Annotated in this window: 45 protein-coding genes and 1 pseudogene (2 of these 46 cut by a window edge); 22 read left to right on the top strand and 24 right to left on the bottom strand. The window is 57.7% G+C overall.

All coding sequences use genetic code 11. The features are described from left to right. On the top strand, window positions 1–953 hold the 3' portion of the coding sequence (locus H6F75_RS19705; RefSeq protein ID WP_190754110.1) for a PD40 domain-containing protein. Its footprint begins 259 nt before the window's first position; the window shows 953 of its 1212 coding nt (coding positions 260–1212); its start codon lies beyond the left edge, outside the window; it ends in the stop codon at window positions 951–953. Here the strand turns inward: H6F75_RS19705 and dusA are convergent. Further along, window positions 936–1946: a tRNA dihydrouridine(20/20a) synthase DusA gene (gene dusA, locus H6F75_RS19700; protein WP_190754109.1), complete on the bottom strand. Its 1011-nt coding sequence runs from the start codon at window positions 1944–1946 to the stop codon at window positions 936–938. The genes H6F75_RS19705 and dusA overlap by 18 nt on opposite strands. A gap of 226 nt (window positions 1947–2172) precedes the next feature. On the opposite strand from dusA, the gene H6F75_RS19695 reads away from it, so the two are divergent. Further along, window positions 2173–2448 (top strand): YkvA family protein, encoded by a 276-nt coding sequence (locus H6F75_RS19695; protein ID WP_190754206.1) that lies wholly within the window; start codon window positions 2173–2175, stop codon window positions 2446–2448. A gap of 170 nt (window positions 2449–2618) precedes the next feature. Then, complete coding sequence (locus H6F75_RS19690; RefSeq protein ID WP_190754108.1) at window positions 2619–2981, top strand: DUF2237 domain-containing protein; 363 nt, start codon at window positions 2619–2621, stop codon at window positions 2979–2981. Window positions 2982–3069: 88 nt separating this feature from the next. Here H6F75_RS19690 and H6F75_RS19685 read toward each other — a convergent pair whose 3' ends face one another. Both H6F75_RS19685 and nadC read right to left on the bottom strand, forming a co-directional pair. Next, window positions 3070–3396 carry a heavy metal-binding domain-containing protein gene (locus H6F75_RS19685; RefSeq protein WP_190625903.1) on the bottom strand — a complete coding sequence of 109 codons (327 nt, stop codon included), beginning with the start codon at window positions 3394–3396 and terminating at the stop codon, window positions 3070–3072. Between the two features lie 12 nt (window positions 3397–3408). Next, on the bottom strand, window positions 3409–4290 hold the full coding sequence (gene nadC, locus H6F75_RS19680; protein ID WP_190754107.1) for a carboxylating nicotinate-nucleotide diphosphorylase: 882 nt from the start codon (window positions 4288–4290) through the stop codon (window positions 3409–3411). 503 nt (window positions 4291–4793) lie between these two features. On the opposite strand from nadC, the gene H6F75_RS19675 reads away from it, so the two are divergent. The 3 genes from H6F75_RS19675 (at window position 4794) to H6F75_RS19665 (ending at window position 8898) form a co-directional block, all read left to right on the top strand. Next, window positions 4794–5075 (top strand): 4a-hydroxytetrahydrobiopterin dehydratase, encoded by a 282-nt coding sequence (locus H6F75_RS19675; RefSeq protein WP_190754106.1) that lies wholly within the window; start codon window positions 4794–4796, stop codon window positions 5073–5075. A 449-nt stretch (window positions 5076–5524) separates the two neighbouring features. Further along, window positions 5525–6997 (top strand): iron uptake porin, encoded by a 1473-nt coding sequence (locus H6F75_RS19670; protein ID WP_190754105.1) that lies wholly within the window; start codon window positions 5525–5527, stop codon window positions 6995–6997. Between the two features lie 398 nt (window positions 6998–7395). Then, window positions 7396–8898, top strand: coding sequence for an iron uptake porin (locus tag H6F75_RS19665; protein ID WP_190754104.1), 1503 nt, complete (start codon window positions 7396–7398; stop codon window positions 8896–8898). Window positions 8899–8985: 87 nt separating this feature from the next. On the opposite strand, the gene H6F75_RS19660 is transcribed toward H6F75_RS19665, so the two are convergent. After that, window positions 8986–9402: a gamma-glutamylcyclotransferase family protein gene (locus H6F75_RS19660; protein WP_190754103.1), complete on the bottom strand. Its 417-nt coding sequence runs from the start codon at window positions 9400–9402 to the stop codon at window positions 8986–8988. 200 nt (window positions 9403–9602) lie between these two features. Here H6F75_RS19660 and H6F75_RS19655 point away from each other — a divergent pair, with 200 nt between their 5' ends. The 3 genes from H6F75_RS19655 to H6F75_RS19645 all read left to right on the top strand — a co-directional run bounded on the left by H6F75_RS19655 (window position 9603) and on the right by H6F75_RS19645 (window position 13158). Next, window positions 9603–10580 (top strand): UDP-glucuronic acid decarboxylase family protein, encoded by a 978-nt coding sequence (locus H6F75_RS19655; protein ID WP_190754102.1) that lies wholly within the window; start codon window positions 9603–9605, stop codon window positions 10578–10580. Window positions 10581–10704: 124 nt separating this feature from the next. Then, window positions 10705–12093: a UDP-glucose/GDP-mannose dehydrogenase family protein gene (locus H6F75_RS19650; RefSeq protein ID WP_190754101.1), complete on the top strand. Its 1389-nt coding sequence runs from the start codon at window positions 10705–10707 to the stop codon at window positions 12091–12093. A 234-nt stretch (window positions 12094–12327) separates the two neighbouring features. Then, window positions 12328–13158, top strand: coding sequence for an SWIM zinc finger family protein (locus H6F75_RS19645; RefSeq protein ID WP_190754100.1), 831 nt, complete (start codon window positions 12328–12330; stop codon window positions 13156–13158). Here H6F75_RS19645 and H6F75_RS19640 read toward each other — a convergent pair. The 3 genes from H6F75_RS19640 to H6F75_RS28250 all read right to left on the bottom strand — a co-directional run bounded on the left by H6F75_RS19640 (window position 13155) and on the right by H6F75_RS28250 (window position 17042). Then, window positions 13155–13937: an HpsJ family protein gene (locus H6F75_RS19640; RefSeq protein WP_190754099.1), complete on the bottom strand. Its 783-nt coding sequence runs from the start codon at window positions 13935–13937 to the stop codon at window positions 13155–13157. The genes H6F75_RS19645 and H6F75_RS19640 overlap by 4 nt on opposite strands. A gap of 209 nt (window positions 13938–14146) precedes the next feature. Continuing rightward, on the bottom strand, window positions 14147–15883 hold the full coding sequence (locus tag H6F75_RS19635) for a peptide ABC transporter substrate-binding protein (protein ID WP_347710678.1): 1737 nt from the start codon (window positions 15881–15883) through the stop codon (window positions 14147–14149). A 220-nt stretch (window positions 15884–16103) separates the two neighbouring features. Continuing rightward, window positions 16104–17042 (bottom strand): DUF6492 family protein, encoded by a 939-nt coding sequence (locus H6F75_RS28250; RefSeq protein WP_242020156.1) that lies wholly within the window; start codon window positions 17040–17042, stop codon window positions 16104–16106. A 274-nt stretch (window positions 17043–17316) separates the two neighbouring features. On the opposite strand from H6F75_RS28250, the gene H6F75_RS19625 reads away from it, so the two are divergent. Further along, entirely contained in the window at window positions 17317–18735 is a 1419-nt protein-coding gene (locus tag H6F75_RS19625) for a hypothetical protein (RefSeq protein ID WP_190754097.1), read from the top strand. Between the two features lie 82 nt (window positions 18736–18817). Here H6F75_RS19625 and hetR read toward each other — a convergent pair whose 3' ends face one another. Together hetR and H6F75_RS19615 are read right to left on the bottom strand one after the other, a co-directional pair. Next, a complete protein-coding gene (hetR, locus tag H6F75_RS19620; RefSeq protein ID WP_190754204.1) occupies window positions 18818–19735 on the bottom strand; it encodes a heterocyst differentiation master regulator HetR in 918 nt (305 codons plus the stop codon). A gap of 368 nt (window positions 19736–20103) precedes the next feature. Next, window positions 20104–20418, bottom strand: a complete 315-nt coding sequence (locus H6F75_RS19615; protein ID WP_190754096.1) for a hypothetical protein — start codon at window positions 20416–20418, stop codon at window positions 20104–20106. Between the two features lie 481 nt (window positions 20419–20899). On the opposite strand from H6F75_RS19615, the gene H6F75_RS19610 reads away from it, so the two are divergent. Both H6F75_RS19610 and H6F75_RS19605 read left to right on the top strand, forming a co-directional pair. Continuing rightward, window positions 20900–22030 carry a pyridoxal phosphate-dependent aminotransferase gene (locus H6F75_RS19610; protein WP_190754203.1) on the top strand — a complete coding sequence of 377 codons (1131 nt, stop codon included), beginning with the start codon at window positions 20900–20902 and terminating at the stop codon, window positions 22028–22030. A gap of 101 nt (window positions 22031–22131) precedes the next feature. Beyond that, complete coding sequence (locus H6F75_RS19605; RefSeq protein WP_190754095.1) at window positions 22132–25176, top strand: EAL domain-containing protein; 3045 nt, start codon at window positions 22132–22134, stop codon at window positions 25174–25176. On the opposite strand, the gene H6F75_RS19600 is transcribed toward H6F75_RS19605, so the two are convergent. From H6F75_RS19600 to H6F75_RS19590, 3 genes are all read right to left on the bottom strand, one after another. Next, the gene (locus H6F75_RS19600) at window positions 25142–25384 is read right to left on the bottom strand and encodes a hypothetical protein (protein WP_190754094.1); all 243 of its coding nucleotides are present in this window, start codon (window positions 25382–25384) and stop codon (window positions 25142–25144) included. The genes H6F75_RS19605 and H6F75_RS19600 overlap by 35 nt on opposite strands. Before the next feature lie 137 nt (window positions 25385–25521). After that, window positions 25522–26121, bottom strand: coding sequence for a superoxide dismutase (locus H6F75_RS19595; protein WP_190754093.1), 600 nt, complete (start codon window positions 26119–26121; stop codon window positions 25522–25524). 131 nt (window positions 26122–26252) lie between these two features. After that, window positions 26253–26684 carry a peptidylprolyl isomerase gene (locus H6F75_RS19590; protein WP_073610222.1) on the bottom strand — a complete coding sequence of 144 codons (432 nt, stop codon included), beginning with the start codon at window positions 26682–26684 and terminating at the stop codon, window positions 26253–26255. 219 nt (window positions 26685–26903) lie between these two features. On the opposite strand from H6F75_RS19590, the gene H6F75_RS19585 reads away from it, so the two are divergent. The 3 genes from H6F75_RS19585 to H6F75_RS19575 are packed head-to-tail and all read left to right on the top strand — an operon-like array spanning window position 26904 to window position 29242. Beyond that, complete coding sequence (locus H6F75_RS19585) at window positions 26904–27821, top strand: TIGR02587 family membrane protein (protein WP_190754092.1); 918 nt, start codon at window positions 26904–26906, stop codon at window positions 27819–27821. Beyond that, window positions 27821–28252, top strand: coding sequence for a TIGR02588 family protein (locus tag H6F75_RS19580; RefSeq protein ID WP_190754091.1), 432 nt, complete (start codon window positions 27821–27823; stop codon window positions 28250–28252). The genes H6F75_RS19585 and H6F75_RS19580 overlap by 1 nt, the downstream gene beginning before the upstream one ends. 57 nt (window positions 28253–28309) lie before the next feature. Further along, entirely contained in the window at window positions 28310–29242 is a 933-nt protein-coding gene (locus H6F75_RS19575) for a DMT family transporter (RefSeq protein WP_190754090.1), read from the top strand. A 63-nt stretch (window positions 29243–29305) separates the two neighbouring features. On the opposite strand, the gene H6F75_RS19570 is transcribed toward H6F75_RS19575, so the two are convergent. The 5 genes from H6F75_RS19570 to rsmA form a co-directional block, all read right to left on the bottom strand. Beyond that, window positions 29306–29749 carry a DUF29 domain-containing protein gene (locus H6F75_RS19570; protein ID WP_347710677.1) on the bottom strand — a complete coding sequence of 148 codons (444 nt, stop codon included), beginning with the start codon at window positions 29747–29749 and terminating at the stop codon, window positions 29306–29308. 62 nt (window positions 29750–29811) lie between these two features. Further along, complete coding sequence (nth, locus tag H6F75_RS19565) at window positions 29812–30528, bottom strand: endonuclease III (RefSeq protein ID WP_199304006.1); 717 nt, start codon at window positions 30526–30528, stop codon at window positions 29812–29814. Window positions 30529–30727: 199 nt separating this feature from the next. Beyond that, entirely contained in the window at window positions 30728–31819 is a 1092-nt protein-coding gene (gene rseP / locus H6F75_RS19560; RefSeq protein ID WP_190754089.1) for an RIP metalloprotease RseP, read from the bottom strand. A gap of 100 nt (window positions 31820–31919) precedes the next feature. After that, window positions 31920–32864, bottom strand: coding sequence for a 4-(cytidine 5'-diphospho)-2-C-methyl-D-erythritol kinase (gene ispE / locus H6F75_RS19555; protein WP_190754088.1), 945 nt, complete (start codon window positions 32862–32864; stop codon window positions 31920–31922). A gap of 6 nt (window positions 32865–32870) precedes the next feature. Beyond that, window positions 32871–33701: a 16S rRNA (adenine(1518)-N(6)/adenine(1519)-N(6))-dimethyltransferase RsmA gene (gene rsmA / locus H6F75_RS19550; protein WP_190754087.1), complete on the bottom strand. Its 831-nt coding sequence runs from the start codon at window positions 33699–33701 to the stop codon at window positions 32871–32873. 71 nt (window positions 33702–33772) lie between these two features. Between rsmA and H6F75_RS19545 the strand changes: the two genes are divergently transcribed. The 4 genes and pseudogenes from H6F75_RS19545 to H6F75_RS19535 all read left to right on the top strand — a co-directional run bounded on the left by H6F75_RS19545 (window position 33773) and on the right by H6F75_RS19535 (window position 35969). After that, the gene (locus H6F75_RS19545) at window positions 33773–34405 is read left to right on the top strand and encodes a LysE family transporter (RefSeq protein WP_190754086.1); all 633 of its coding nucleotides are present in this window, start codon (window positions 33773–33775) and stop codon (window positions 34403–34405) included. A 144-nt stretch (window positions 34406–34549) separates the two neighbouring features. Then, a pseudogene (locus H6F75_RS28245) lies at window positions 34550–34735 on the top strand (cold shock domain-containing protein); the annotation flags it as partial. A 231-nt stretch (window positions 34736–34966) separates the two neighbouring features. Continuing rightward, window positions 34967–35227, top strand: coding sequence for a hypothetical protein (locus H6F75_RS28240; RefSeq protein ID WP_242020222.1), 261 nt, complete (start codon window positions 34967–34969; stop codon window positions 35225–35227). Window positions 35228–35318: 91 nt separating this feature from the next. Continuing rightward, window positions 35319–35969 carry a Uma2 family endonuclease gene (locus H6F75_RS19535; RefSeq protein ID WP_190754084.1) on the top strand — a complete coding sequence of 217 codons (651 nt, stop codon included), beginning with the start codon at window positions 35319–35321 and terminating at the stop codon, window positions 35967–35969. A gap of 13 nt (window positions 35970–35982) precedes the next feature. Here H6F75_RS19535 and H6F75_RS19530 read toward each other — a convergent pair whose 3' ends face one another. Both H6F75_RS19530 and H6F75_RS19525 read right to left on the bottom strand, forming a co-directional pair. Further along, the gene (locus H6F75_RS19530) at window positions 35983–37458 is read right to left on the bottom strand and encodes a DUF3747 domain-containing protein (RefSeq protein ID WP_190754083.1); all 1476 of its coding nucleotides are present in this window, start codon (window positions 37456–37458) and stop codon (window positions 35983–35985) included. Window positions 37459–37675: 217 nt separating this feature from the next. Further along, the gene (locus tag H6F75_RS19525; protein ID WP_190754082.1) at window positions 37676–38716 is read right to left on the bottom strand and encodes a fatty acid desaturase; all 1041 of its coding nucleotides are present in this window, start codon (window positions 38714–38716) and stop codon (window positions 37676–37678) included. Window positions 38717–39288: 572 nt separating this feature from the next. On the opposite strand from H6F75_RS19525, the gene H6F75_RS19520 reads away from it, so the two are divergent. After that, the gene (locus tag H6F75_RS19520; protein ID WP_190754081.1) at window positions 39289–39816 is read left to right on the top strand and encodes a pentapeptide repeat-containing protein; all 528 of its coding nucleotides are present in this window, start codon (window positions 39289–39291) and stop codon (window positions 39814–39816) included. Window positions 39817–39955: 139 nt separating this feature from the next. Here H6F75_RS19520 and H6F75_RS19515 read toward each other — a convergent pair whose 3' ends face one another. Then, window positions 39956–51403: a LamG-like jellyroll fold domain-containing protein gene (locus H6F75_RS19515; RefSeq protein ID WP_190754080.1), complete on the bottom strand. Its 11448-nt coding sequence runs from the start codon at window positions 51401–51403 to the stop codon at window positions 39956–39958. A 296-nt stretch (window positions 51404–51699) separates the two neighbouring features. After that, a complete protein-coding gene (locus H6F75_RS19510) occupies window positions 51700–52164 on the bottom strand; it encodes a carboxypeptidase-like regulatory domain-containing protein (RefSeq protein ID WP_190754079.1) in 465 nt (154 codons plus the stop codon). Window positions 52165–52399: 235 nt separating this feature from the next. On the opposite strand from H6F75_RS19510, the gene H6F75_RS19505 reads away from it, so the two are divergent. Next, window positions 52400–53605, top strand: coding sequence for a glycosyltransferase family 2 protein (locus H6F75_RS19505; RefSeq protein WP_242020152.1), 1206 nt, complete (start codon window positions 52400–52402; stop codon window positions 53603–53605). Between the two features lie 173 nt (window positions 53606–53778). After that, a complete protein-coding gene (locus H6F75_RS19500; protein ID WP_190754078.1) occupies window positions 53779–55707 on the top strand; it encodes an amino acid transporter in 1929 nt (642 codons plus the stop codon). Window positions 55708–55736: 29 nt separating this feature from the next. Here the strand turns inward: H6F75_RS19500 and H6F75_RS19495 are convergent, their stop codons facing one another. The 3 genes in view from H6F75_RS19495 to H6F75_RS19485 are tightly spaced (at most 40 nt apart) and all read right to left on the bottom strand, a layout consistent with a single transcriptional unit that may run on beyond the window. Then, window positions 55737–56060, bottom strand: a complete 324-nt coding sequence (locus H6F75_RS19495; RefSeq protein WP_190754077.1) for a YnfA family protein — start codon at window positions 56058–56060, stop codon at window positions 55737–55739. Between the two features lie 40 nt (window positions 56061–56100). Continuing rightward, window positions 56101–56736: a Coq4 family protein gene (locus H6F75_RS19490; RefSeq protein WP_190754076.1), complete on the bottom strand. Its 636-nt coding sequence runs from the start codon at window positions 56734–56736 to the stop codon at window positions 56101–56103. Then, window positions 56699–57671 carry the 3' portion of a cytochrome P450 gene (locus H6F75_RS19485; protein ID WP_190754075.1) on the bottom strand. 416 nt of this gene lie beyond the right edge of the window, so only the last 973 of its 1389 coding nucleotides appear in the window; the start codon falls outside the window, past its right edge — the gene reads right to left on this strand; the stop codon is at window positions 56699–56701. Before H6F75_RS19485 ends, H6F75_RS19490 begins: the two co-directional genes overlap by 38 nt.

Here is a 57671-nt window from a genome sequence, read left to right as displayed (position 1 = left end):
AACTGGTGTTTTCCAGCGACTGTCAACGGCCGCCCACCATTGATTTGGCCTGGCAGCTCGATGGCGAAACCCTGGTCATTAAGCAGCGCTGCCCCGCCCCCACGACCGGTGCCCCCGCTGAACTAGATCTCTTCCTCAGTCGCCCCACCGGAGAGGTGACAGCCTTTAATTCTTTGCCCGACAGTCCAGAGTCAGACGTTTTCTTAGCGCCCGACGGCAGCCAGATTGCCTATGTGACCGGCCAGCATATTTTCGTAGCCGGGCTGGACGGCAGCCGCCCTCGTCGCATTACCCAAACCCCCGGCATCTACGGTGCTGCCGGAAGTCCTTTGGCCTGGTCCCCCGATGGCACTCAGCTGGCCTTTTACGAGGGCAACTATCCCTTTCAGCGGCTCAATGTAGTGAGGGCTGACGGGGGCGATCGCCGCGTGCTGACGCCCGAAGCCAACTTCCAAATTTACCGCAGCACTGTGCTGTGGTCCCCTGACGGTCGCTACATCGCCCACTATCGGCCCCACAACCCACCCCTCAGCAACCAAGAAATCATTGCTCTAGTCAACGTCAACACTGGAGAAACCCAGTCCCTTACGCGGCCTGGGTTCTACGACGCCCTCAGCTGGGCTCCCAACGGTCAGCAGCTCGTCTTCGCTTCAGGGGCTCAAGCCGGTCGGCAAACCCTGTTTCGTATGGATCTAGTCAGCCAAGAATTTACGGCTTTGACCAGTCAGCCCCTGCAAAACATCCTCGATAGCCAGTGGTCTCCCGATGGCAACTGGATTGCTTTCACGGCCACCCCGCCAGACGACCCGCTAGGTACCCAGGTGCTGCACCGCGTTCACCCCGATGGCACAGCACTGTCTCCCCTAACCGCCCTTGACGAATACGTTTATCCCTTCGCCTGGGTGCCCACGCCGCTCGAAACCAATACCCAAGGCCTAAACGAGACTCCCTAGCTGAGCCTGGATCTCGCTCTGTCGCTGCACCGCCGTCAAAGCTTGCCGGACAACCTCGACCCCGGCCCCAGGTTTAGACGACTCCTCAGTTAGCGTTTGCTTCCACAGGCGGCTGCCGGGCTGACCCGCAAACAGCATCAGCAGGTGGCGAGTAATTTTGTTGAGCTTCAGCCCCTGGCGCACCCAGTGGTCAATGTAGGGCAGCATCGCTTCGGCTACCTGCTGGCGGCTGAGGGGAGCCTCACGGGCGGCAAAAAAGCCCCGATCGACTTGGCTAAAGAGGTAGGGATTATCGTAGGCAGCCCGGCCAACCATGACCCCGTTAACCTGAGCAAGCTGTTCTGTCACCTGGTCAAGACTGGTCAAACCGCCATTGATCTCAATCCACAGGTGGGGAAAGTCTTGTTTGAGGCGGTGCACGTCGCCGTAGCGCAGGGGCGGCACCGTGCGGTTGTCTTTGGGGCTGAGCCCCTGAAGCCAGGCCTTGCGGGCGTGGACGGTAAAGTGGCGGCAGCCGGTCTGGGCCACGGTATCCACGAAAGTGGCCATGTCTTCATAGCGATCGCGATCGTCGATCCCAATCCGGTGTTTGACGCTGACGGGCAGCGGACTGGCGGCCATCATGGCTGCAACACCCTCGGCGACTCGCTCAGGCTGAGCCATCAGGCAGGCCCCAAAGTTGCCGCTGCGGACGCGATCGCTGGGGCAACCCACATTTAAATTGATGGCATCGTAGCCAAAGTCGGCAGCAGCGCGGGCCGAGATTGCCAGCATCTGCGGGTCGTCTCCCCCCACTTGCAGCACCAGCGGCGACTCACTGGGGGTAAAACCCAGCAGATGGTCGCGATCGCCGTGCAAAATTGCTTGGGCCGTCACCATCTCGGTATAAAGCAGAGTGTGCCGAGTGGTCTGCCGCATGAAATAGCGATAATGGCGATCGGTGCGATCCATCATCGGCGCAATGCTGAGGGGCACCTCAATTGCTGTCGCCATTCCGGTTGGGTTCGTCGGTCTCGTCTCTACGGTCATAAAACCGCGCATTTCTGTCATTGTTGTCCCCGTAGTCTAGCACTCTGACTCTGGGTGCCCAAAGTTGGCTTCGGCTAGAGCCAAGAAATTTTGAGGGACGGTTCTCCACCGCTTTAGATCAGTTTTCTACACTAGAGCATCGCCTGTTTTTTTGACACCATTTAAACATCACGTTCAGGTGAATGGCTCAATGAACAATGCGATCGGCTCTTTTTATAACTGGTATAAAGCAACGCTGCGCAATACCAAATATCGCTGGCTCCTGGTTGCAGGAACCCTAATTTATTTGGTTTCTCCCATTGATATTGCCCCTGACTTTTTGCCAATAATTGGCTGGGTTGACGACGGTTTGCTGGCCACCCTGCTTGTCACTGAATTGTCTCAACTTGCGCTAGAGCACCTCAACAAGCGCAAGCAGTCTGGTACTAGCGCAGCCGATGAACCCATTACCACCATCGATGCGTAGGCTGAGTTAGGTCAGCCCCTGCCAGATTCTTTACCCTCAAACCTATCTCCCCGAGATGTCGCTAGTGGCATCTCTTTTTTTGGAGTTTCGTCAGGGCGGGTTTTGAGGTCTTGCGGTAAATTGAAAGCGAATGGCGACCTGCCTAACAACCCTTTAGGTTATAAACTTCCATGACCAACGCCACCAACGTCTTGGGGACTCCCCTTGCCCCCTGCTGCACCTCACCCATGACCGGCTTCTATCGTGATGGCTGCTGCAACACCGGCGCCGGCGACATGGGAGTTCACGTGGTGTGCGCCCAGATGACACCCGAGTTTTTGGCTTTCACCAAGGCCCAGGGCAACGATCTCTCAACACCAGTGCCCGCTTTTCAATTTCCGGGACTCAAGCCGGGCGATCACTGGTGCCTATGCGCCCCTCGCTGGCAAGAAGCCCTAGAGGCTGGGGTCGCACCCCCAGTAATCCTAGACGCCACCCACGCGAGTGCCGTTGAGCACGTTTCTTTGGTTGACCTGAAAAGCTACGCCCTCTGATGAACTAATCAGGCACCCAATCCTCAGTGCCGCTCTAAGCTAAACCTAAGGATGTAGTTAGGGACCAGGTACCTAGGCCAAGAACGTCTCATCCTAAGCGCACCGCCGTACCGCTGGCAGCCACCATCAGCATGTTGCCGCCGTTGTTAATCTCCAACGATTCGTAGTCGATATCTACGGCAATGATGGCGTCGGCTCCTAGCTCTTGGGCAGCCTGCATCATTTCCTTAATAGCGGTGTTGCGGGCCTGGCGCAGGGAATGTTCGTAGGCACCCGATCGCCCGCCGACCACATCGCGAATGCCCGCAAAAAAATCCTTAAAGATATTTGCTCCCAAAATGGCCTCGCCATTCACCAGCCCGCAGTATTCAACTACGGGGCGACCGTCAACGTTGGGACCGGTAGTCAAAATCATGGCTTGCCTCGGTTAAACCGCTTCAGAACTGATCACCTGCATACTAATATCTAGCCACGGAGCCCGGGTAACGGGGGCACTGCTGGAAATAAAATCTACCCCTGTCGCCGCGATCGGCCCTAGGGTCTCTAGCGTTACGTTGCCGGATGCTTCGATCTTGACTGTTGGCTTTTGCTCACGAATGCGCTCAACAGCTGTCTTCATCAGCTCTGGAGACATATTGTCGAGCATGATGATGTCTACGGGGCAGGTGAGTGCTTCGTCGACCTGATCCAGATTGGTCGTTTCCACTTCTACCGTCATTGGGTAAGGAATCGCTGCTCGAATCTGGTCTACCGCCGCCCGAATGCCCCCAGCAGCAGCAATATGGTTGTCTTTAATCATCACCGCATCGTCGAGCCCCATTCGGTGGTTAATGGCTCCACCAACTCGGCTGGCGTACTTCTCGAACTGGCGTAGCCCAGGGGTGGTCTTGCGGGTATCGACAAACCGGGTAGGGCTATCGGCCAACTGCTCCACGTACTGGTGAGTAGCAGTGGCAATGCCGCTCAGGCGCATCACCAGGTTTAAGGCGACCCGTTCACCCGTGAGCAGCACCGCCAGAGAACCGCTAATTTTGGCGACGGTGGTGTCTTTAGGACAAGGGGCGCCATCGTTCACCAAGGGCTCAAAGCTGACGTCAACATCCAGCTGCTGAAAGAGGCAGCGGGCAAAGGGAAGTCCGGCAATGACGCCGGGAGCACGGGTGACCCAAATGGCTTGCCCAGGACGCTGTGCCGAGGCCCCTAGGCCAGCGGTAGTCCAGTCGCCGCGGCCAACATCTTCTTGCAACCAAGCTTGTAGGTATTGATCTAAGGTGATATCAGGAATTGGAAAGCGAGGATCTAAAGACATAGGTATAGGCTCTGGAAGGGCGTTGAGGGCCAGCGCTATTAGCTTAGACCTCAGCAAAGCTCGCAATTTGTGCCACAGCCAGAAATTATTGTGCTAACTTACGAGTAATGCCGCTGTTACGGCAGCAACTCTACAGATTTTACCGTTAGGATTCCAGGAGGTGATGCCCATGCAAGAAAGTAGTAAACGTGTGGGTCTTCAGGTTGAGATCAGCCGGCTGTGCGCCGGGGCTGTACTCTAGCTTCAGTGTTGGTTGCTTCGGCAACTAGCTAAGCTCTCGAAGCTGGCTGAACAGGGTTCCTCCCGGCAGTCAGGTTCAACCTAAGATCCAACTAGACCGCCCCTGCTTAGGAAGACTTTCTTCCCCTGGCAGGGGCGGATAGCTTTTAAATGGGCAACATGTCATGGGGCAACGCTTGATTCATCCTTTCAAGAATCACGGCCCCCGAGGCGATCGCAAAACCACCCTTATCCTAAGGGTGTAATTTATCTGACTCACCGCCATGGCGACAGTCCTCAGCGATCGCGACATCCAAACTAAGCTCAACGGCCTCCCCGACTGGAGCCTTAGCGGCAAGACCATCACCTGTACCCGCACCTTCAAAGATTTTGTGGCGGCTGTTGCCTTCGTCGACCAGCTGGTTGAACCCGCCGAATCCGCAGGACACCACCCGGACCTCAAGATTTCCTATAACCGCGTGGTCATCAGCCTCTCCACCCACGATGCTGGAGGGCTAACCGAAAAAGACTTTGCCTTGGCCCAAGCCATTTCTTCCCTGGGTTAACCCACGCAACGCTTAACTATAACCGTCTCAATCGATCGCATCTTTGAAAAGAGGATCCATATACTTAGCTGGCTAGGTATATGGATCCTCTCTTTCGTTTTCGCTGATACCGCTTGAGCGAGCATCCGTTGCCTTTTCTAGGCTAGATTTCTCCTCAGCCTAGCCAGTTCACAAGCGATCGCAGCTGCGATCGCCCTCCTCCACCAGTTAACTCACGCTTATTGATCCTTAAATACAGGCCAACCTTCTGTTGACGCACCCCTAAACAGGCTTAGGCAATTTGCCCGTTACACACAAACGACACGAATCAACATCTATAAATTGGTAGAGATTTGTAGCCCCGGATATTTTTTGTGGTCAGGCATCGCGCTTGAATAGGCTGGAGCCCTTGTGGCTCTCCAACGGACTCAATTTTTTAGCCTGCTTAAGGTGTGAGGAGCAATTACTGAATGACCAAGCTATTTTGGCAATCTTTGCTGGCTGTGCCCGCTGCCCTAGGTGCAGCTGTGGCCATCTCTGGCTCTGCGATCGCAGCTGAAGCCGCTACCCCTCTGGTCAGTGACTTCGACCAAGACTCTGTTCAACTGGCTCAAATCACCAGTGTTTCAGAACTGACCGACGTGCTGCCCTCCGACTGGGCTTTCCAAGCACTACAAAGCTTGGTTGAGAACTACGGTTGTATTCAGGGTTACCCCGACCGCACCTTCCGTGGTCAGCGCAGCCTCACTCGCTTTGAGTTCGCGGCTGGTCTCAACTCCTGCTTGGACGTGATCGCTACCCTGATCGCCCAGTCCGGCATCGACCCTGATGACCTCGCTACTATTCGTCGTCTGCAAGAAGAGTTCCAGGCTGAACTGGCTACCCTGCGCGGCCGCGTTGATGCCCTGGAAGCTGAAACCGCTACCCTCCGCGCTCAGCAGTTCTCCACCACCACCAAGCTCCGGGGTCAGGCCGACTTCCACCTAGTTACCCCGATTGACACCATTCCAGGTCAAGTCAATACCAGCGTTGCCGCTCGGGCTCGTTTGAACTTCGACTCCAGCTTTACAGGGCGCGATCGCCTGCGCATTCGCCTTCAGTCCGCCAATGGCAACATCCTTCAACCCTTGCGGGGTTTAGCTAACATTAGCAGCAGCAACGCTGGTAACTCTGACAACACCGACTACAACGTCGCTATTGACGACTTCTACTATCGCTTCCCGGTGGGTGAGCGCCTGACAGTAACCGCATCTGCCCGTGGTCTTCAAGGCGATGACTGGGTAACCAGCACCATCGTGCCCTTTGACGGCCCCGCTATACTCGACGCTGGTGGCCCTCAGTTTTACCAAAGTGGGGGTAGCTCTTCCAACGGCGCTGGTGTGGGTCTGAGCTTTGCCCTCACCGACAACATCGTGCTAGATGCCGGTTACACCGCTGGCGGTCCTGGCGCCTTCAACCCCAACGTTGGTATCTTTGCTGCTACTAGCCAGAGCTACATTGCCCAGCTCAGCTTCCTGAGCGATGGCTTCCTAGATGCTGGTATTGCCTACCTGCACAACGATCGGTCTGCTATCTTCCAAGGTGGTCTACCCGGTGGTACTGACACCTTTGCTGGTCTGTTGAACCTCGACTTCGGCGGTTTCTTTATCGCTGGTCACGGTGCTTACCAGACTTTCAATGGCGGCAACGACTTTAGCTGGAACGCTGGGGTCGGCTTCAACGATTTTCTGGCTGAGGGCAGTCAATTAGGTGTCTATGCGGGCCAACTGCCCCAGTTGGTCAACAACATCAACAACCCCTTCATCGTTGAAGGCTACTATCGAATTCCCTTTAACCAGTTCTTGACCATCACCCCTTCGTTGATCTACGGCGATGCCAAGTTGAGCACCCAAACCGACAACACCGGTTTCTGGGGTGCTCTGCGCGCCACCTTCACGTTCTAAAGCAGCTTGGGGCTTTGGGGTTATGCTAAACAACCTCCGAGCCCTTCATTTCAGCTAATTGACAGGTTCTGGGTGTTTGTTGCTAGCCGAGCAGCGCCCATTGATGAATAATTCTCTCTCTATTGTCTTCATAGGGGTTTATTCGCCCTATAGTTTGGGAACCTTAGGTCAGCAGCTAGCGTCTCCGTGTTAGTAAGTTAATCTCGGTCATTCTGGCCAAAACTTATCTAGCCGACACAGAGCATATCTGCTATTGTTGGTTTTGGATGTACGTAAGGTTAAGCTAATTTAGCCTATTAATAGGTTAGATAGACGCCTTGTCGATAGGGATGGCTTTTGCCAAACCTGCTGGTAGGTACACAACAAGCCTTAATTAAGGTGTGAGGAGAAAATACCGAATGACTAAGCTATTTTGGCAATCTCTGCTGGCTGTGCCCGCTGCCCTAGGTGCAGCTGTGGCCATCTCTGGCTCTGCGATCGCAGCTGAAGCTGCTACCCCTCTGGTCAGTGACTTTGACCAAGACTCTGTTCAACTGGCTCAAATCACCAGTGTTTCAGAACTGACCGACGTGCTGCCCTCCGACTGGGCCTTCCAAGCACTACAAAGTCTAGTTGAGAACTACGGTTGTATTCAGGGTTACCCCGACCGCACCTTCCGTGGTCAGCGCAGCTTGACTCGCTTCGAGTTCGCCGCTGGTCTCAACTCCTGCTTGGACGTGATCGCTACCCTGATCGCTCAGTCCGGCATCGACCCTGACGACCTCGCCACCATTCGTCGTTTGCAAGAAGAGTTCCAGGCTGAACTGGCTACCCTGCGCGGCCGCGTCGATGCTCTGGAAGCTGAAACCGCTACCCTGCGCGCTCAGCAGTTCTCCACCACCACCAAGCTGGTTGGTCAGGCTGACATGCACTTGGTAACCCCAATTGACGTCATCACTGGTGAGGCAGGCACCGCCGTTTCTGCTCGTGCCCGCTTGAACTTTGACTCCAGCTTTACCGGCAACGACCGCTTGCGCATTCGTCTGCAATCTGGTCAGGGCAACGCAATCAGCGGCAACAATATCCAGGACCCCAACGTTGGTCTCCTACAGGGTCTTGCTAATGCCAGCAGCAGTGACGCTGGCAACGAAGACAACACCGACTTTAACGTCGCTGTTGACGACTTCTACTACCAGTTCCCCGTTGGTAGCCGCCTTACCGTAACGGCTTCCGCCCGTGGCCTCCAGGGCGATGACTGGGTAACCAGCACCATCGTGCCCTTCGACGGCCCCTCCGTGGCTGATGCCGGCGGTCCTCAGTTCTACGACGCTGGTGGTAGCTCTACCAACGGCGCTGGTGTTGGCTTGAGCTTCGCTCTCACCGACAACATCGTGCTGGATGCTGGTTACACCGCTGGTGGTCCTGGCGCCTTCAACCCCAACGTTGGTATCTTTGCTGCTACTAGCCAGAGCTACATTGCTCAGCTCAGCTTCCTGAGCGATGGCTTCTTGGATGCTGGTATTGCTTACCTCCACAGTGACCAGTCTGCTGGTTTCCAAAATGGTCTACCCGGTGGTGCTGACACCTTTGCTGGTCTGTTGAACCTTGACTTCGGTGGGTTCTTCGTTGCTGGTCACGGTGCTTACACCAGCTACAACGGTGGCAACGACTTTAGCTGGACTGCTGGTCTTGGCTTCAATGACTTCCTGGCTGAGGGTGCTCAACTGGGTGTCTACGGTGGCCAACTGCCTCAGCTAGCTGGTGCTGCTAACAACCCCTTCCTGGTTGAAGGTTACTACGAAATCCCCTTCAACCAGTTCTTGACCATCACACCCGCTGTCATCTATGGCGACCTTAATTCCGTTGCTGCTGATGACGAGATTGGTCTCTGGGGTGCTCTTCGCGCCACCTTCCGTTTCTAAGTTGTCATAACTTAGTCACAACCTAGCTAGGTTTAACTAGCGCTAAGGCTCTGCCATGTTGGCAGAGCCTTTTTCATTTTGGAAAGTTCACAAAATTAAGGACTCTGTCCAATAGCCATGGGGTAACCATAGGCCTTTGAGACTATTTACCCGATCTGGGCTCATGATGTAGACCCAGGCTATCTCCAAGAAGTGCTGGTTTTGGTCATAAACCATTTGCAAGCTCCGCTGATACTCGCTGTTCTGAGGGCGATCAGGGTAATATTCTTCAAAAGCGTCTATGGCCGTAAGAGCGTCTACGGTGGACAACGTCAGCAAAACCCCCTGTACCCAACCGGGTTCTGTGGTCATGGCTGGGTAACCTAGGGGTAGATGGTAGAGCCGTCCTGCTGTCTGGGCCGGTTGGGCTGCGATCGCAAAGGGTTCACAGAGATTGGCAAACGCTCTTTCACCAGGTTTGAGGGTGCCATAAACAAACAAATAGCAAAGAGCATCACCAGACATAGAGTTTTCAAAGGAGTAGACAGCTTGCTCAGCTTGAGTTAGAGACAACCCTTTAGAGTAAAAAACTTTATAAAGCACTAGCAAACTAATCAAAATTGGAGCAATGGGGTTTTGATATCCGGATACTTTACCCTGGGAAAAGTAAGGGTAGATGCAAGCTACACCCCCTAGTTTATAAATCTCTCTCTGGTTAATTGCCCATGAGAATTCTCGTAACTGGCGGAGCCGGGTTTATTGGCTCCCACCTAATTGACCGTTTGATGACCGAGGGTCACGAAGTAATCTGTCTAGATAACTTTTATACGGGTCACCGGCACAATCTGCTGCACTGGCTCGATCACCCCTACTTCGAGGTCATTCGCCACGACGTAACTGAGCCGATTCGGCTTGAGGTTGACCAGATTTATCATCTGGCCTGCCCTGCCTCTCCGGTGCATTACCAGTACAACCCGGTTAAAACTATTAAAACCAACGTCATGGGCACCCTGAATATGTTGGGCTTAGCTAAGCGAGTTAAAGCTCGCTTTCTGCTAGCCTCGACCTCCGAGGTGTATGGCGACCCTGAAGTGCATCCCCAAACCGAAGACTACCGAGGCAATGTCAATCCTATTGGCATTCGTAGCTGCTACGACGAGGGCAAGCGCGTCGCTGAAACCTTGGCCTTTGACTACCATCGACAAAACAACGTCGATATTCGAGTGGCCCGAATTTTCAACACCTATGGGCCTCGCATGCTTGAAAACGATGGCCGTGTAGTCAGCAATTTCGTTGTCCAGGCCCTACAGGGTATTCCACTGACTGTGTACGGTAGCGGTTCTCAAACTCGGAGTTTTTGCTATGTGTCCGATTTGGTGAGCGGCCTAATGCGGCTTATGAATGGCGATTACATTGGTCCAGTCAATCTAGGCAACCCCGATGAGTACACCATTTTACAGCTAGCTCAAACCATCCAGGCTATGGTGAACCCAGACGCTGACTTGATTTACAAACCCCTGCCCCAGGATGACCCCCAGCGCCGCAAGCCGGATATCACTCGGGCTCAAACGTTCCTCGACTGGAATCCTACGGTGCCTCTCCAGGAGGGCCTCAAGCTCACCATCGACGATTTTCGCGGTCGTCAGAGCCCATCAGGAACAACTGCGGTTGTATCACCGACACTGCACTCTGTGACTAACTAGCCTTTGCAGGTATGCCACAGCTAGGAGGTCATAACCTGGCTGTGGCCTCGGGTTTGTCAAGTCAAGAGCATTAAGCTGTCAGCTTAACGTTTGTCGATCGTTCATAAAGTAAGGGATATTTTCTATGCGGGTATGTGTAATTGGTACGGGTTATGTGGGCCTAGTTACCGGGGTATGCTTGGCCAATGTTGGCCACGACGTAGTGTGTATTGATGTCAACGAGGAAAAGGTTAAGCTCATGCAGTCGGGGCAGTCGCCCATTTTTGAGCCTGGGCTGGCTGAGATTATGAAGTCGTCAATGGCGGCTGGCCATCTCCAATTTTCCACTGATCTCAAAGGTGGCGTTGAGCACGGTGACGTTCTATTCATTGCAGTGGGTACCCCAGCATTGCCTACGGGTGAAAGTGATACTCGCTATGTGGAGGCGGTAGCTCGGGGCATTGGCACTCACCTCAACGGCGGTTACAAGGTGATCGTGAACAAATCCACGGTGCCCATTGGTTCGGGCGACTGGGTACGCATGATTGTGTTGGACGGCGTAGCCGAGCGCCAGCTAGTACCCGTGCCGGCTGGGGGTATTCCTGAGACAACCCACCCTGAGGTCACCGCCGATTTCGATGTCGTTAGCAACCCAGAATTTTTGCGCGAAGGCTCGGCGGTATACGACACCTTTAACCCCGATCGCATCGTGCTGGGCAGCAACAGCCCTCGGGCGATCGCCGTGATGAAAGAACTCTATACGCCGATCATAGAACGGCGTTTTGCCGAAGATCCCAGTGCCGACCAGGTTCCTGTACTGGTTACTGATATCAGTTCGGCCGAAATGGTCAAATATGCCTCTAACGCTTTTTTGGCGACCAAAATTAGCTTTATTAATGAAGTCGCCAATATCTGCGATCGCGTGGGGGCCGACGTGACCCAAGTGGCGCACGGCATTGGTCTAGATTCTCGCATCGGCAAAAAGTTTTTGCAGGCGGGCATTGGCTGGGGTGGATCGTGCTTTCCCAAAGACGTATCGGCCCTGATCCATACCGCTGATGACTATGGCTATGAGGCTCAGCTACTCAAAGCCGCTGTGGAGGTTAACAACCGCCAGCGTCAAATTACCCTTGAAAAACTTCAGCAAGTGCTCAAGATTCTTAAGGGAAAAACCGTCGGCCTGCTGGGGCTCACGTTCAAGCCTGATACCGACGACATGCGCGATGCGCCAGCGTTGATTTTAATTGAGCAGCTCAATCGCCTAGGAGCCAAAGTCAAAGCCTATGACCCAATTGTTTCCCAGAGCGGACTGCGCCATGGGCTGACGGGTGTCATCGTTGAGACTGACGCCTCGCATTTGGCCGATCACTGCGATGCCCTGGTCCTAGTGACTGACTGGCAGCAGTTCAAACAGCTCGACTATACTGCTATGGCCCAGCGGATGAATAGCCCTATCATCATTGATGGCCGCAACTTCCTCGATCGCGAAGCCATGGTACGGGCAGGGTTCCAGTACTTCGGCATCGGTCGCTAATGCGTAGCTGTTATGCCTATCGCACTAAGTTTCTAGAGCGATAGGCATGGCTCTAGTGATGGCAGCCGTTCCACAGATCAGTGAACCTTGGGGCACAAGACCTGAGGTTTTTTGGTTTCCAGCAGCGAAACGTTCCCAACAACCTACTCCCTCACAGTAGGTTGTTGGGTTAAGTCTGCGAGGCTAGCTCGACTGGCCTTAAGATGAACAAATAACCCATTATGCTGCCCTGTTATGACTGCCTACGCGTCTGCTTCAAGCTCTGCCTACGCTTTAGAAGATGAAGCTTGGTGGGTACAGCGCTGGGTAGAGCTGTTGAACACCTACCGCTTTAAGAAGCGTCTGGAGCGGGGACGCATCTACGCCCGAGAAGGTCACATTCTCAGCCTAGAGTACAAGGGGTCTAAGGTCACGGCCCTGGTGCAAGGCACCGCTGAAGAACCTTACAAGCTTTCGATCTGGCTCGACGCTTTTAGCGACGAAGACTGGAACTATGTCATCGATTCGCTTTCAGAGCAGGCTATCTATTCTGCTCAGCTGCTGGCGGGGGAAATGCCGGCTGAAATTGAGGCTGTTTTTACCGCCAACGGCCTCAGTCTCTACCCATTCAACCTGTCAGAAGTGCATTCTAAATGCAGTTGCCCCGATCCTAAAAATCCCTGCAAGCACATTGCAGCGGTGTATTACCAGCTCGGAGATTTTTTTCGCGAGGACCCGTTTGTGCTGTTTCAACTGCGGGGTCGCAGTCGTGACAGCATTTTGGACGCGCTACGGCAGCGACGGCAGAGTACCGCTACGTCTACCGAAGTTCTTGCCCCTGATACAGAATTGGGCATTCAGCCAGAGTCTGGGAAGGCCACCAGTCAAATCGATCTCCAGCATTTTTGGGCCTATACAGACCCCCTAGATTCGGAACTGGTGGTAATTACCCCTGCCGAAACAACGGTTTTAGATGTGCTGGGTAAAATACCGCTTCCCCCTGAGGATGCGCCCGCAGTGATGGGTCACCTCAAGGAGATTTACCAAACCGTAGCTCAGCAGGCGATGATGCAGGCTCTAGGCTAGGCAGCTCGAGTCAGCGACAGCAGGCGTCGTAGCCCCAGCCAGCCAATGATAGAGTAGCCAGCAGCCAGCAGCAGGCTAATCACTGAGACGCGGATGCCAGAGCGCCAGGCCTCAACCCTAACGCGCTGCTCGGCTTCCGCCCGGCGGGTACCAATTTCGGTCTCAATTTGCTGCTGGGCTTGGTCGGCCCGCTGCTGCAAGAACTGAGTGAGCCCCTCTGGATCGTTGCGGTACTGTTCAATGTCGGCAGGCAGCTGGCCGCTCTGGATCGCTTGGGATAAAAGTTCGTCATTTTCAAACAGCGCCCCTAGCTGAGTCTGCTGCTGGCTGAGTTCGGTAGACAGCCGTTGTTGCAGCTGAGTTGCGGCTTCGCCAGCTTCGGTGCTGACCTGGGCCAGGGCCGCTTGACTGGAGAGGCGGACGGCGTTGAGGTGCAGCAGCGTGAGTAGCAGGTAGACCAAACCCAGCACGCTGGCCAGAGCACAGACCCAAAACCGCAGATCGGTGGTCAAAGATTTGCGCTGCCCCCCCTTGCCAACAGAACTGTCTAGCCAAAACCCGGTTAACAGCAGGGCCATGCCCACGAGGGGGACAATGCCGCGATCGACGAGCTGAGTGGTGGTGGCCAACTGCCACTGCACGTTGGTGAGATTGGGTGGAATCAGTAGAATCAGAAAGTCGAGCAGGGCTGACAGAATAGCGATCGCACCGGCTACCTTCAAAGCGATCGCGGCTAGGGGGGATATCACCGGACTGGTAACAGCGGGTTCAGAGGTCATAGGAATGGTCGATGGCTACAGATAACCATTCTGCCCTGGCCCGGTCAGAAAACCACATAATTCGCTATAAAAGCTTGAGCTTTGCTGGCATCAACCCACTCTCAGTTCTATCGTTTGGCGGTCAAGCTAGGGCGTCAAGAACTGCGATCGCGAGCTTTTCTACCACCACGCGATCGCAGGATGAAGAAACCGATCGCGCCTGCTCCAGGCTATTGCTCTGGCTGCGCAGGCTTCGGGCTCCAGTCTTTGATCGCCCAGGTGCTGGCATCCCAGGGAGTGAATTCGACTCCGGTGAGGCGATCGCTGACCGCATTGGTCATCGCCCGGTGCACCACCGGAATGACGGCGACATCCTGGGCCAGCAGCTCATTCATCTGTTGAAACAGCTCAGCGCGGCGAGCGGGGTCGAGTTCTTTGCGGGCTTCATCCCAGAGGCGATCGTACTCCGGGTTGCAGTAGCGGGCGTTGTTGGGCTCCTGCCATTGGTTGGCCTGGGAAGCAATTTTGGCGCAGGTCCACCAACCCATGTAGGTGCTGGGGTCAGGGCTTTCATTGCCGATGGAGTACACCTGCATGTCGGCATAGAAATGGTTGAGGCTGCCAGTGTCCTCCGGATTGCCTGAGAAAAATTCGTCCATGCGCACTCGTGCAATCTGCACATCTACCCCCAGCTCTTGCAGGCTGTCGCTGACAATGGCCTGGGTCTTTTGGCGTACCGGATTGACTGCCGCCTGGAACAACACCTCTAGGGGAACGCCATCTTTTTCACGCAAACCATCACCGTTGCTGTCAACCCAGCCGGCCTCGTCGAGCAGCGCCTTGGCCTGCGCCAAATTGTAGGTATAGCTAATGTCTGGCGATTGATAGTTGGCAGGGGCTACCAGTAGTTGAGCGGTTGGTTTGCCAGAGGCACCGTAAAGCTCCTTAGCAATGGTGTTGCGATCTATAGCTAGATTGAGTGCCTGGCGCACCCGCACATCGCTGAAATAAGGGTGTGGAATTTCTGGACTAGAGCGCTCCCCGTCTTCAGTGCGGGCAAAGGGATTGGAAAAATTCAGCATAATGCGCTCTACCTGGGAGCCAAACAGGTGAGTGATATGGCCGCTAGCATCAGTTTCTAGCTCGCTGAGGGCCTCAGCTTCAACCTGGAGGTTGTGGGCAAAGTCGGCGGTGCCAGCCTGCAACACTTCGCGCGCGGCTGCGTAGGGAGCTAGACCACCCGCCAATTCTATTTGCTTGAAAGCAGGTCGTCCGCCCCAGTAGCTAGGGTTGGGCTCGTACACCACGGTGCCCGACTCGAACCCCACTACCTGGTAGGGACCGGTGCCCACGGGTTGGAGGTTGGCCAACGCGTCGCGAGCCGTGGGACCGTTGAATTCTTCAAAGATATGGCGGGGCAAAATCAGCCCGGTTTGACCCGTAAAAGGAACTGACCAGGCGGGGGTGGGAGTGGCAAAGGTGACTTTTACGGTGTAGTCGTCGATCGCCTCCACGCTTTTCACACCGTCATAGTATTGAGCAGTAGCTGCCGCCACCACAGGATTGCGGATAAATTTGAAGGTAAACGCCACATCGGCAGCGGTGAAGGGTTCACCGTCGGCCCAGGTGATATCAGGGCGCAGCGTCCAGGTAACCGAGGTGCCATCAGCCGCCACGCCACCATTCTCTAGAGACGGAATTTCGTCAGCCAGAAAGGGCACCAGCTCGCCCGCCTCGTTGTAGCTGGCTAGGGGTTCGTAGACGATACGGGCAGCCTCAAAGTCCTGGTAGCCACTGGCTAGGTGAGGGTTGAGAGTGACCACAGAGCGACTGTACAGCAGACGCAGAGTTTCTGGGTCACGATCTGGCGCGGCATCATTCGCCTCGATCGCAGCGGGCGGAGCGGTGGCCAGGTCGGTAGATTGGCTAGTGACGGTGGCGGCTAGGGCGATGCCAGCAGCGACCACCAAAAGTGCAGTGCGAAACCCTGATCTGATCATTGTTTACGTTATGGAACCCCAAAACGACAGTGTTGCCCATTCACCCCCGCACTTTATAGTAGACAATTTGGGCGGTGAGTCTGGGGGCGATCGCAGCAGTAGAGGGCGATGTTTCGCCTCTATCTCTATGTCTATCAAGGGCGGGGGCAGAGTTCCCGGAAACTTTGGCCTAATCTTGAGCAGGGGGTCAAACGGGGAAATCCAGAGCGGGGTTGGAGGGCAAATTCGGCCGATCAGGGCAAGGCGTAGCGGGCTCGGTGCTGTAGCGCTGCAGGTAGTGATGGTAGCGATCGGGAGCAATTCGCGCCTTCGCTGAAATCATCACGGCAACATGGTGGGGCTGCACAGCAGCAAAGAACTCGGCCAGCTGATAGTCATCTAAGGGGCAGGGCCGCCAGTATTCGTGACACAGGGGAGACCAGTCGTAGACGTGACCAGCCGCATCGCCCAGCACCTGATCGACAAACACTCCATAGAGAATATACTCTGACAAAGTTTTAGCTCGGGCCAAGGTCTCTAGCCAGGGGCGACCCCCCACTTGCTCCAGGCGATCGCACAGGGCAACCACGTTAGCCTGCCGCCAGCTAATCAAATTGCCAATGTAGTTGGGGCGCGTGACCCCGTAGCGGTAACCCTCCAGCCCCAGCAGCCGGTAGGCCACCTCATACAGCGGTTCAAAGTCAGGGCTATAGAACTCGGGCACTCGAAACAGTCGCGTTTGGTCTGGCTGGGCAAAGTTTTTCAGATCAAAGGGGCGCACAAACACCACATCCGAGTCAACAAAAACCGTGACGGCCTCAGGAGCCCGTTGGGCAAAGGTCAGCTTGACTAACTGCTGTAAAACCCAGTTGCGAATCGGCGGGGTTTTTAAGCTCAACCAGGCGCGGCCGACTAGGGGAAAGCGATGAATCCAGGGGGGCAGTAGCGACTCAACCGTTAAAATTTCGGTGCTGGTGTTGGCCAACGACTTAAACATTGCGTAGTCCCGCTGGTCCACAATGACGTAGTGGCGCATTGGGTTCTGACTGAGCTGGCTAACGCTGTTGACTAGCAGTTGGCAACGGTAGAAGTCAGGGCCGTAGCTGAGGGTAGCTAGGGCAAGGGATGGAGACACAGAGGCCGGCATTAGTAGTGCTCAGAAGGGCGACGCTAGCAGAGGGGATACAGCCTTAGCGTGCATCCAGATCAAGCAAAGCAGCATTTTTACCTGGCTCTAACTCTAGGGAGAAAAGAAAAAGCGGAGGTAAAGGATAAACTGAAGTCATAAAAAGACATGTTGTAATTGAAGAGTCAATAAAAAAGTGAATAAGCTGGCAAAATTAGCTACTCTTAGGGGTCAACAGCCCCCTTAGTGGTTGAGTGTTCAATGTGAGACTACGCGACCAGGATCAGGCAACCTTATGACTGACACTACGGCTTCAAGCGCTTCCCCAGAGCCCCAGGGTAACCCTCTGCTGTACAAAGCCGAGGCCGAAGAGGCTCTAGACCAGCCCTTTCCCCCGGCTGGCAACGAGTGGGAAGCGGTTACCTTTCCTGGTCAACTGCCTTTAGACCACGACGTTGAGCTGGCTGAGGTCTATGGTTTGTCTTCTCCAGCCGCGGCCGATAGCTCGGTGGAGACCACATCACCCGCTGAGCCTGCCCCAGAAGATCTAGTGCAGCTGATTCAAGATCTCAACCAGTGTAACGACGCCCTCTTGCTGCGCGTCACCGAACTCGAGGAAGCTCTAGAGCGATCGCAGGTGGCCCTCCAGGCTGAGATCGAGCGCACCCAAACTATACCGGGTGGTCTCCCTTCAGGGGCTACCCCTGGCCCGGTGCAGCAGCAAATTGCTCAGCTCCTCAGCGAGCTTGATATTGCCAACGATGGCCTGCGCCGCACCACGATCCACAACGAAACCATCCAGGCCGAGCTAGAGGCCAACCAGCAGCGGGTTGCCCAGCTCGAGCGAGAGTGCACTCTTTTGCAGCAGCGCTTCGGTGAAAAAAATACCGCCCTGCACCAAGCTGAAGAAACCTGCCGCGATCTCAAGGCGCGTCTGCATCGCCAGCAGCGCTACACCCTTCAGTTTAAAGCGGCTCTAGAAAAGTGTTTGAATATGACTCCGGCCGGCGGCCCGAGCGGCCCCAGCTCGGCTATGGTACAGGGGCAGCTGCTGAGCCCCACCGCCCTCGAGGAAGTGAGCCAGCCGGTTGCCATGCCGCGATCGCAGCAGATTCAGCCTTGGTCAGCTGGTCAGGGCAGCGTCACGGATAATCCTAGCCTGACCCACCTACTGCGGGGGCTGCGCAGCGCCGGACCGAGCTCAGTACCGGCTCCCGCAGCAGCCCAGCCCGATTTTTTGCCACCGCCCGAGCTGAGCGCGGCGATCGCCCCCGAGCCTCTGCCGGCCCCTGAGCCCCTGCCCACAGTTGCTGCGCACCCATCGCCTCTAGCTGACTCCAAACCCGCACCTGTAGCCCTTGACCCTTGGCTAGAGGCGATGGACCAACCCGCAACAACTACCGCTTCAGAGGCAGCGTCTCTATTCACAGAGCCATCACCTTGGGGAGAGCCCATAGTGGCACCGCAGCCCAGCCCCGCTGCCGCAGCTATGCCCGCAGAACCGGTGCGAACTCAGCAGCCTCCAGCAGCCTCCATACCAGCTTCTAACCAGCCAGTGGCTCCTACTCTGCCCTCCTACAGCTATTCAGTGACCGCCCCTAAGGCTTCACCGTCGCCCCTAGTCCATCCGCTGCGATCGCAGAAAAAGATCACCTCCATTGCCGCCGTCGAGCTACCTAGCTTTGGCCGCGCGGTCCGACGACGCACGGTGTGATCCCATGACACTCAACACGAAGCGACCTAGTCTTTAAGGCTAGGTCGCTTCGTAGTTAAGGACCTTGCGATTGCCGAGCAAACTACTTGATGTGGTGGCCAATCACCATTTGCAAGAGAGTAGGTTCGCCACCCGGCTGGTGATACTTATCGGCCCAGGTGCGAATTACTTCGTCTAGCTCTTGGAGAGCAGCATCGCGAGCGGCGACGGGAATATCTAATTCTTCTAACACACGCATCGTGCCAGGAATGCCGTTGGCCCACTCGCGCATCATGCGAAAGTACTGAGCCGTATCTTCGACCATGGCGTACATGCGCTCTTGGTCATCAACCGGGGCGTAGGAAGACCGGGCCAGCCCATAGTACGAAGCCCCCCAGGAGGCATCAATGCGCGCCACAGTACCCGAATAGATTAGCCGCCGCCGGATATGCTCAGCCAAAGCTTCGCTGAGGGGTACGCGGTGCTCTACAGGCAGGTCATCCTGAGACTTTTCGTGGAGAATTTCAATCAGCTCTAAAAACTGAAACGAGTTGATAATTCGGGCATCGGGACAGGGTTTGGGGAGCCGGCTCTCCAGCAGCGCTTTTTCGTCACTGGTTAGAGAGGTGCCCGAGACCCGCGACTGCCCTGACTTCCAAGGGTAGCGCCGCAGCCACATGTAGGGAAATTGAATGAGATAGCGGGGTTCTTGGGAGCCCAGCATTTTAAGCAGCTTGCCCTCAGTGAGGGCCTGGCGCATTTCTTCGACAATGGCCTTGACCCGCTTGGGCTCAATGTGGTGCAGATGGCCCGTCATACGCAGGTTTTCGCCCTGCTCTAGATAGGTCATGTAGATAGCGCACTTAGCCGCCGTGGCCGCTGCATCCAAAAAGGCCCCGTGGCGATGCCCCCCCGTTCGCATAGCGCTGAAGGCGATGTAAAGCAGTATCTGATCGATGGCACTGGGGCTGAGGCGGCGAATCAGGGCTTCGTCTTCTACCGCTAGGGCAGACAGAGACATTGAGAGAAGGGGTTCGGCCATCGGACTTGGGGAAGCTCAGAACAACAGGCGGTATCGCGACCCCCGCTGCTAAGGGGGCAAAACCGCTGAAATTGTCAGAAATAGCAGATACAGCTTAATTCAAATGCTCTGCAAGAGGACGCACCATGGAGAAGGCAATATAAATATGTTTAATTGTTTGAAGCTTTGACGAGGGTTAACGGCCAAGCCGTCAGCCAAAGAAATTACACCTGATTAGGTTTAAGTGTGACTCAAAATCTGTCAAATTGACCCCTATTGCAGGTTAAATTCATTTAGTCACAGAGCAGGGTCAACAGAAACTCAACGCATCAACTAGCTGCCCCTAAGCCGGCAAAAGCCAGAGAAAGCTAGGTGATGCGAGTCTTAGTAATTCTGCCGCTGCCGCGGTAGGCAACGGGGCTATCACTGCCAAAGGAGGGCTGGGGAGGGGTGGGATCAACCCGACCACTGCCGCGAAAGCTGAGCCAGCCTGCGGCAGGTACTCGGCTGAGGCGACCGCTGCCGCGATCGTCCTCAGCACGAACCGCGGTTCGCAGGGTAGCTTCGGAGCTAGCTTCGAGCCCAGCGGATAGGCCCAAGGGCGCGGCAGTAGTCATCACCAGGCCCAGGCTAGCGGCGCAGGCCAGACGAGTCATCAAAAAACAGGGGGAGGAAGAGTGCATAGGACGTGGCCTTGTTAGCGCTTCTAGTCCTAGTTACAAACCCATCCCTCCTTAGTCAGGAAAATCTTCATGCGTAAATCTGCGGATTTTTAAAATTCAGTAGTGCCCAGCACAATCTTGTTCTGACCAGGGAGTCTGTCGTCCAATCTGTGTTTGTTCTAATAGAGGGTTTGAGGCTCCAAGATGGGCTTGAAAAGCGACTGGGCTGGGTGACAGAGAATTTAACCGAAGCTCATTTCTAGGGAAGGGAGCAGCAGCAGCGGTTAACATCCCACTATATAGAAGCGATCGCAACGGCAGAAAAAACCCCGACTGCAATGGTCAGAACCGACCAAACGATCTACTCTATGGGGAATGCAATATATTCTGGCTGAAGGCCCAACCAATCACCGTTCTGGGGAAGCCGACAGCCAATGTTCATTGAGGTCTGGCCGTGCCCCGATTAGCCCTGGCAAACCGTGTAACCTGCGTCACTCCATCAATGACTCTGGCCATTGCGGCCCGGGCCAAGGCAATGAAGGCCGAAGGCTTGCCGGTGTGCAGCTTTAGCGCTGGCGAACCCGATTTTGACACCCCCGACCACATTAGGGCAGCTGCCAAAACCGCCCTCGATGCGGGCAAAACCCGCTACGGCCCAGCAGCGGGCGAACCGGCCCTGCGCCAGGCGATCGCCCACAAGCTTCAGCAGGACAATGGCCTTTGCTACGGCCCCGAAAACGTTATCGTCACCAACGGCGGCAAGCATTCGCTCTCTGGCCTGATGATGGCCCTGATTGAACCCGGCGACGAGGTGATTATTCCGGCTCCCTACTGGCTGAGCTACCCCGAGATGGTGAAGCTAGCCGGGGGCACGCCAGTTATCGTCCCCACCACTGCTGAGCAAAACTATCGCATTACCCCCGAGCAGCTGCGCCAGGCCATTACCCCGCAGACCAAGCTGTTTATTCTCAACTCCCCCTCCAACCCCACGGGGATGGTCTATTCTCCTGTCGAAATTGCGGCCCTGGCGGCAGTGGTGGTCGAGGCCGACATCTGGGTGGTGTCAGACGAAATCTACGAAAAAATTATCTACGACGGAGCGACTCACCTCAGCATTGGAGCCGTGTCGCCCGAGGCTTTTGAGCACACTATTATTAGCAACGGGTTCGCCAAAGCCTATTCAATGACCGGCTGGCGAGTGGGCTACCTGGCTGGGCCAGCGGAATTAATCAAGGCGGTAGCTACTGTACAGAGCCACAGTACGTCGAACGTGTGCACCTTTGCTCAGTACGGGGCGATCGCCGCCCTCGAAGGACCCCAAGACTGCATTGCCACCATGGGCCGCGCCTTCGCCGAGCGGCGGCAGGCCATTATTGAGCGGTGTCGAGCGATTGATGGCTTGAACTGCGGTGAGCCCGAGGGAGCCTTCTACCTTTGCATCGACATCAGTACCCTGGGTATTTCTTCCCTCGACTTTTGCACCGCACTGCTTGATGAGAAATACGTAGCGGCCATTCCGGGGATCGCCTTTGGTGCCGAGGGCACCATTCGGGCTTCCTATGCAACCGATATGGAGACTATTTTGGAGGGTATGGATCGGCTAGAAGCGTTTGTCGCAGGACGCTTGGGTTAATGCCTTAGCTCTGAGGATAGCCAGTTCGTTAATTGTGATGTCAAGCGCTAGTTTTGCCCCCCAGCAGGAATACTAATAGGACTGTTGGTAACACATGCTACATGGGGCGTCGTTTTCCCAAACTGCCAAATCGAGGGCCATTTAGCCGGATACCGCTGCGGCTGCTGCTCGTCGTGCCCTTTGTGCTGCAAGTGGCGGTGGCGGTAGGGTTGACGGGGTGGCTATCTCTACAGCAGGGGCAGCGGGCGGTGAACGAAGTGGCAAGTCAGCTGCGTTCTACGGTCTCCCATCACATTCACCATGAGATGGAGACTCTGCTGGCCACCTCTCACTTGGTCAACCAGCTTAACTACGACGCTATTGCCCTCGGTCAGGTTGACCCTGCCGACTCAGAGGCACTGTTTCGTCACTTTATGCAGCAGTCCAGTACGTTCCCCCACATCGACTCGATCATGTTTGGCAACGCCAACGGCGAGTTTGTGGGTCATACCAACCTGGGTCAGCAGGCCCATCAGCGGATGCGGGCCGGCCCTTCCCTCGACAATCACATTGAGTTTGTCGAGGTTGAGGCAGCGACGGCCCGCTCCACTCGCGTCGTCTCGTCTACCCCCAACTGGAATACCCAAACTCGACCCTGGTATCGGGCGGCTGTGCAAGCCCATGGGCCAACCTGGGGAGAAATTTTTCCTTACCATGCCTACCCAGTGCTGGCTATTTCAGCGTCTCGGCCTGTGTACAGCGACGGCGGCAAATTGCTTGGGGTGCTGGCCAACAACTTCTTTCTCACCCACATCAGCCACTTTCTACAGGAAATATCGATCAGTAAGCACGGTCAGGCCTTTATCATGGAGCGCTCTGGCCTGCTAATCGCCACTTCTAACGACGCCAAGTCTTACACGGTGGTAGATGGCCGACCCCAGCGGGTCTACTCCGTCATTAGCCCAGATCCTCGGATTCGCGCCAGCGCTCGGCTGTTGCTGAACCAGTCGGGGGGAGCCTGGGGGAGCATTCAGCCCCAGCAGACGGAGTTTTGGCTCGATCACGAGCGGCAGTTTATGCAGGTAGACACCCTCCAGGACGACTATGGCTTGGACTGGCTGATCGTGGTGATTATGCCCGAAGCCGACTTTATGGGAGCGATCGAGACCAGCCGTCGCAACACCATTGCCCTCTGCACTCTGGCGCTGGCTGGGGCGATCGCCTCTGGCCTCTACACCAGCCGCTGGATCACCCGCCCCCTGACCGCCTTTAGCTCGGCCTCCCAGGCGATCGCTGAGGGCCATCTAAACCAGGCGATTGGCCCCACCGGGCTGCAAGAGCTAGAAGGACTGGCTGTGGCTTTTAACCGGATGGCGATGCGGCTGGAGTCATCCTTTGGCGAGCTGCAGCGCTCTAAGGTCCAGGTCGAGCGGGCCAATGCTGAAATTCAGCAGCAAGCGGCGCTGTTTCGCCTGATGGCCGAAAATATGAGTGATCTGATTTGTTTACATGGGGTCGATGGAATCTACCTCTACGTCAGCCCGTCGGTGGAGTGGCTGCTGGGCTATAGCCCCGAGGATCTGATTGGGTTACAGCCCCGTAGCCTAGTGCACTCTGACGACCTAGTAAATTACCAAATGCATTTGCAAACCTCGCCTACAAGGCGGGCCTCAAACCCGACCCCCGTGGTGTATCGAATGCGCCATCGTCAGGGCCACTACATCTGGCTAGAGACCTTTACCCGCTCTATTGTCGATTCTACCGGTGTAGTGGTACAGCTCCAGACGGCCTCCCGCGATGTCACCGACCAAGTGAGACTGCGCCGCCAGCTCGAGCACGATGCCTGCCACGACAGCCTCACCGGCTTGCCCAACCGCAAGCAGCTGCAAGAGCGCCTAGAGATGGCCCTGAAGCGGAGCCACCACCAGAGTCAGTACCGCTTTGCCCTGCTATTTTTAGACATTGACCACTTTAAGGTAGTCAACGATAGCCTGGGTCACCTAATCGGTGACGAGCTGCTGATGGAGGTGGCCAGCCGCCTCAAGGCGTTGCTGCGCCCCACCGATCTGGCGGTGCGCCTGGGAGGCGATGAGTTTATTGTGCTGCTGGAAGACATTGGCCATTTTGAGATGGCCCAGGCCATGGCCGAGCAGCTGTTAGAGACGCTGCGCCAGCCCTTTCAGCTCAGCAGCCACCAGATGTTTGCCACCGTTAGCCTAGGGTTGGTAATGGGCGACGCCCGCTACCAAAGCGCCCTAGAGCTAATTCGCGATGCCGACACGGCCATGTATCGGGCTAAGGCTGGGGGGCGCGACAGCTACCAGACCTTTGACAGCGGCATGCACGATCGCGCGATCGCCCGCCTCACCTTCGAAACCGAGCTGCGCCGGGCTCTGATCAACCACCCCGAAGAATTTGTGCTCTACTACCAGCCCATTGTCGATCTGCAAACAGCAGCGGTAACCGGGTTTGAGGCTCTGGTGCGGTGGCAACACCCCCAGCGAGGCCTGATCATGCCGGGAGAATTCATTCCAGTCGCCGAAGAAACTGGCCTGATTGCGCCCCTGAGCTACTGGCTGCTAGAGCTAGCCTGCCGACAGATGGCCACCTGGCAAAGCACCTACTACCAGGCCAAGGCACTCACGGTCAGCGTCAATCTATCGGCGCTACAGCTGCACAGTACTGGCTTGCTCAGCCGGGTCGATGAAATTCTGAGTAAAACGGGTCTTTTGCCGCACAGCCTGGTGCTGGAGATTACCGAAAGCATGCTGATCGACAATATCGACGACACCATTCGCGTGCTCAACGGCCTGCGACAGCGGGGCATTGCCCTCAGCATCGACGACTTTGGTACGGGCTATTCTTCCTTGAGCTATCTGTACCGCTTTCCGATCAGCAGTCTGAAGATCGATCGCTCCTTTGTCGGCCAGATGAACAGCAGCCCAAGCCACGAAACCATCGTGCACACCATCATCAACCTGGGGCGACAGCTGGGCTTTCGGGCGATCGCCGAAGGCATCGAAACCTCCCAGCAGGTCAGCACCCTCAAGCGCCTGGGCTGCGACTACGGCCAGGGTTACTGGTTTGGCAAACCCCAGACCGCCGCTGACCTAGAGGCTTGGCTGACCCAGTCTACCGCCCACTACCGCCCTTACCCGGTGAGCTAAGCCGTCGATCGACCCACTGTCTCGCTTTATAGATGGCTTCAGAGCGGCTGACCACCCCTGGCACCGCCACCGCACAGCCCGTATCGTAGGTGGCCCACACCGCATAGAGGGGCACGCCATCCTCGGTGCTTTGGTCAAGCTCAAGGCGAAAGCCCCGATAGTCAAAGGCCAGCACCACGTGGGGAAAGTCTGGGTCGGCGAACAGCATAGGGGAGAGGGTGTAGGGTTCAAGGGGTCAGGTTCGAGGGGCCGACCAGACCTGCGGCCTGTACCTTAAATAAGAAAGGAGGCGGGCCGTACCCACCTCCCATGAGTCGCGGAGCACGACTGTGGTGTTGCCCCTGTCTAAGCGGCAGCTAGGTTGCTGGCAGCAAAATCCCAGTTGACCACATTCTTTAAGAAGCTATCGATGTAGTCGGGGCGCTTATTTTGGTAGTCGAGATAGTAGGCATGCTCCCACACATCCATGGTGAGCAGGGGCACCTGCCCAGCGGTGAGGGGATTGTCGGCGTTGAGGGTTTTGGTCACCTTGAGGGTGCCGTTGTCGAGCACCAGCCAGGCCCAGCCGCTGCCGAACTGGGTGGCCCCAGCGTTCTTAAATTCTTCGACAAACTTATCGAAGCCGCCGAGGTCAGCGTCCATTTTGCTGGCCAGCTCTCCAGCGGGAGTGCCACCACCACCGGGCTTCATGGAGTTCCAGTAAAAGGTGTGGTTCCAGGCCTGAGCACCGTTGTTAAACAACCCCTGCTGAGAACTGTCGCCTGCGATCGCCTTAATTACCTCTTCAATCGGCTTGCTATCGTGGTCGGTGCCTTTGACCGCGTCGTTGTACTTGCTGACGTAGGCCGCGTGGTGCTTGTCGTGGTGAAACTCGAGGGTGCTCTTAGAGACGTAGGGCTCTAGGGCATCGTAGGCGTAGGGGAGAGGGGGCAATTCGTAGGCCATGGGGGCTCCTGGGTTAAAGGCCAGTGGCATGATAAATCGCCCTTCGGATAAAAACTATCCCCCTAGGGTGGAGGGGGATAGCTATAGCAGAGCCTCTGGACTCAGTCACAGGGTAGAGATTTAGCCCCAGTTCAACCCTGGATCGCCACCAGCTCGATGTCAAAAATCAGGGTTTCTCCTGCTAAGGGATGATTAGCGTCGAGGGTGACATCGGCCTCAGACAAGTCAGTGACCATGACCGGCACCATCTGGCCCTCAGGCCCTTGCAGCTGAAGCTGCTGACCCACATCGAGGGGAATCTCGGCGGGAATGTGGTGGCGCTCGACCACCATTACCATCTCGGGCTGGTGGGGGCCATAGGCGCTTTCAGCCGGAATCACTTCGGTTTTAGCGTCGCCAGGGGCCATGCCCACCACCGCCGCCTCAAAGCCGGGAATCACCTCGCCGTTGCCAATGGAAAACTCTAGGGGGTCGCGATCGCGCGATGAATCAAACACAGTACCGTCTTCAAGCCTGCCAGTATAGTGAATCGAAACGCTGTCGCCGGGTTTAGCCTGGGTCATAAAACCATCCTTGCATGAGAGCTTTTCTACAGGTCGCAGATTGTTCTCTTCACGCTAACGGGCATTTTGTAGAACCCCAGCAATACTAGAGATTTTCCTAAGGTTTCAGTCGGAGAACTTTGGGCAGACAGCCCTGATCTTAGTCATCCTGAATCGCCAAACCCTTACTATGCTGTAGATAGGTCTGATTGATCCCGCCCACATCAGAGACAATCCGCGATGGTTGAGTCCGTAGACGACACAACGCCTCTGCCCTCTACCAACATCTGGCTCACAGAATTGCAGGCCATTCTCCAGGGGGCGGTGGGAGGCTTTTTGTTCGGCATTCCGCTGCTCTATACGGTAGAGGTGTGGATAATTGGAGCGGCCACGGGGCCTCGCTGGCTGCTGACGGTGCTCGCCACCACCCTAGTCGGCGTCGGGCTGCTTACCCAGGTCGAAGGGTTTCGCCAGACCCTCCACCTGCACCCCCTAGAAGCCTTGTTGGAAAGTATTGAGGCTGTCGCCATCGGCGTCGTATGCGCGGCCCTAGCTCTGGTGCTGCTACGCCGGATTACCCTCGACATTCCCCTGTCGGAGATATTGGGCAAGGTGGTGTTTGAGACCGTTCCCTTTGCTTTGGGGGTGGCCCTGGCACGCTCCACCTTGCAGGGCAAGCAAAGGCGCGATTCTGGTACAGACCGCGTGCGCCGCACAACCGCCCCCCTCTCTCGCCGATTGGCCTCGCCTACCCTGGCCAACTTACGCGATGCCCTGGTCGATTTTGACGCCGCCCTGATTGGGGCAGTGCTAATTGCCTTTAGCATTGCCCCCACCGAAGAAGTGCCGCTGCTGGCTGCATCGCTACCCCCGCTGTGGCTGCTGCTAATCATGGGCGCGTCGCTGGGCCTCTCCTACGCCATTGTGTTTGCCTCGGGCTTTACCGATCGTGCCGAGCGACGGCAGCGGGGGCTGCTGTTTAGCCCCGTTACCGAAACCCTGGTGGCCTATCTCGTAGCCCTAGTGGCATCGGTGGTGATGCTAGTGCTGTTTCAGCAGCTCAACCCCAGTGATCCCTGGTCAGAATGGTTGAGCAATACTTTGGTTTTGGGCCTGCCCGCCTCCATTGGCGGGGCCGCAGGGCGTATCCTGATCTAATGGATTTGCCCAACTTCCCCGACCAATTACCTCCTGATGAAACTGGGCGCTTTACTCAGCGGTCCGCGGCCGAATGGGTGACGTTTATCGCGGCCTCGCTGATTTTGCTAGGGCTGATAGGGCTAATTTTCTTCGACTGGCAGACCAACCAAAATCGCCCGCCTGCCTTTTCGGTGGCGGTGTCAGAAGCGGTGCGCGTCACTGATGGCCGCTACTACGTACCCTTCGCCATTACCAATACCGGCGGCCGCATTGCCCGCATGGTGCAGGTGACTGCTGAGCTGCACATCACAGGGGTTGACGACGAAACCGGCGAGCAGCAGATCGACTTTCTCTCGGGTCACGAGACCAAAGCGGGGAGTTTTGTCTTCACCCATAATCCTCGGGGGGGGGATTTGATGGTGCGGGTGGCCAGCTATCGGCTACCGTAGATGCGTGATTAAGGGCGCTGGCATTGGGTCATCCCTCAAGCGTGAATAGGGAAATACATGCTCGGCTATGTCTTAATTTTGCTGGCGACAATTTGCTTCGGCGCTCAAAACCTGATCACTCGGGTTTTGTTTACTCCGTCTAACCTGTTTGGGGTGCTGGAGACCGGCGGCTTTGTGGAGCCCACTCTGCCCAACTCATTTTTGCTGATGTTTATGCGCATGCTGGTAGGAGTACCCCTGATGGCGGTGCTGCTGCCGCCAGTTTACCCGCCTATGTGGAGCGACCTGCGACGCTTAGGGTCGGCAGACTACCGCCGCGAACTCTATCTAGCCCTGGTAGGTGGGGTGCTGATGTTCTCGTACCTGGCGCTGCTCTACGTGTCGGTGGGGCGGATTGCGGCAGGCATTGCGCTAACGCTGTTTTTCACCTTTCCGGTCTATACGGCGGTGCTGGACTGGTACTGGTTTGGCCACCGCCCCAGCATCGGCCGCTGGGCAATTTTGGCGCTGATTTTGCTGGGTAGCGCACTGACCATTCCCATGACGGGGGCAGCGATTGAGAGCTGGGTAGGCGTCGCCTTTGGGCTGGCCTCGGGCATTGTGTACGCCTTTTACACCGTGGTGGCCCAAAAAGCGTTTGAAACCTTTCACCCGGTGCCGTTTACGGGCATTAGCTTTGCGGTGACGCTGGTGCTGTCGGCGGCTAGCCTGCTGCTGTGGCCAGGGGAGGTGGCGGGTCTGCTATGGCCCGCGCTGTGGGTAGGGGGGCTGCTGTCGGCGATCGCCACCCTCACCGGCCACGTGCTCAACAACCTTGGCATTCGCAGCGTGGGGGCCACCGCTGCCTCTATGCTCGGGGCCGCCAACCCAGCCCTCACCGCCGTGCTGGCCTGGGGCATGCTGCAAGAGCAGCTTTCTGTGGTGCAGGGGTTAGGGGTGCTGCTAGTCACCGTCAGCGTAGGCTTGCTCAGCCTCACTAAGCCTTCGTAATTAGGAAACTGATCGGACCTTAACCAAAGGCAGCGATCGCCTCGGTACCACAGCCTTCCTCACCTATAGGAGATCTAGGTCTTCAGGAAATTGGTCATCCAAAAGTTGCTCTAGGGTAAAAGGGCATTGCTCTGGTAGGGTTTTGGGATCGAGGAGTGTTTCTCTCCCAACCAATAGCAAGCCCAGCTGATAGCCTTTGGCAACAGCTTCGTCCTGAAAGCTTTTTAAGCTAGGGTTTTGGTCAAGCAAATCTAGAATTTGCAGCCGCTGCTCTTTGATCGTGTATCTCCAACTTTTGCTGCGCTGGCTAGGCTGATACTGCCATTTCAGCAGATGGCCTAGAAGGACGCCTAACCGATTCTTGAGTTCTTGCTTTTGCTGCCTACCCAAAGACTCGATTTCCTCAGTTAAATTCACCAGATCGAGGTGGTCAATCTTGCCCAGCCGCAAAAAATTGGCCTGTGCCTGAGTCCAAGCATAGAAATCAGTGGTGTAGAGGTCAGCCACAATGAAACCTCCAAGGCCTGCTTAGAATAATCTTGCCGCATCTAGCCTCAATATTCCTAGGACTAGATCACCTCTTGTATAGGGCTGACAACTTGCATAGGGCCAACTTGTATGGGGTCAACAACTGGAACAACCTTTGCCGACGGACAAAGATCAGCCAGCTCACACAGACCACATTTGGGGTTACGGGCATTGCACACCGCCCGCCCGTGGTACACCAGCCGAATTGACCAGTTCTCCCAATCGGGCTGGGGCAGCAGCTTCATCAGGTCGCGCTCAATTTTGACCGGGTCAGCGTGCTTGGTCAGCCCCAGAAGATTCGTGATGCGCTTAACGTGGGTGTCCACTGTCACCCCAGCATTGATCCCAAAACCGTGGGCCAGCACGACGTTGGCCGTTTTGCGGGCCACGCCTGGCAGGGTGACTAAATCTTCCATGCGGGGAGGGACTTCACCGTTGTACTCGGTGATGATCCGTTGGCAGGCTGCGCGGATGTTTTTGGCTTTGTTGCGGTAAAAGCCGGTAGACTTCACCAGCTGCTCTAAATCGGCGACATCGGCCTCGGCAAAGGCGTAAACATCGGGATAAGCAGCAAACAGAGCCGGGGTAACCAGGTTAACCCGCTCGTCGGTGCACTGGGCCGCCAGCATGGTGGCGATCATCAGCTGCAAGGGATTGGCAAAATCTAGGGAGCAGGGGGCTTCGGGGTACAGCCGTTTCAGGCGGAGAAGAATCTCCAGCGCCCGCTGTTTTTTGGAGGCTCGCCGCTGGTTGGGCATGGCGGGGGTAGGGAGTGGATGAGTGAGGGGTGGATGGGCAAGGGGGAATGAAGTGTTGAGTTCTTGGAAACTTGAATTTTATTAAATCTAAGTTTTATAGGTTAAGCATCCTGCCTGACCAGGACAGCCGAGACGGCTATCCCACTTGATTGAATCCTTGACTTCAACTCAAAACTTAGAACTCAAAACTCAACACTTTCTAACGTAGGTTTTGGAAGATTTCGAGCTGGGTGGTGTCGCGGACAATGAGGAATACGCCCAGGCCCAGCAGCAGCACGAGGCCAGTCTGCATGACGTTCTCTTGGAGGCGATCGGGCAGGGGCTTGCCGCCGCGCAGGGCTTCAATTAGCAAAAACGCTAACTGACCGCCGTCTAACGCAGGCAGGGGCAGAATGTTGATAATTGCTAGGTTGATGCTGATGATGGCGGTAAAAGGGAACAGCATAGCGGCGCTGTTCTTGGCCAACCCTGCTCCCTGCTCGACAATTTTGACTGGCCCGGCCACCTGGCTGGCCATTTCGCCAAAGTTGGTCACTAGCTGCACGAAGCCTTTCACGGTGCGCACCAGAGTGTCTTGAAACTGCTGCGCCGCCAGACTAAATACTTCAAAGGGGTTTTTGGGACGGCGGTAGCCAAAGTCGCCATTGGGTTGGAGCTGCACGCCGATGACGGCCGTACCGTCGGGGCCAATTACAGGAGTGACCGAGACATCTAGCTCGCGATCGCCTCGCTGCACCGTAAGTTCCACCGGTTGGTTGGGGCTATCTTTAATCAGCTGAATGAAGAAGGGAATGCTCTCTTCACCAGAGGCTAGAGGTTCGCCGTTGGCCGCCACCAAAATATCGCCAGCGCGAATGCCTGCCTGACCGGCGGGAGAGCTTTCGGCGATCACCTGGGGCACTAAAATGCCGGGCTGGGGATTAAAAGTTTCGGGAATGCCCACAGCGCTAAACTGGGCCACAAACACCAGGTAGGCAAACACCAAGTTGGCAATCACCCCAGCGCTGATCACAATGGCGCGATCGAGAATCGGGCGATTTTTTAGTAGGTCGGGGTCGTTGGTGGGGATGTCGCTCTCGGGATCATCGTCAGGGAAGCCCACAAAGCCACCCAGGGGAATGGCCCGCAGGGAGTATTCGGTTTCAGCTCCCTGGTACTTCCACAGGATGGGGCCAAAGCCAATGGCAAAGCGGTTGACGTGAATGCCCTGTAGCCGAGCGGCTGTAAAGTGCCCCGCTTCGTGAACGGCTACCAGTAGGGCAATGACCGCGATCGCAGCTAAAACCGACATAGACAAACCCGATAGGTTAAGAACAGTCTCCCTATTCTAGCGTTGCTTCTCCCCGCTCACGGCGGACACCACCGCCACCGCCCCATTCTCAGCCCTTTGGTTAGCTGACGAGCTGCACCCCACTGGGCACAAACTGAGCCGTCCAAATGCCTAGATCAGGGTCTGGTAAGGCCGCCCGCAGCTTGGCCGCCAGCTCACTGGCCTCGGCCTCAGACCCAGCCAGGGTAAACACTGAAGGGCCAGACCCCGACATTAGGGTGCCGAGTCCGCCGAGGTCGGCCATGGTGGCTTTGAGAGCAGCGGTTTTGGGATGGGCATCGAGCACGATTTTCTCAAAGTCGTTGCAGAGGTGCTGACCTACAGCGATCGCATCGCGACGGGCCACTGCCCTTACCATCTCACCCGATCGCACCTGGGCCTGCCGCTCTTGCCAGCCTTTGGCATCGGTTACATAGGTATCGCTATACTCGGCCCGGTAGGTTTTGTAGGCCCAGGGGGTCGAGACAAACTCAGACTCGTACTTGGCGATCACTAGATGCAGGTTGTCGATGCCGGGAAGCGCATCGAGCTGTTCACCCCGGCCTGTAGCGATCGCCGTGCCCCCCGACACACAGAAAGGAATGTCGGATCCCAGTTCAGCCCCCAGCTCTTGCAGCTCGCTCTGGGTAAGACCCAAGTTCCACAGCAGATCTAGCCCCACCAGCACCGCCGCCGCGTTGGATGAGCCGCCAGCCAGCCCAGCCCCCACCGGGATCTGCTTTTCAATCGTGATTTCGACACCGCCCAGCTTGGCCATCGCGTTGGGGAATTGCGCCATGACCAAGGCTGCGGCCTTATAGGCCAGGTTGGTTTCATCGGCGGGCACTAGGGGGTGGTCGCAACGCACCCGAATCTCATCGACGCCAATGCTGCGCACGGTGATGCGATCGCACAGACTGACGCTCTGCATCACCATAATCAGCTCGTGAAAGCCGTCGGGGCGACTGCCCACAATTTCGAGATAGAGGTTGATTTTGGCGGCGGCCAGCAGAGTGTAAGAGCGCATAGAAAATCAGCGGGGGTGCTTCAGGATTGTATTACTCAGCGCCACCCACTGCTCAACGCTGAGGTCTTCAGCGCGAGCGGTAGGCTCAATGGCTAGAACTGTCATCATCGCTTCTAGGTCATCGCGATCGACTACACCCTTGAGGTTGTTGCGCAGCATTTTGCGCTTGCTGCCAAAGCCCAGCTTCACCAGGCGATCGAACTCGGCTAGGTCATCGGATGGGGTGACAGGCGGACGCGGGGTAAGCTTCACTACCGCCGAGTCTACCTGGGGCGGCGGCTGAAAGGCGCGGGCAGGCACCGGACACACCAGTTCACAATCTGCTAGGTACTGCACCCGCACCGATAAAGCCCCAAAGGCTTTGCGACCAGGGCGAGCGTAGAGCCGTTCTGCCACCTCCTTCTGCACCAGCAGCACAATGGCGTCGTAGGGTTCCGGGTTCGGTGCCGCCAGGGTGCCCAGCAGCTTTTCTAGAATTGGTCCGGTTATGTAGTAAGGAATGTTGGCCACGACTTTGTTGGGCAGGCCAAAGTCAAAGTGCTTGTCCCGCGAGGCGGCAGCGATGTCTAGCTCTAAAATATCGCTTGGTACTAGGCGAAAGTTATCGTGCTTGGCAAACTGATTGTTGAGCTTGCGGACTAAGTCGCGATCGATTTCTACCGCCACCACCGCGTTGGCCAGGGGCAGCAGCCAGCGGGTCAGCGCTCCGGTGCCAGGGCCAATTTCGAGCACGGTGTCTTGGCGAGTAACGGCGGCGGCCTCCAGCATCCGGTGGAGCACTTTCTCGTCGGTGAGCCAGTGCTGGCCAAAGCGCTTGCGAGTCGGTTGGGAGAACATTATCTGATTAGCAACCCGTGGTAGGCTCTCGCCCAAGATGTCATACCCAGATTGTCATACAAGGAGAGAGAATGGCGTTCTTCTCAGCTTGGTTAACGGTCTTTGCTGTCAGTTTAGTAGCAGTTGTCACTCCCGGCCCTGATTTTGCCCTGACCTTACGAAACAGCTTGGCTTACTCTCGACGAGCAGGACTATTTACTGCGATCGGCGTTGGAGCTGGCAACTTGGTTCACGCCACCTATTCCCTGGTTGGCATTGGCGCTGTGATTGCCAAATCTGTTCTGCTGTTTAATGTCCTGAAATGGGTTGGCGCTGCTTATCTCATTTATCTTGGCATCAAGTCTTTGCGGGCCCAGAGAGTTGCGATCGCATCAGAATTCGTTGAGCAGCAGCGAGACATTAGGCGTTGGACAGCGTTTCGCATCGGCTTTTTAGGAAATTTTTTAAACCCTAAAGCAACACTCTTTTTCCTGGCGCTATTTACCCAAATTGTGCAACCTGCAACGCCGCTGGTAGCGCAAGCGGTCTATGGGTTAACCGTCGCGGCTGTCGCACTGGTTTGGTTTGCAGTGGTAGCCATAGTAATTTCTCAACAGACTTTCAAGCGACATATTCTGGCCACTGCCCATTGGCTAGAACGTCTAACTGGGGCAGCACTCATAGTCTTAGGGATGCGCTTGGCCGTAGCAGAGGCAAGCGAGTAGCCCGCCTAAGTTCAACAAAGTACCGAAGTTAGACGAGAGCCGTGCGCTGTGGATTGACCGCGACAGTTCAACTTTTCTAGGGCTGTCAGTGCGATCGCCCGCCGGGGAAACCTACAAACTAGTAGACCCCGACGAGGCGATTGCATGGCACCTGTTCCCCACAAAGGGCAACTGACTTCCTGGAAGGATGACAGAGGCTTTGGCTTTATTAAACCTGAGGGCGGTGGTAAAGAGGTTTTCTTACACATCAGCGCTCTGCCAAGAGACTGCCGCCGTCCACAAGTCGGAGACACGATCCTATACAAGAAAGTTACTCAACCTGACGGCAAGGTACGTGCTGCCCAAGCCTCTATTCAAGGCGTTGTGCCCAGCCCACTGCAAACCCCTACATCTATCTCGACAACGCCCCGCCCCAAAACAGCTAAATCCATCCCCACAACGCTCCGCCCTCAAACAGCTAGACGCCAGCCAAAACAGGACGTCTGGCTCCAAGCTCTTGTAGGTATTTTAGGCCTCACTACTGTTGCCCTGTTCGCCGCACCGCTTGTCCATAGAACCTTCTTGCTGTCGCCTGTTGCGAGTATTCTGCCCTCACCCCTTGCCGAGCCCGATACTACGGCTCCTCCCTCGCCTGTTGAAGCCTTTACAGAACCCACTTGCATGGTCAAAGGCAATATTTCGATTTCAAGCGGCAACAAGCTCTACCACGTTCCCGGCATGGAAGATTATGAGGGGACAGAGATCCATCTCGATAAGGGAGAACGGTGGTTTTGCACTGAGGCGGAGGCGATCGCGGCGGGCTGGCGCAGAGCACCGCGATAGCTATACCTTACTGGGTTCCTAGAGGGCAAAAGGCCGCCAGTCTTGCGGTGGCCTTGTTATCATCCTGACATTGCCGTGCGGTTGTTTGTCCATGTCTGTTGCCTTGGCCACTCCCCTAAGTCAAATTGTGCTGTCTCCCGGCAGCGCTATGACTGTGTCGGGGTTGACTTGGCAGCACTACCAGCTTTTTCTAGCAGAGCTAGGCGAGAATCGGGCCACTCGGTTGGCCTATAGCGATGGCAGCTTGGAGATGCGGAGACCCAGTAAGCTCCATGAGATTATCAATCGGCTGCTGAGCAAAATTATCTTTGCCTTGGCGGAAGAACTGGGGTTAGAAATTGTGGATTTGGGTTCAACGATCTGGAACCGCGAAGATTTGGACAAAGGGATTGAACCTGATAGCTGCTTTTTTATTCAGAATGCCGGGTTAGTGCAGGGGTTGAATCCTGAGGTTCCGCCAAACTTGTCGCCAGACTTGGCGGTAGAAGTAGACATCGCCAGTGCGTCAAATCAGAAATTGGTCATTTACCAGGCGCTTGGGGTGCCCGAACTCTGGCCTTACAGCAACAGCAAGGTCAAGATTTTAGACTTGCGCGGCGAGCAAATCCGTGAATTGGAGAGCAGTTTGGCCTTCTCCGTAGTATCGGTAGAGCAGCTGCGAGCATGGGTTGTGCTACGAGAAACTGGGACCGATCTAGCCGTGGTCAGAGCAGTCCGGCAGTTTGTTTCTAAGGCCAGTTAACTTTCACCATCCATTACCGACCCAAGTAGGTCAAAATGCCTCGCGCCACGCCGTCGGCAATCCGATTCACGGCAGCGGGATCGCGGAAGCGGGCGGCGTCTTCGGCCCCGGTGACAAAGCCGGTTTCGACCAGCACCGACGGCATAGTGGTGTAGCGCAGCACGTAGAAGCGGGCTTGGCGCACACCGCGATCGCGCATGCTGACATTTTGCAGCACCGCGCTGTGAATGCTGCGGGCCAGCCGTTCACCGCTGGAGAAGTAGTAGGTCTCTAGACCATTGACCTCAGGGCGGCTCATGCTAATAGCGTTGGCGTGGATACTCACGAACACGCTAGCCCCAGCCCGGTTAGCGTACTGGGCACGGGCGTCTAGATCGACAAAGACATCGCTGCTGCGGGTCATCAGCACCGTAATGCCCGCCGCCTGGAGCTGCTGCTGCACCCGGTTGGAGATGGCGGTGTTGATCTGCTTTTCTTGCAGGCCGCCGATGCCCACGGCACCGGGGTCGCGCCCACCGTGACCGGGGTCAATCACCACTACCACCGACCCCTGGGGAATCGGTGGCAGAGTGGGCGTAGAGGCTACCGCCGGGGCTGAGGCCCCCAGAATTTTGGCGGGTAGGCTGGCGGCAACTAGGGCGTTATAGACTTCGTCGGCCCGCTGGCGATCGCGAAACACCCCCACCTGCACCACCTCTTGGCCCTCAGCGGTAGTGCGAAAGGCCTCGGGCTCTACAGCCCGCACCTGTTGTAAAGTATTGGGTCCAGTAATCGGCACCACCACGCGAAAATAGTTGCCGGTAGCCACGGTGCTGCCGGGGGGCGGCGGCGGCGATGTCATTGGCGGCGTGGTGGGACGGCCGGCAGGGGGCGTATTGGGGGTTTGGCTCAGGGGTGGGGCGGCCCCGGCAGCCAAGCGCACATCTAGCGGTGCGTCGTGGGTGAGGTAGATGTGGCCGACGGGCTGACCGTTGTAGGTGCGGCGGGTCATCTGCCAGCCGGGGTTGAGCTGAATTTTGAGAAAGCCGTTGGTGCGGCCATTGGTGCGGCCAATTTCGATGGGCGGGGCCGAGCGATCGCGCGTGGGCCGAGCAAACAGCACCAGGTCATTCTGCCGGGCCGAAACCTCTAGGCGGTAGTGCACCCCCAGGTCTTGGCCGTTGATGCGTACTGAGTAGCCGTTGCCGTCGGTGCTGCGATCGCAGGCTCCAGTAAAGTCAAAGTTCAGCAGCAGCGGGTCCACGGTGATGGGCCCGCCCGCCTGCCCCTGCTCTTGCCAGCACTGCCGCTGGTTGGGCACCTGGGTCAAAATCATCAGGCTATAAAAGGCTCCGTTGCGCACCGGGCTGGCGATCGCCACCGCAAGGTTGGGGTCGATGGGCTGCTGGTCAAACTGCTGGGCGCGCGCCATCGGGGCCGCAGCTAGCCCCGTGAGCACCACAGCGGCAGTGGTCAAAAACGTTTTTAGCGGGCGAGACAGCAGGGCCATAGCAGTTGGTGAAGCGGTGTGGGGAGTTAAGGTTTAGAGTCAAACGTTGGCAAGACTCCTAATGCTACCCACGATTGTCGCGATCGCAAGCACCTCCCGCGCGTTTAGGGTGTCGCAGTTTACCAATTGGCCCTCCCCAAAATAAAACCGGCCCAGGAATGCTGAGCCGGTGAGGCAGGGCTAAATCGCCCCTCTAGACCAGGTTTTGCCTGATTCTCTAACGTCTTAGCTCCCGAAACGTTTCGTAGGCCCGCTCGGGGTGATAGATATGGCAGCGGTCAATGATCGTCCGCATCAATTCCCAGGAAAATTTGGTTTCCTTCATCAGAGGAGACCAGTTTTCCTTCAAGGCCGCGTAGGCAGGCCGCAGGTTGTAGGACGGAATCCCTACTGAAACATGGTGGGGAACATGGACGTTGATGTCGTGGCACAGCACCTCAATCCACTTGGGATAGTCGCAGTGCAGCGTGCCTGAGAGCTGCGACTCCACCTCATTCCAGGTGTCACCGTAGTGAAACTGAATCTCAGGGATGGTGTGGTGCACCAGCGTAAAGGTGCTCATCCAGAAGTGGTAGCCCAGCCAGGGCATCAGCCAAAATTTCACGACGCCCCAGGGGCCGGTGAAGTAAAACAGCGTGGGGAAAAACACCAGTGCAAAGACCACCACCGCCACGATCGAGCGCTTGACCTTGCCGTGGTCGCGGGGTTCAAAATTGCGCAAGTCAAAGTGCAGTGCGCCCCAGTGGGCCACCGACGCCAGCCACCACACCCAGGTCCGCATGGTCTGATACACCACCTGCAAAAAGCCACCCGCACCGGAGTATTCTTCCTTGCTCCACGGTGCCCAGGCGTTGTCGATCTCCATGTTGTTGGTGTGGCGGTGGTGAATGTCGTGCAGCAGCCGCCAGCTGTGGAAGGGGTAAATTAGCGGCAGAAACATGATGTGCCCCAGCCAGTTGTTGACCCAGCGGCGGTTAGCAAAGGAGCGGTGGCCGCAGTCGTGGCCCACCACAAAAAAGCCGGTCAGGGCGGTGCCGGTCAAAAACCAGGCAAATGGGAGCAAAAACCAGGGGGAAAAGGCGATTGCCACATATCCCAGGGTTACGGCACCCACGCTGAGCGCTACAGCCGCCCAGGCTTTGCGCGGGTCTTTTTGAAAATAAGCTTTAGGAATAGTTTGAATAACCTGCTTTAGGGTCAGGTCGCTGTAAGGGTTTACATCCGCAGCTCTGGCGGAAGGCTCAAAAATTGCAGTCAAGGACTAGTCTCCACAGAAGTTAAGGTGCGCATATCAGAGCTGGACTGTATTTGCCAAAAAAAATCTGTTCGCCCCACAGGGGCCAAACAGAGCCTAAGCTTGATTGCAAAATCGAGATATTAGCAAGCAGAACTACTTTAATAACTCTGATAACCGCCGCAAACAGCTTAATGGGGGCAAAGATTGGCCCGCGAGAATGCTTATAATTCCTTAACATTTATAACATGTTCGGCCTCGCTTACCGATAGAGCTGGGGCATGTTAGAGAAACTGCTGCCCGAGGAGCGTTGCGTTCTATAAATCACCTCCCCGCATGCCTGAGCATTAGCCGACAATGGGGATAGCTTTAACGGCAACTGGCACTTCAACCGGTGCCATCTTGAGAGGCGTGAGTTAGCAGACAACGATAGCTGTTGGCCAATTTCTTCTGACCCTAAAGCGGCTAACCCCGAGCGGCTACCCGAGCTGAATGGCTACGCTGGCCCCCTGCTGAGCAAGACAAGTGCAGCAAGCTTCAATCCCAAGGCACTGCCCGTTAAAGCTGATCTAGCCAAGTTGTAGAGGCTGTCTTCCATGGATATTCAACAGTTTTTGCACGAATACAACCGGGGCGATCGCAACTTTTCAGGCGTTCGTCTGCATAGGGCCGATCTGCGCGGTGCTAGCCTCAGCGGCATCGACCTCAGCGGAGCCGATTTATCCCAGGCTGACCTCAGCGGGGCTGACCTCTCGCGGGCTAATCTAGAGCGGGCTAACGTGACCGACGCCGACCTAGTTGGGGCCGACCTCAGTGGGGCTAATCTCAAGCACATCAATTTAATTGGGGCCGACCTAGAGCGGGCCAACCTGGTCGGGGCTGACCTCAGCTACGCTGACCTGCGCACGGCTAATTTAGAACAGGCCGATCTACAGGGCGCAATTTTGCGTGAGGTAGCCCTCAGCGGTGCTAATCTCTCCGACGCCAACCTAGCCAATGCCTGGGTTGAAAACACCGACCTCACCTCAGCCGAACTGGATGATACCAGCGGCAACTGGGTCAAGTCATCCGATGCTGGCGATGCTGCTACAGGCTCTCGATGGATCTCTTGGGGGCTGCACTAGCACCTGCCTTCGACCAAGTTGCCTCTTGCGGCATGGAGACACTTAAAAAGAAACCGGGTTTCTGCATCAGAGGCGATACTCTCTGGCAGAAACCCGGTTTTTTGCCATCGCCGCCTAGCTGGCGGCAGTTTCTAGTGGTCTATGAGAGGTGGGCAGCGAAGTTTTGGCTGACCTCCTCGGCGTTGAGGGCGCGATCGTAGATGGCAACCAGGTGGTACTCGCCCAGCCAGGGGCGATCGCCCGTCAGCTCGTTACCTAGAGCCAGACGGTGGGTAGCATCCCAATTAGAGAGATCGCCGTCGATCGCATCGCGTTTTTGCACCTGACCGTTGAGGTAGAGGGTGGCATTACCCTCACCGTCGCGGGTGTACACTAGGTGGGTCAGCTGGTTGACGCTGACTGAGCCCGCTTCGATCACCTTGCTGGCACCGTTGACTCCAGTAGTAGTGGTGCGCAGACGCGCTACGTACTGGTTGTTGTTTTGGCCCAGGGTGATGTTGCGATGCCCGGTATCGACTGAGAGCGTAACTATTCGCGCCGGGGTTTGGCTGGGGGAAAGCTGGGCCGGTTTTACCCAAGCTTCTAGGGTGATAGCCTGGCTGCGCTGAATGGCCTGGTTGAGCCGGGTCGCGGGGTCACGAGTGGCCAGCAGGCTGGGCTGCTGGAGGCTGATGCCCTGGCCCTGGGGGAGGCGGGCGATCGCCCCGTTGACCAGCGCCAAGTCCAGCGGAGGCTGTATCCCTGACTGGTCACGGACGGTGTTGCCGCTGCCCTCGCGGAAATCGTAGAGAGCCTGAACGCCTGTCGTAACTCGCTTAGAAACAACGACGGTGACGGTGTCGCGCCCGGTCAGGCGTCCGTCGCTGGCGCTTAACTCCAGCACGTAGGTGCCCACTCCAGGGAACTCAGCCGAGGTGGAGAGTTTTGCAGCGTCCCTTAGAACGGCGGGGGCAGGGCCGCTGAGCTGCTGCCAAAGCGTGGTCAGAGTATTGGCCGGGAGAGCATCGTCTTGGACGGTGCCGTTGAGAGTTGTTGTTACCGCCTGAACCGCTCCTGCCGCTGACACTGCCAGGGTTAGAACTTGATCGGCGCCAGCGTTAACTACCGGGGGCTGGTTCACCTGAATGGTGACCTCGTCGTGGGCGGCGATCGCCCCATCGTTCGCCGTCAGCCGCAACACATACTCACCGCCCCGAGAAAACTGGGCCGTAGTGATGTCGCTGGCGGGGTCGGCAAAGGTGACCGTGCCAGGGCCACTGACCTTGCTCCAGGCCAGGGTCAGGCGACCGGGGGTGGCTGGGAAGCCGTCGTCGCTGACGGTGCCATCGAGTTCTGCCAGGATGGGGAAGTCAATACTCTGGTTGGGGCCAGCCTCGACCAGGGGAGGCTGGTTGGCGGTGATTGTTACCTCGCGGCTGGTGGCGAGTTCCCCCGTGCTGACGGTCAACCGCAGGGTGTATTCACCGCTGGTGCTGAAGCTAACGGTGGTAGACAGCGTCTTGGCATTGGCAAAGGAGACCGGGCCGGGGCCATTCACCAGACTCCACTGCGCGCTCACAATACCTGTTGCCGGATCAGCCAGACCGGTGTCCACCACCTCACCCTGGAGGGCAGCGGCGGTGGGCAGGTTGACCAGCGGTGCGGCGCTGGCCCGAATCGTCGGCGCTTTGTTGGCGCGGACGACAACATCAGCCACGGTGGTGAGCAACCCGTTGTTGGCGGTGAGCCGCAGCCCGTAGGTGCCGCTTTCGGAGAACTGCGCGCTGGTGTTGGCCAGGGTAGGGTCGCCAAAGGAAACCGTGCCCGGTCCACTGAGCTGGCTCCAGAGCAGAGTAAGACGGCCCTGCTGGAGGTTGCCCAAACCGCTTTGCACCTCGGCGGTGAGCTGGGCCCGGTTGGGCAACTGCACCACGATCGCGTCAGGCGCTTTGATTAGCGGCGCGTGGTTGAGGGTGATCTGTACCTCGTCGCTCATGGCCTGGGCTTCGTCACCGACAGTGAGCCGCAGGGTGTAGATGCCCGCCACCTTAAAGGGCTGCCCGTCTTCATCGCTGGTGCCGGGGGCGGCAAAGGTCACCGTGGGTTCTAGACTGGTTGGGTCGCTAAAGGTGACCGGGGCGGGGCCACCGGGCTGGCTCCACAGCACTGAGAGGCTGCCGTTGAGCAGCCGGTCATCCACAACGGTCCCTCTGAGGGAGAGGAAACTGGGGAGGTTAACGACCTGGTCAGCACCGGCAGACACTACCGGAGTCAGGTTGGCGTCGGCGCCTACTTCAAAGTTGGTGGCAATTTCGGCGGGGGTGAGGGCGCTGCTGTATAGCGCGACCAGGTGGAAGTCACCCAGCCAGGCGCGGTCTTCGCTGAGGGTATCCCCCAGTTCGTTGCCCAGAGCTAGGGTGAAGCTGTCGTCCCAGTTGGCTAAAGTGCCGGGGATCACGCGCTGGGCAACGACTTGGCCATTGAGATATAGACGGGTGGTGCCGTTGGCCTGGCGGGTGCAGACGACGTGGGTGAGGGTAGCAGGGGTAACGGTGCCGCCCGCAAAGGCGCGATCGCTGGCGTTCCCATTTGTCTCGCTGGTGCGCACCCCGAGGTGGAACTGGTTGCCCGCCTGGCCCACAATCAGGTTGCGGCGGCTGGCCCCTCCCGACAGGGTGAGAATGCGACCCAGTCCGGGCTGGTTCCCCTGGGAGGGGTTAATCCAGGCTTCTAGAGTAAATTCACCGCTGGCTTTGATCGCCTGGACTAGGCGGCTGGCGTTGGTGCTGGTGAGGCAGGCAGGTTTCTTCAGCGCCAGGGCAAAGGGAGTGGTTTCGCCTCGGGCTTTGAGCGGTGTGGGTTTGCCGGCGATCGCCAAATCCACCGGCACTCCAACTCCACCAACATCGCGCACGCTGTTGCCGCTATCTGCAAAGCTGTAGAGGCTGAGCAGCCCTCGGTTGATGCGCGCCCCCACAAACACTTGCAGGTCGTCGCTGTGGGTGAGCACACCACTAGCCGTGGTGGTTTCTGCCGTCAGCCGCAGCAGATAGACGCCGCTGGCGCTAAAGAGAGCCCGAGTGCGCAGGGCGGCAGCATTGTCAAAGGTGACGGAGCCGGGGCCGCTGATCGCATCCCAGCGGGTGGTGAGGGCTTGAGTTGTCTTGTCACCCCGACCATCCCGCAGCAGTTCGCCCCGCAGTTCTAGGGGCTGGCGGAAGCCGATCTCCTGGTCGTCACCCGCTCGCACCAGAGGGGACTGGTTGACCAAAATGTCGAGGTCTTCTGTGGCAGACAGGGTGCCATCGCTGGCGGTTAGCGCTAGCCGGTAGTGGCCAATGTCGCTAAAGCTGGCGACGGTCACGGGGCTGTGGCGATCCTCAAAGGCAACAGTGGCTCCGGTGGGCGCAGACTCCACCGCCCAGGTGACGAAGACGGCCTCGGGAGAGAGGCGATCGTCGGCTACAGAGCCGGGCAGGGTGGTCTGCACGGTGCCATCCTCTAGGCGCAGGGTTTGGCTGCGGCCTACCCGCACCACTGGGGCAGCGTTGGGGGCGCGATCGCCCTCTAGCAGGGCAGTGAGCTCCGGGCTGTCGGCCAGGCTGGTGACCTCAGTGACGCCATAGAACAGCCGCATAAACTCGGTGATGGCAGCCACGTGGGGTTGCAGCTCAGGCATAAAGGTGGCAATGGTCTCGCGAATGGCACGGGAGAATTCGCCAAAGTCATCGACCTTGTCGGCTACAAAGGGGTCGAGCCGCTTGATCAGCTCAAAGTTGCTGTCGATGCTCAGCTCCCGCAGGGTGGATTCTAGGGCGGGCAGGGGCTTGGTGCTACCGATCGGGGGCAGCACCCGGCTGACAAAGGTCACCCGGTGAAAGATGCGCCAGCAGGGGGGCTTGGTGCCAGGGGCTTTGTTGGCATCGCGCAGACCGCGCAGGGCCAGGGCGTTGGCGTCGGTGCTTTGCTCCAGCCAAATGGGGTCAACCACCTGGTTAAAGAAGTGGTCGAAGTGGTCGGCCTGGGGTTCCAGGTAGAAGGTCATAAACCGGTAGGCATCCACTTTGCCAGGATGACGCAGGGCCTTGGGCGTGAGGGGGTTGCTGAGGTCAAACAGCACTTCCCCCGCTTCATCCCGCAGGAACACATCGCGCTCGACCTCATCGACATTGACCTCGACCGAGAAGCTGTTCTCTGACTGCACGCTCTTGGTGGCCTGCACGTTGAGCCGACCGCCAAACATGGCCTCAAAACCAAACTTGAAGCCCACGCCGCTAATGGACACGTTCAGGTCGGCAAAGATGCCGGCCTGCCCCTTAAAGGCGTAGGAACCGCCATAGCTCTCCTGCACCACGTCCATGGTTTCCTGGGTTTCAGCAAACAGGCCGCCGTCCGCCGTCCAGACGTAGGTGTTGGCCAGGTTGCGCTTCTCTAGCCGGGGCAGGTTTTGCAGCACGTCCTCGCTGCCCAGGTCGCCGCTCTGGCCAAACAGCACATTCTGGCGACGGCCCACGGCCCCAGCGTCGTACTGGTCGTAGTAGGCCCGCACCCGCTCCTCTTCGCGCTGGATCCGCTGCTTGAGGGCAAAGGCTTCGATCGGTTTGTAGAAGCTGCTGTCGCTGTTAAAGGTGAGGGCATTGGGGTAGGCGGGGTCGGGGGTGAAGCCGATTTTGCCGTCCAGGGTGCCCTGCTTGGTGTAGGCGGGGTTGATGGGAAAGTTGATGATGTTGCGATCGGGCGGAATGTCAGGGTTGGGGCGCATCTGGTACGACACCAGGGCGCTGTTGTGCTTGAGCCTGAGGGCAAACACATCGGCGGTTTGCGACTGCACCAGGGCAAAGCCCGTGTTTTCAGGGATAAACCGCCGACCGACATCGCCAAAGGCCACGGCATTGGCAGGCTCGACAAACCCTTGCAGCTGCTGCTTGCTCGATAGGTTGGTGGTCAGCCCCAGGCTGGTGCTGCCCGAGCTGAGCCAGCCCAGGGAGTTCTCAAACTTGGCCTTAATACCAAAGGCGCCGTCTGCGTCGGCCACCTCGGTCACCAGGCCAATACCGGCTTCGACATTGGCCTCAGTTAGCAGCCCGGCGGTCAGATCAAAGCTAGAGTCAAAGCCACTTTCTTTGTCAGCGGAGAAGGTCAAGTTGGTTTTGCTGGCCTGCTTGAGTTCAACGGAGCTGGCCCCGTTGTAGTTGGCAAATTCACCCAGCACGGCCCCCCGGCTGGTGAGGTTTTCGCCGGGAACTGGCGGCGCCCCTTCGATAAAGCCGATTAGTTGCGGATCGAACTGCACCTGGCCGACCCATTCGGTCACCAGTTCACCCACCTTAAAGCCGGTGACCAGCTCCCACTGGCCGTCTTTAATCAGGCCGTAGCAGCGCTTGTAGATGCCGAACAGGTTGCCGTCGATATCGGTTTGCAGGTCACCATACTCCTGCACGGCGGGGGCGCTTTGGAGGCGATCGCTAAAGGGAGTCCTGACACCCGCCAGCGCGCTGCGCACTTGGGGCGTGTCTTCGCCAATGGGGGCGGTGGAGATTACAAACTCGGCGTTAACAGGTGTCAGGTCATTGCCCAGCAGCGAGAAGTCGGAGAGTACTCCAGCCTTCTGGGTATCAAAGGGATAGTAGGCCAGCAGGTCTTCGCGGTTGTCGAGGAACTGCTCGTTTTCGCCCAACAGCCGCCGGAACAGGTTGTCTTGCAGCTGCTCTGGGGTGCGGGCGGTTTGCCAGATCCGCACTTCCTCCAGCTCGCCCTGGAAGAATTCCTGGGTTTTGTTGTCGCGTTGCATTGCGCCTAGGGTGAACTGGGCCTGGGGCGAAAGCAGGACGGCGCGGCTGGCCGCTGGCACCAGCTCACTACTCAGCAGCTGCCCGTTGCGGTAGAGCACTAGCTGCGACCCGCTGGGGTTGGGGTCTTTGACCCACTGCACCGCGCCCTTGAAACGGGCGTGGCTGCTGCCCTTGGAATCTAAAGCGAGGGTGCCTTCAGCTTCTTCAAAGCGCCACCAGGCGAGCAGCCCCTTTTCGCCGCCCTGGATTGTAGGCTTGATGCTGCCCGCCTCCAGGGGCACATTCCACAGGCGAATTTCGGCCAGAGTGCCGTGGAGGGAGGCGATCGCAAAGCCGTTATCGAACCCGTTGCGGACGGTATTGAGCAGGTTGATATCCCGCTCTAACTCACCAGCCCCGGCACTGACCCCAACGGCCAAGGCCATCATTTCCGCTTCCTGGGGGTTGGTCAGCTTTCCTTCTGGGTTAGATAGCGCAAACGCTGAAATATAGACGCCGTTGATGCTGTCTAGATCGGCGCCCGCTGGGTCAAAGCTAGCCAGACTAAAGCCCGCGCCAAACTCCAGGGGCGCATTACTGTTGCCAATGTCCAGCGGTTGCTGGGGCTGTCCGGCATTGAAGCCGGGGCTAGTGCTGCCCCCGTTGCGGCCATCTTCCTGGCGGGGGGTGCCGGTGGTGTCGCTGCCCGGTTTTTTGTACTCAAACAGGCCGTAGGGCTGGCTGCTGTGGGTATTGGCCTGGCCATCCACAAAGAACTGAATCGCATCCCAGGAGACGATATCGACCCCGGTTTGCTGATCGCCATTGTTGCGCACCGGACTGGTGATGGTATGGCGCTTGCGGGTGACAGTGACGGTGTGAAACTCCGTGGGGTTGGGGATGGGCTGGGAGATGAACAGGTGTTTTTTGCCCCTGACATCCTCAAAGGCAAAGACCAAACGGCCTGCCGGGTTTAGGTAAAGAGCGTAGGGTACGTGCTGCTCAGGGTCTTCAGTGGCACTAATTTTGCCCTTAGTGAGCAGGGCGCGGGCCTGGCTGAGGTCGTTGACTTTGAAGGCGACTTCAAGGGTGAGGTCGCGGTTGATATCGAGTGTCAGATCGGTGCCCGCGTCTAAGAAGGTGGCGGGCTGGCCATCGAGCTGCACCCCGTAGGACTGGTTGAAAACCGCCGCCAAGTGGTTCCAGTTGCCCGCAGCAATTTTCTGCGATGACTGCACCAGTTGCTCACCCACCCCGGCAAATACCGAGTAGGCAGGAATAGGAGACTCGGTCGGCTGGGGATTGCCCACCAGCTGGCCGTGGTGGCCAAAGCGAGCGTAGTCGGTGGCGCGGCGGTTGCCGAAGTCGTCGAAGCGCCAGCAGCCCGCCAGATCGGTTTCGTTGCCGCTGAGTTCGCGGGTCATGTCGGCGGCGATTTCGACCTGAGTGCGGCCCCGTTGCCAGATGCGGGCCTCGGCGATCGCCCCAGTCAAGACCCGCACGCGATCGCCCGGGTTGGGATGGGCTCCCAGACCCCAATCGGCATCGATGGGGACGGCCCCGATCGCATCGGTCTGCTCACCCAGGGCAATGCCATTGCGGTACAGCCGCCAGTGGGTGCCGTCGTAGACCCCGGCCAGGTGCACCCAGGCGTTGCCGGTGCGATCGGCGGCAGGCATGACGATCGCCACCTTGTGGTCGGTGCCGTTGTGGCTACCGGCTTCGTAACGCCCCTCATTGATGCGCAAGAAGACCTGGTGGCCACTGGCGTTACCGTGGACGATGATGTTGCCCAGGTTCTCATTTTTGGCGGGTTTGACCCAGGTCTCTAGGGTGATGGCTCCGGCAAAGTTGAGGTGGGCAGCGTTAGGAATGCGCACTAGGTCAGTGCCGCCGTTGAGAGCAATCGCTGTAGTCAACTCCTCGCGCTTCAGACCCAGCAGGTAGCGAGTATCGGTCGTATTGGCCGCCGGTTGGTGGTGGAGCAGGCGCGATCGCAGACTGGCCTCGGCGATCTGGCTGGGGCGCACCCAGGCTTCCAGCGTCAGGTCAGCCTGGGGCGAAAACTGCCGCAGCTGCTGGTCAAAGGCGGCGCTGGAGGCCTCCAGCCGAGCGTGGCTGTCTTGGCCGTTGAAGGCGTAGGTGTGGCCTGGCGCCTCAGAGACCCAGCGGCTAGAGAGCGTCAAACCGCTGTGCACGGTGCCATTCTTCACCGCCTGACCCGCACCATTGGCGATGAAGGCCAACAGCTTAGAGCCGGAGGAGAGGTCAGCACCGCCCTGGGTGGTGCTGGCCTGCACCGCATAGTCGTACTCCAAAAAGAACACCGGCAGCGGCTCGGCGGTGGAGCTGGCAGCCCCAGTGCGAATGCTCAGTTCTGTGGTGCCCTGGTCTACAGCGGTTGCCAAAGTAGCCTTAAAGTCACCGATAAACAGCGTGGCCCCAGCCGGTAGCGAGCGGTGAATGCCCCCCGCCACGGTCAGGGTGTCGGCGCGCCCAGAGGTGAGGGCGATTTCGCCGCGACCGACAAAGGTGCGATCGCCCGCCAAACCATTCAGCACCTTGGCAAAGCCCTCCGGAGCGCGAGGCACCTGCCGCCAGGTTTCGACAATCTCCTGATCACCCGCTTTAACCTGGATGGTGACAGTGCAGGTAGGATCAGCAGCCTCCCCATTCACACTGAGGCGAATGCGATCCATCTCGGCCTCAGTGGAGCGGGCGAAACCCACCACGGTCTCTGCCCCAAGGGCATCGTTGAGGGCGTAGCGCGCCCGCTGGGTGAGGGTTTTGTAGTAGGCGACAAAGAACTGATCGTCGGTACCGCGAAAATACATCGCCACGTTGCCCACGGCGCTGTCGAACAGCAGCGGGGTGTCGTCAGCCCAAGCGAAGGTGAGCAGCCCGCCCGCCACCGACAGACCGCTGACGTCGCTGTGCACCAGCGGCATGGTGGCGGCAAACCCCTTGTTCAGCAGGTTTTGCAGGGCGGCCAGGGCGGTGCGATCGCTAATTACCGCCTGCTCCAGCTGCTGCCGCTGCTGGTCTTGGTCGGTGCGCAGAGCTTCAATGCTGGTGCGAATGCCGCGCAGCTCGTCGAGCAGGCTGCTCAGATCGGCGGCCAGAGTGTCGAGCGATCGCTGCAGCGCATCGCGGTGGCTGCGGAAGGCCGGGTTTTCAGAAATCTCTAGGCTGGAGATGCGATCGTTGAAATCGCGACCGACAAACGCCTTGGTTTCGGTAAACGTATGCGCAAACCCATCTTGGCCGCTGTTGCGGTTGGCATGCTCAAAAACAGTGACCTGCAGCGCCGGCAGAAATAGCTGCGACCCTCGACCCACGCGAATAAAGGCCGAAATGCCAATGCTGCTGATCAGATCATTGAAGTTGTGCTGATTGAGCTGGGTATAGCCCACAAAGCGGGGCGAAAAGCTGTTGCCAATGGCGTTCAGACCAAAGGATAATGAGCGGCCGCCAAAGTTGGCGTGCTCGTGCAGAGTAACCCGAGCATTGCGCAGAAAGTCTAGCAGCTGCTGTAGCTCTTGCTGGCCATTCGCCTGGAGGTTGCGCAGCTCGCGCAGCCGACTGAATTTAGCCGACAAGTTGAGGCTATCCAAACTGCCCGCCGGAATGGTGAGCCCGGTGCTGCGGTTGGCGATCGCATCATCCACAATCCTAAACACCCGATTGAGGTAGTCGATTTCCTCGCTCAGGGTGGTGACGCGCTGGGTCTTTTGGGTGATAGCGCCCTGTAGGGTTGTAATGCGATCGAGCTCGGCGTTGACGTCTACGGTGCGAGCCGCCTGCTGCTTTTGCCTAATAGCGGCCTGCAACGCCTCAATCTGGGCCAGTGCGACACTCACATCGGCGGTGTCGTCATCGCTTAGGGTTTGGTCAATCACCTGCTGAATGGTTTGAATTTGGGCCAGTTCAGCGCTCACATCCACTGGGTCGCCGTCGCGCTCCACCGCCACGGGCTGGAGCTGTAAGTTGTCGGCGACCTTGGCCAGACGGCCGTTGGCAGAGACGCCGAAGTCGAGGGTGGCAATCTCTTTGCGTTGGTCAGACGTCCCCTGAGGATCGTTGGTCTCGACCGCCTGAGTCGCCACCGCCATCATCACCCGCGCTCCCTGGCGCAGGGGCTTGGCCTGCTGGTCGTAGCCGGTGCGGGCCTCCTCCTGCTGGAAGTAGAGCAGCGAGGCGATGCCCGACTCGACAGTGCGGCCCTCAAAGCGGAAGCTGTCGCGGCTGACCCCGGCGTTTTCGCCGATCGGCGCGTCGGAGGTCACCCAAGCGCGGTTGGCAAAGCCCGCCGTCATGGTGCCGGGGGCATGGTTGCCGGTGTGGTCGAGAATTTCACTGCCGGAACCTTCATCCAGTCGCCAATAGGCCGCCAGCCCCAGCTCATGGCCAGACAGCCGAAGGCTGCGATCGCTGCGAATTTCCCGCTCCGAACGCGGCCGACTCCACAGGCGAATCTCGTCGATTAGACCAGAGAAGCTGTGGCTGGGCGCACCGATCAGGGTGATGGCCGCATCTACGGGCATTTTGCCCACACTGCTGGTGGATGCGCCTTCCTGCCGCACGTCTACGGGCAGGCCGTTGACGTAGAGGTGATAGCCCGCATCATCGGGGTCATTGCTAAACACCACCGCTAGATGGTTCCACTGGTTCGATCGCAGCACCTCTCCGGTGATGAAGGACTGAAACTCAGCGCCATCGCCAAAGCCCACCCGCACCCGGCGGTTGTCCACAATCCAGATCGAGGGCGGTGCTGTGGCAGTCTTGTCGTCATTCCCCAGCAGAGCCTGCTCTAGCGCTTCCCCTGGCTCCGGCGCGGTCACGCGGGGGAAAATCCACGCCTCCTGGCTAAAGCCTTGGCCGAGGCGAACTCCTGGAGCCAACACCACATGGTCGCTCTCCCGGCTAAAGTCCAGCGCGGTCTCGGCAGCGTCGCTGCCGGTGGCAGACTGGGTGCCGCGGGTGTTGAACAGGCCCTCTAGGGAGCGCTCCACGTTGTAGGCATCGATCATCCCCGTGGCGCTGTTAAAGGCAAAGATCTGCCAGCGCGTCACCTCGGCGATGGTGGTGGGCAGCAGCACCAGCGAAAACCGCCCCTCCTGCAAGTTGCGAATAAACGACAGCTCTTGGGTGGGCTCAAAGAAGGGCTGGTCCTGCATGTCGCGCGCCCCCAGGCTGTCTTTGGTGCTCTGGGGCCGAGTCTTGCTGCGGCTGCGGCGAAAGCGCACCTCTAGATTGAGCTTGAGCTGCGGTACCGGGGCGGTTTCTCCCGCCTGAGACGCGCCCGATGCGCCCGACAGCACAAAGCGATCGACCAGCAGCGTCAAATCGACGATCGGGATCTGGCGTTTCTCGGGGCCTTCGACGGTGATTTGATCGGGGTGGTTGGCGGCGATCGCCTGGCGAAACACGTACACAAATCGCCCGTCCGACATGGCCTGAAATGGGGCGTCCGCCGTCAGTCGCGCGGTTCTAGAGAGAAACTTGTCCTCTTCGTTGTCGGCTACAACCACTCCGGGGTCTACCGGGGTGCTGCTGCCCTTCTTCACCGTCGGCAGCAGCAGCTGGTCGGCCAGGCCAAAGCCCACTTCAGCCATTTCTTTGGGAAACTCCAGCTCTTGGGGCTGGTCGGCCCAACTATTTACGTCGAGGGAATTTCCCTGACCATTGAGATTCAGCACGGAATAATAGATGCGGCGCTGGTCATCCATCGCTAGGGCAATCACGGTGCCCTGGTGGCGCACCAGCACGGGGTAACGGTAGTTGCGATCGCCGTAACGCTTGATAAAGCTCTCTAAAACGGGGGCTTGAGCAGTCATGGAAAGGTTCTCCTGTGGGGCTTTGCAATGTCTGGCAGGAGTAGCGAACCAAAGCGCAGCGCTGGCTCAGCTCTCCCTAGCAGGTTGGGGGAACGCAGGAGAAGCTACAGAGAAAACACGGTTGACTGCGGCGAGGGTTTGGTGATCGTTCTCACCAACCGCGATGATTAAAGCCAGCGCCCTGGGGTGACGGGTCGGCTTGGCGAAAGCAGGAAAGGCCCATAGCAGAAACCTCCGGCATCCCCACGTTGAGGGATACCGGAGGCCGATCGTTTCTGCTTATTTAAGGAAATTGTCTAGCGACGGCGGCGAGTAAACCCTAGCCAGGCCAGCGCTCCACCAATCGAAATCACCAGCGGCATGAACGCAGCGGCGGCGCGGTAGTGCACGTCTTCAGTCGAGTCGAGGCTGATGCCGTCGTAGATAATGCCCTTGTCGCCCACGGGCACGGTCCAGTAGTCGGCGTGGCTCTGGGTGTCATCTTCAATCGAGACTTCCCAATCGCCTGGAATCGACTCGTCGGGCAAAAACGCAAACCGACCCTCGCGATCGGTGGTGGTCGTCATCCAAGGCTCGTCAGGATTGTTGGGCGCATAAATGTTGACCGTCGCCCCCACAAAGGGTTCGCCCGAGCTAAACAGCGACTGAAACTCTAGCTGATTGTCGAGGGTGTAAAAGGTCTCAACCTGGTGCGCATCGGCTTGGGCCGGAAACCCTACCAGCGCTAAACACATCACCAGAGCAACAAGCAACCGTTTCATAGCACAAGCATTCCGTAATTCGTGTGGCCTTCATTCTAGCGAGAGTTGCGGCGAGCTGAAGGTCAGACGCCCAAGTCAGCATCGGTTGGGATTGGCAAGGGCAGTCGTCTGAGGAAGATTTCAAAGGAAGCCATTGGCGCAGTGGGCAGCATCGAGGGGCGATCGCCGGGTAACTACCCCCCAATCGAGCTGTCGCATAGTAGATTGCTACAGAATGGCGGCGGGGAAGACAGGCATGGGTTTAGACACACTTGTTTTGGGGCTAGACGGATTGCTGGGGGTGGCGCTGGTGGCGATCGCAGCGTTTTATCTCAAGCTGACTCAGTCGCTGGCATCGGCTCCCCGCCTTCAGCCGGTCGAGACGCCTCTCACCTCAGCGCCCTCGTTAGATGTGGTAATTCCGGCCTACAACGAAGCCGACAATATTCGCGCCTGCGTAGAAGCAGTGGTGGCGACCGAGTTGCCAGGGGCATCGCGGTTTGAAGTTTGGATTGCCGATGACCAATCTACCGATGCTACTGGGGCGATCGCCGCAGAATTAGCCGCCCAACACGCCAACGTTCACCATCTAGCCGTGCCGCCGCGCCCCGAGGGCGAAGTGTGGCGCGGCAAAAACTGGGCCTGTGCCCACGCGGCAGAGTTTGCCCAAGACGACTACCTGCTGTTCATTGACGCTGACGTGCGGCTGTCGCCAGGGGCCATACCCGCCGCCTTGGCCGAGGCCCAAACCCATCAGGCCGACCTGCTGAGCTGTGCGCCCAAAATTGAGTGCAGCTGCTTTTCAGAGTGGCTGGTGCAGCCGATCATTATGAGCGCGATCGCAATCGCCTACGACTTCGAAGCCATCAACGAGTCCACCGCCGTAGACGATGCCTTTGCTGCGGGGCCGTTTATGCTGTTTCGCCGCGCCGCCTACGACAAAATTGGTGGCCACGCCGCCGTCCACGACGCGATTGTAGAAGATGTCGAACTCGCCCGCCAGATTCAGCGGCACGGCCTGAAACTGCGCTACGTGCTGGGCATCGACCTGCTGAGCGTGCGCATGTATTCCTCCTTTGCCACTCTCTGGGAAGGGTGGACCAAGAACTACTATCTGGGCACCGAAGAAAACCTGCCGCTGACGCTGCTGTCGGCCTTCACCATCGCCATGGTGTTTGTCATGCCCTGGGTGGGGCTGCTGGCGAGCCTGACCGTGACCCTACTCAAACCCGAACTCTCCTGGTCCATAGCACTCCTCTACGGATTGACGGCCTTAACCCTGGGAGCCTACTGGCTGCTGCGGATCACGGGTCATCGCCGAGTGGGGGTGCCGCTGCGCTACTGGTGGCTGAGCAGCGTGGGCGGACTGGTCGTGGTGGCGATCGCCCTCACCTCCATCGTCAAAACCAAGACCGGCTGGGGCTGGACTTGGCGGGGGCGATCGCTCAAACCCCAGCTTTAACCATCCCTTTATGCTTGGGCCACCTGCCTGCGCTTCGCAACGTCTTTTGCCCAGTCACCCTACGTACCATGGCGGCAACGACTACAGCGGCCAACCCAAATACAGTTGATCAAGGATGACACTAAGCGGTTGACTAATGAATGTACTGCCACTATCCCGTAGGAATGCCGTAGATGGTTAAACGAGTGAGGCCATCGGCTACATATCGCAGACGGTTGCTGCGCTGGCTAGTCGAGTCCGATCGGTCGGGGAAGAGCAGCCACGCCGTCAGACACCCTTGGTGGCAGGTCATGTGCCTAACTGGGGTTGATTACTTCTCTACGCTAGGCTACCAGCCTGGCATTGCGGCCCTGGCAGCCGGGGCACTATCGCCCATTGCGACGTTAATTCTGGTTTTATTAACTCTGTTTGGGGCACTGCCGATCTATCGTCGGGTGGCCTCGATGAGCCCCCATGGCGAGGGGTCGATCGCTATGCTCGAGCATTTGCTGCCGTGGTGGCAGGGCAAGTTTTTTGTGCTGTGCCTGCTAGGGTTTGTAGCGACTGACTTTATCATCACCATTACCCTCTCCGCTGCCGACGCCACGGCCCACATTGTCGAAAATCCCTTCGTCCACGATTTGCTGCACGGGTACGAAGTGCCGCTGACCATCTGCCTGATTGCCTTCCTGGCCGCCGTCTTTTTGAAGGGGTTTCGGGAAGCTATTGGCATAGCGGTTTTTCTAGTCGCGATCTATCTACTGCTCAACCTAGTGACTATTGGTGTGGGGGCTTACCAGATTCTCACGCATCCCACAGCGATTGCCGATTGGTGGAGCCTGTTATTTTCTACTCACGGCAATCCGGTGGTGCTTCTAGCCTTGTCCGCGCTGGTATTCCCTAAGCTGGCCCTGGGCCTATCTGGGTTTGAAACGGGGGTAGCGGTGATGCCCTTGGTTGAAGGCGATCGCAGCGATACCGACACCGTACCAACTGGCCGCATTCACAATACCCACAAGCTGTTGACCACCGCAGCAGTGATCATGAGTTTTTTCCTAATTACCAGCAGCCTGGTCACGACGCTGCTGATTCCACCGCCAGAATTTCAGGCGGGAGGAGCCGCCAACGGACGAGCGCTGGCCTATCTAGCCCACGAATACCTTGGGGATGGGTTTGGCACCCTCTACGACCTGAGCACAATCTCAATTTTGTGGTTTGCCGGGGCCTCGGCCATGGCTGGCTTGCTCAGCATTGTGCCCCGCTATCTGCCCCGCTATGGCATGGCCCCCAGTTGGACCTTGGCCGCCCGACCGCTAGTGCTGATTTTTACGGCGATCGCCTTTGCCGTCACGATTATTTTTCGCGCCAACGTTGAGGCCCAGGGCGGAGCTTATGCAACAGGGGTGCTGGTGCTGATGAGTTCAGCGTCGTTTGCGGTGACGTTGGCGGCTCGACAGGCGCGATCGCGGCGGGGCATGGTCGTGTTTGGCACCATTACCCTGGTGTTTTTCTACACCACCATCGTCAATATTTTTGAGCGCCCCGACGGGGTCAAAATTGCCGCCTTCTTTATTGGCGCCATTATTTTTACCTCACTAATTTCGCGCGTTTGGCGCTCTACCGAGTTGCGAGTTGACCAGCTTGAAATGGATTCTGTCGCTCAGCGTTTCATTCGAGAAGAAAGCGAACATACCATCCGCATCATTGCTAACCGTAAGCAGGCTGGAGATGAACAGGAATATTCCTTAAAAGAAACCGAGGTGCGAGAAGACAACCACATTCCTCTAACCGAGCCAGTTCTGTTTTTAGAAATCGAGGTTTCAGATGCCTCAGACTTTATGGAGACCGTGCAAGTAGAAGGGGTGCAGGTGGGCAACTACCGCATTTTGAGGGCAAAGGGGTCGGCGGTGCCCAATACCATTGCCGCTATCTTGCTCCACATCCGCAATGAAACCGGCCATTTGCCCCATGCCTACTTCGGCTGGATTGAGGGTAACCCCATTCAATATCTGCTGCGCTTCATTTTGTTTGGCGAAGGCGATATTGCCGTGGTCACTCGGGAGGTGCTGCGCAAAGCTGAAAAAGTCCCCAGACGACGTCCGATCATCCACGTGGGGGGGTAGGGAGCGCCGAATTGCAGACAGGATCCCTGCTAGCTGCGAGGGGCATACATGATCACCAAAACGCCCAGCAGCACCACCCAGCCGCCCAGCAGATCAAAGCGATCGGGTTTCACCTGGTCAACCATCCAGCCCCAGGCGATCGATAGCACAATGAACACGCCGCCGTAGGCCGCATAGGCACGGCCAAAATGGGTCGGTTGCAGGGTCGGCACCGCTCCGTAGATGCCCAAAATGGCAACGCCAAGCACAGCTAGCCACGGGCTTTTGCCTTCTCGCAATGCCAGCCACACCAGATAGCCGCCACCAATTTCGCAGAGCCCAGCCAGTACAAACAGCAGCAGTGATTGAAGCATGACGCCAGCCCTGGTCGTTGTATAACGGTGCCGCCAAAGCTTACCGTGATGCCGAGGGTGCTGCGCTGGGGGCGGGCAGGTTCAGCGCTTGCCGAACCACATCGAGCGGCATTTCCCACATTTCCTCAAACCGTTGACCCAGTAGACATTGGGCCTGCTGCCCTAGCTCTAGCCCCCGCTGGCGATTGGCAAAAATTTGCTGCGTTTGACCAGGAGCCAGAACAGGATATAGCGCACTGGCCATCCACAGCCCCAGCCGTTGGGCACTGCTATAGCGTTGGGCGACGGCAAAGGCCAGCACACCGATTTCGCCAGCATAGCTAGTGTCAAACCCCAGCAGCACGTGAAAGATGTCGTGGGTGATGGCGTAGCGCAGGGCAAACACGTTGCGCCGCGCCACTTCGTCTAGCTCGGGGCTAACGTTAAAGGGGCTGAGGCAGTTGGCCTGCATGTGGTGGGCATACTCGTAGCCAAAGGTGCCCTCGGGCAGCTGGCTCAAGGCATCTAAATCGATCGGGGGGTAGTACCCCACCACAGGCTCAAGCTGAGCCAGCACAACGTCATTGGCCTTGGCACCCAGGGCATCGGCTTTGAGAATGGCAAAATCGCCCAGGTTAGTTAAATTCTGGCTGCGAACCTTACGAATAGCTTGCAGCAGCTGCTTGGGTTTGAGCATAATCGCGTTTCTTAAAAACGACCTTCAGCCCCGATCGCGGCCTGAGTGTCGGAATTGGCGTCATCTCTAGATTCTGATCGGGCACCAGATCCCAGGTGTAGTGGCGCAGCAGATGGGCCGCCACCAGCTTGATTTCGAGCTGGGCGAAGGCCAGGCCCAGGCAGATACGGGGGCCGCCGCCAAAGCCCACCAGGCTAAAGTCGGCGCGCTTGTGCTCGGCCCGCTCAGGACTAAAGCGATCGGGGTCGAAGCGGTCGGGGTCGGTGTAGATGGTGCGATCGCGGTGGGCGGCATCGATTCTATACAGCGCCATCCACCCGGCGGGCACGCGATAGCCGTTGAACTCAAAGTCTTTGACCACGCCGCGAAAGCCCCCGCCCACGGGTGGGTACAGCCGCTCCACCTCTTTGACAATCTGATCGAGGTAGGGCATCTGCCGGATCTGCTCTAGGGTGACGCGATGGTCAAGGACCGGCCCAGAAGGGCCATCGCTCGTCTCCATCAGCCGCGCCTGCTCCTGTCGCGCCTGCTCCCACACCTCGGGGTGCTGCGCTAGCGCCATCACCAGGGATGTCAACATCGAAGTGGTGGTCTCGTGCCCCGCGAACAGCATCAGCAGGGCCTGAGCTTTAATTTCTTCTAGGCTGAGGCGGTTGCCCTCCTCGTCTTCGCTCTGCACCAGCAGGCCTAGAGCATCGTGTGTGGGGTGGGCCTGGCGTTCTTTGATCACCTGCTCAATGTGGTTGAGCAACTTATCCCGTGCGCTAACGGCTCTACCGAAGGGCGTCCAGCCCCAGCGAATCGGCGGGGCAAACAACCCGTTGGTTAACTCAGTAAACCATTTCGACAGTTGGGCGGTTTCGCTACCGGGTTCGCTACCCAACAGTAGGGTGCTAGCAATATCAAATGTGAGCTGCTTAAGCTCATCAAACCAG

The sequence above is a fragment of the Nodosilinea sp. FACHB-131 genome, from assembly GCF_014695395.1.
Classification (GTDB): domain Bacteria; phylum Cyanobacteriota; class Cyanobacteriia; order Phormidesmidales; family Phormidesmidaceae; genus Nodosilinea.
The sequence above is the reverse complement of the archived record's forward strand: the minus strand, read 5'-3'. Positions and strand labels throughout refer to the sequence as shown.

Excerpts from the sequence above, each read along its gene's own strand:
- dusA (WP_190754109.1), bottom strand. The coding sequence starts at position 1,946 with ATGGCGACAGCAATTGAGGTGCCCCTCAGCATTGCGCCGATGATGGAT.
- H6F75_RS19695 (WP_190754206.1), top strand. The coding sequence starts at position 2,173 with ATGAACAATGCGATCGGCTCTTTTTATAACTGGTATAAAGCAACGCTG.
- H6F75_RS19690 (WP_190754108.1), top strand. The coding sequence starts at position 2,619 with ATGACCAACGCCACCAACGTCTTGGGGACTCCCCTTGCCCCCTGCTGC.
- H6F75_RS19685 (WP_190625903.1), bottom strand. The coding sequence starts at position 3,396 with ATGATTTTGACTACCGGTCCCAACGTTGACGGTCGCCCCGTAGTTGAA.
- nadC (WP_190754107.1), bottom strand. The coding sequence starts at position 4,290 with ATGTCTTTAGATCCTCGCTTTCCAATTCCTGATATCACCTTAGATCAA.
- H6F75_RS19675 (WP_190754106.1), top strand. The coding sequence starts at position 4,794 with ATGGCGACAGTCCTCAGCGATCGCGACATCCAAACTAAGCTCAACGGC.
- H6F75_RS19670 (WP_190754105.1), top strand. The coding sequence starts at position 5,525 with ATGACCAAGCTATTTTGGCAATCTTTGCTGGCTGTGCCCGCTGCCCTA.
- H6F75_RS19665 (WP_190754104.1), top strand. The coding sequence starts at position 7,396 with ATGACTAAGCTATTTTGGCAATCTCTGCTGGCTGTGCCCGCTGCCCTA.
- H6F75_RS19660 (WP_190754103.1), bottom strand. The coding sequence starts at position 9,402 with ATGTCTGGTGATGCTCTTTGCTATTTGTTTGTTTATGGCACCCTCAAA.
- H6F75_RS19655 (WP_190754102.1), top strand. The coding sequence starts at position 9,603 with ATGAGAATTCTCGTAACTGGCGGAGCCGGGTTTATTGGCTCCCACCTA.
- H6F75_RS19650 (WP_190754101.1), top strand. The coding sequence starts at position 10,705 with ATGCGGGTATGTGTAATTGGTACGGGTTATGTGGGCCTAGTTACCGGG.
- H6F75_RS19645 (WP_190754100.1), top strand. The coding sequence starts at position 12,328 with ATGACTGCCTACGCGTCTGCTTCAAGCTCTGCCTACGCTTTAGAAGAT.
- H6F75_RS19640 (WP_190754099.1), bottom strand. The coding sequence starts at position 13,937 with ATGACCTCTGAACCCGCTGTTACCAGTCCGGTGATATCCCCCCTAGCC.
- H6F75_RS28250 (WP_242020156.1), bottom strand. The coding sequence starts at position 17,042 with ATGCCGGCCTCTGTGTCTCCATCCCTTGCCCTAGCTACCCTCAGCTAC.
- H6F75_RS19625 (WP_190754097.1), top strand. The coding sequence starts at position 17,317 with ATGACTGACACTACGGCTTCAAGCGCTTCCCCAGAGCCCCAGGGTAAC.
- hetR (WP_190754204.1), bottom strand. The coding sequence starts at position 19,735 with ATGTCTCTGTCTGCCCTAGCGGTAGAAGACGAAGCCCTGATTCGCCGC.
- H6F75_RS19615 (WP_190754096.1), bottom strand. The coding sequence starts at position 20,418 with ATGCACTCTTCCTCCCCCTGTTTTTTGATGACTCGTCTGGCCTGCGCC.
- H6F75_RS19610 (WP_190754203.1), top strand. The coding sequence starts at position 20,900 with ATGACTCTGGCCATTGCGGCCCGGGCCAAGGCAATGAAGGCCGAAGGC.
- H6F75_RS19605 (WP_190754095.1), top strand. The coding sequence starts at position 22,132 with ATGGGGCGTCGTTTTCCCAAACTGCCAAATCGAGGGCCATTTAGCCGG.
- H6F75_RS19600 (WP_190754094.1), bottom strand. The coding sequence starts at position 25,384 with ATGCTGTTCGCCGACCCAGACTTTCCCCACGTGGTGCTGGCCTTTGAC.
- H6F75_RS19595 (WP_190754093.1), bottom strand. The coding sequence starts at position 26,121 with ATGGCCTACGAATTGCCCCCTCTCCCCTACGCCTACGATGCCCTAGAG.
- H6F75_RS19590 (WP_073610222.1), bottom strand. The coding sequence starts at position 26,684 with ATGACCCAGGCTAAACCCGGCGACAGCGTTTCGATTCACTATACTGGC.
- H6F75_RS19585 (WP_190754092.1), top strand. The coding sequence starts at position 26,904 with ATGGTTGAGTCCGTAGACGACACAACGCCTCTGCCCTCTACCAACATC.
- H6F75_RS19580 (WP_190754091.1), top strand. The coding sequence starts at position 27,821 with ATGGATTTGCCCAACTTCCCCGACCAATTACCTCCTGATGAAACTGGG.
- H6F75_RS19575 (WP_190754090.1), top strand. The coding sequence starts at position 28,310 with ATGCTCGGCTATGTCTTAATTTTGCTGGCGACAATTTGCTTCGGCGCT.
- nth (WP_199304006.1), bottom strand. The coding sequence starts at position 30,528 with ATGCCCAACCAGCGGCGAGCCTCCAAAAAACAGCGGGCGCTGGAGATT.
- rseP (WP_190754089.1), bottom strand. The coding sequence starts at position 31,819 with ATGTCGGTTTTAGCTGCGATCGCGGTCATTGCCCTACTGGTAGCCGTT.
- ispE (WP_190754088.1), bottom strand. The coding sequence starts at position 32,864 with ATGCGCTCTTACACTCTGCTGGCCGCCGCCAAAATCAACCTCTATCTC.
- rsmA (WP_190754087.1), bottom strand. The coding sequence starts at position 33,701 with ATGTTCTCCCAACCGACTCGCAAGCGCTTTGGCCAGCACTGGCTCACC.
- H6F75_RS19545 (WP_190754086.1), top strand. The coding sequence starts at position 33,773 with ATGGCGTTCTTCTCAGCTTGGTTAACGGTCTTTGCTGTCAGTTTAGTA.
- H6F75_RS19535 (WP_190754084.1), top strand. The coding sequence starts at position 35,319 with ATGTCTGTTGCCTTGGCCACTCCCCTAAGTCAAATTGTGCTGTCTCCC.
- H6F75_RS19530 (WP_190754083.1), bottom strand. The coding sequence starts at position 37,458 with ATGGCCCTGCTGTCTCGCCCGCTAAAAACGTTTTTGACCACTGCCGCT.
- H6F75_RS19520 (WP_190754081.1), top strand. The coding sequence starts at position 39,289 with ATGGATATTCAACAGTTTTTGCACGAATACAACCGGGGCGATCGCAAC.
- H6F75_RS19515 (WP_190754080.1), bottom strand. The coding sequence starts at position 51,403 with ATGACTGCTCAAGCCCCCGTTTTAGAGAGCTTTATCAAGCGTTACGGC.
- H6F75_RS19510 (WP_190754079.1), bottom strand. The coding sequence starts at position 52,164 with ATGAAACGGTTGCTTGTTGCTCTGGTGATGTGTTTAGCGCTGGTAGGG.
- H6F75_RS19505 (WP_242020152.1), top strand. The coding sequence starts at position 52,400 with ATGGGTTTAGACACACTTGTTTTGGGGCTAGACGGATTGCTGGGGGTG.
- H6F75_RS19500 (WP_190754078.1), top strand. The coding sequence starts at position 53,779 with ATGGTTAAACGAGTGAGGCCATCGGCTACATATCGCAGACGGTTGCTG.
- H6F75_RS19495 (WP_190754077.1), bottom strand. The coding sequence starts at position 56,060 with ATGCTTCAATCACTGCTGCTGTTTGTACTGGCTGGGCTCTGCGAAATT.
- H6F75_RS19490 (WP_190754076.1), bottom strand. The coding sequence starts at position 56,736 with ATGCTCAAACCCAAGCAGCTGCTGCAAGCTATTCGTAAGGTTCGCAGC.